General features: G+C 48.7%; 53 protein-coding genes (2 of these 53 running past the window's edge). 27 read left to right on the top strand and 26 right to left on the bottom strand.

What is annotated here, in order from left to right; all coding sequences use genetic code 11:
- On the bottom strand, nt 1–317 hold the 5' portion of the coding sequence (locus tag AC3WQT_RS13505) for a DEAD/DEAH box helicase (protein WP_492704470.1). It extends 1,066 nt beyond the left edge of the window; the window shows 317 of its 1,383 coding nt (coding positions 1–317); it begins with the start codon at nt 315–317; its stop codon lies off the left edge, out of view.
- An 89-nt stretch (nt 318–406) separates the two neighbouring features.
- On the bottom strand, nt 407–1,198 hold the full coding sequence (locus AC3WQT_RS13500; RefSeq protein WP_422950012.1) for an inositol monophosphatase family protein: 792 nt from the start codon (nt 1,196–1,198) through the stop codon (nt 407–409).
- A gap of 194 nt (nt 1,199–1,392) precedes the next feature.
- On the opposite strand from AC3WQT_RS13500, the gene AC3WQT_RS13495 reads away from it, so the two are divergent.
- The 3 genes from AC3WQT_RS13495 (at nt 1,393) to AC3WQT_RS13485 (ending at nt 5,214) form a co-directional block, all read left to right on the top strand.
- Entirely contained in the window at nt 1,393–2,151 is a 759-nt protein-coding gene (locus AC3WQT_RS13495) for an RNA methyltransferase (RefSeq protein ID WP_492704469.1), read from the top strand.
- A 441-nt stretch (nt 2,152–2,592) separates the two neighbouring features.
- Nucleotides 2,593–4,470, top strand: a complete 1,878-nt coding sequence (locus AC3WQT_RS13490) for a type IV pilus assembly protein FimV (protein WP_492704468.1) — start codon at nt 2,593–2,595, stop codon at nt 4,468–4,470.
- A 96-nt stretch (nt 4,471–4,566) separates the two neighbouring features.
- Nucleotides 4,567–5,214 (top strand): glutathione S-transferase, encoded by a 648-nt coding sequence (locus AC3WQT_RS13485; protein ID WP_492704467.1) that lies wholly within the window; start codon nt 4,567–4,569, stop codon nt 5,212–5,214.
- Nucleotides 5,215–5,263: 49 nt separating this feature from the next.
- Here the strand turns inward: AC3WQT_RS13485 and AC3WQT_RS13480 are convergent, their stop codons facing one another.
- Nucleotides 5,264–6,064, bottom strand: a complete 801-nt coding sequence (locus tag AC3WQT_RS13480) for a PP2C family protein-serine/threonine phosphatase (RefSeq protein WP_492704466.1) — start codon at nt 6,062–6,064, stop codon at nt 5,264–5,266.
- 84 nt (nt 6,065–6,148) lie between these two features.
- On the opposite strand from AC3WQT_RS13480, the gene AC3WQT_RS13475 reads away from it, so the two are divergent.
- Together AC3WQT_RS13475 and yoaA are read left to right on the top strand one after the other, a co-directional pair.
- A complete protein-coding gene (locus tag AC3WQT_RS13475; RefSeq protein WP_492704465.1) occupies nt 6,149–6,349 on the top strand; it encodes a YdcH family protein in 201 nt (66 codons plus the stop codon).
- 44 nt (nt 6,350–6,393) lie between these two features.
- Nucleotides 6,394–8,385, top strand: coding sequence for a DNA repair helicase YoaA (yoaA, locus tag AC3WQT_RS13470; RefSeq protein WP_492704573.1), 1,992 nt, complete (start codon nt 6,394–6,396; stop codon nt 8,383–8,385).
- A 91-nt stretch (nt 8,386–8,476) separates the two neighbouring features.
- Here the strand turns inward: yoaA and AC3WQT_RS13465 are convergent, their stop codons facing one another.
- The 6 genes from AC3WQT_RS13465 to AC3WQT_RS13440 form a co-directional block, all read right to left on the bottom strand.
- A complete protein-coding gene (locus tag AC3WQT_RS13465) occupies nt 8,477–10,540 on the bottom strand; it encodes a M13 family metallopeptidase (protein ID WP_492704464.1) in 2,064 nt (687 codons plus the stop codon).
- Nucleotides 10,541–10,697: 157 nt separating this feature from the next.
- A complete protein-coding gene (locus AC3WQT_RS13460; protein WP_492704572.1) occupies nt 10,698–11,684 on the bottom strand; it encodes a peptide ABC transporter ATP-binding protein in 987 nt (328 codons plus the stop codon).
- Nucleotides 11,684–12,700, bottom strand: a complete 1,017-nt coding sequence (locus tag AC3WQT_RS13455; protein WP_492704463.1) for an oligopeptide/dipeptide ABC transporter ATP-binding protein — start codon at nt 12,698–12,700, stop codon at nt 11,684–11,686. Before AC3WQT_RS13455 ends, AC3WQT_RS13460 begins: the two co-directional genes overlap by 1 nt.
- A 13-nt stretch (nt 12,701–12,713) precedes the next feature.
- A complete protein-coding gene (locus AC3WQT_RS13450) occupies nt 12,714–13,664 on the bottom strand; it encodes an ABC transporter permease subunit (RefSeq protein WP_492704462.1) in 951 nt (316 codons plus the stop codon).
- A gap of 56 nt (nt 13,665–13,720) precedes the next feature.
- The gene (locus AC3WQT_RS13445; protein ID WP_492704461.1) at nt 13,721–14,725 is read right to left on the bottom strand and encodes an ABC transporter permease subunit; all 1,005 of its coding nucleotides are present in this window, start codon (nt 14,723–14,725) and stop codon (nt 13,721–13,723) included.
- Between the two features lie 132 nt (nt 14,726–14,857).
- Complete coding sequence (locus AC3WQT_RS13440) at nt 14,858–16,477, bottom strand: ABC transporter substrate-binding protein (protein ID WP_492704460.1); 1,620 nt, start codon at nt 16,475–16,477, stop codon at nt 14,858–14,860.
- A 357-nt stretch (nt 16,478–16,834) separates the two neighbouring features.
- Between AC3WQT_RS13440 and AC3WQT_RS13435 the strand changes: the two genes are divergently transcribed.
- Nucleotides 16,835–17,542, top strand: a complete 708-nt coding sequence (locus tag AC3WQT_RS13435) for an alpha/beta family hydrolase (RefSeq protein WP_492704459.1) — start codon at nt 16,835–16,837, stop codon at nt 17,540–17,542.
- 16 nt (nt 17,543–17,558) lie between these two features.
- On the opposite strand, the gene recJ is transcribed toward AC3WQT_RS13435, so the two are convergent.
- Nucleotides 17,559–19,247 (bottom strand): single-stranded-DNA-specific exonuclease RecJ, encoded by a 1,689-nt coding sequence (gene recJ / locus AC3WQT_RS13430; RefSeq protein WP_492704458.1) that lies wholly within the window; start codon nt 19,245–19,247, stop codon nt 17,559–17,561.
- Nucleotides 19,244–20,167: a hypothetical protein gene (locus tag AC3WQT_RS13425; protein WP_492704457.1), complete on the bottom strand. Its 924-nt coding sequence runs from the start codon at nt 20,165–20,167 to the stop codon at nt 19,244–19,246. The genes recJ and AC3WQT_RS13425 overlap by 4 nt, the downstream gene beginning before the upstream one ends.
- A 137-nt stretch (nt 20,168–20,304) precedes the next feature.
- Between AC3WQT_RS13425 and AC3WQT_RS13420 the strand changes: the two genes are divergently transcribed.
- From AC3WQT_RS13420 to AC3WQT_RS13400, 5 genes are all read left to right on the top strand, one after another.
- On the top strand, nt 20,305–21,561 hold the full coding sequence (locus AC3WQT_RS13420) for a lipoprotein-releasing ABC transporter permease subunit (protein WP_492704456.1): 1,257 nt from the start codon (nt 20,305–20,307) through the stop codon (nt 21,559–21,561).
- Nucleotides 21,554–22,279: a lipoprotein-releasing ABC transporter ATP-binding protein LolD gene (lolD, locus tag AC3WQT_RS13415; RefSeq protein ID WP_492704455.1), complete on the top strand. Its 726-nt coding sequence runs from the start codon at nt 21,554–21,556 to the stop codon at nt 22,277–22,279. Before AC3WQT_RS13420 ends, lolD begins: the two co-directional genes overlap by 8 nt.
- Nucleotides 22,280–22,286: 7 nt before the next feature.
- Nucleotides 22,287–23,666, top strand: a complete 1,380-nt coding sequence (locus tag AC3WQT_RS13410; RefSeq protein WP_492704454.1) for a hypothetical protein — start codon at nt 22,287–22,289, stop codon at nt 23,664–23,666.
- A 2-nt stretch (nt 23,667–23,668) separates the two neighbouring features.
- Nucleotides 23,669–24,400 carry a polysaccharide deacetylase family protein gene (locus AC3WQT_RS13405; RefSeq protein ID WP_492704453.1) on the top strand — a complete coding sequence of 244 codons (732 nt, stop codon included), beginning with the start codon at nt 23,669–23,671 and terminating at the stop codon, nt 24,398–24,400.
- A gap of 88 nt (nt 24,401–24,488) precedes the next feature.
- Nucleotides 24,489–26,375, top strand: coding sequence for an MFS transporter (locus tag AC3WQT_RS13400; RefSeq protein ID WP_492704452.1), 1,887 nt, complete (start codon nt 24,489–24,491; stop codon nt 26,373–26,375).
- Nucleotides 26,376–26,499: 124 nt separating this feature from the next.
- Here AC3WQT_RS13400 and AC3WQT_RS13395 read toward each other — a convergent pair whose 3' ends face one another.
- The 11 genes from AC3WQT_RS13395 to bla all read right to left on the bottom strand — a co-directional run bounded on the left by AC3WQT_RS13395 (nt 26,500) and on the right by bla (nt 37,451).
- The gene (locus AC3WQT_RS13395) at nt 26,500–28,215 is read right to left on the bottom strand and encodes a PhoH family protein (RefSeq protein ID WP_492704451.1); all 1,716 of its coding nucleotides are present in this window, start codon (nt 28,213–28,215) and stop codon (nt 26,500–26,502) included.
- A gap of 116 nt (nt 28,216–28,331) precedes the next feature.
- Nucleotides 28,332–28,814 carry a peroxiredoxin gene (locus AC3WQT_RS13390; RefSeq protein WP_492704450.1) on the bottom strand — a complete coding sequence of 161 codons (483 nt, stop codon included), beginning with the start codon at nt 28,812–28,814 and terminating at the stop codon, nt 28,332–28,334.
- 36 nt (nt 28,815–28,850) lie between these two features.
- Nucleotides 28,851–29,786 carry a polysaccharide deacetylase family protein gene (locus AC3WQT_RS13385; protein ID WP_492704449.1) on the bottom strand — a complete coding sequence of 312 codons (936 nt, stop codon included), beginning with the start codon at nt 29,784–29,786 and terminating at the stop codon, nt 28,851–28,853.
- A gap of 12 nt (nt 29,787–29,798) precedes the next feature.
- Nucleotides 29,799–30,839, bottom strand: a complete 1,041-nt coding sequence (locus AC3WQT_RS13380) for a bifunctional UDP-4-keto-pentose/UDP-xylose synthase (RefSeq protein WP_110253336.1) — start codon at nt 30,837–30,839, stop codon at nt 29,799–29,801.
- 57 nt (nt 30,840–30,896) lie between these two features.
- Complete coding sequence (locus AC3WQT_RS13375; protein WP_492704448.1) at nt 30,897–31,823, bottom strand: formyltransferase; 927 nt, start codon at nt 31,821–31,823, stop codon at nt 30,897–30,899.
- 10 nt (nt 31,824–31,833) lie between these two features.
- Nucleotides 31,834–32,799, bottom strand: a complete 966-nt coding sequence (locus AC3WQT_RS13370) for a glycosyltransferase (protein WP_492704447.1) — start codon at nt 32,797–32,799, stop codon at nt 31,834–31,836.
- A gap of 19 nt (nt 32,800–32,818) precedes the next feature.
- Nucleotides 32,819–33,946: a DegT/DnrJ/EryC1/StrS family aminotransferase gene (locus AC3WQT_RS13365; RefSeq protein ID WP_492704446.1), complete on the bottom strand. Its 1,128-nt coding sequence runs from the start codon at nt 33,944–33,946 to the stop codon at nt 32,819–32,821.
- Between the two features lie 64 nt (nt 33,947–34,010).
- The gene (locus AC3WQT_RS13360; protein ID WP_162041263.1) at nt 34,011–34,382 is read right to left on the bottom strand and encodes an EamA family transporter; all 372 of its coding nucleotides are present in this window, start codon (nt 34,380–34,382) and stop codon (nt 34,011–34,013) included.
- Between the two features lie 6 nt (nt 34,383–34,388).
- A complete protein-coding gene (locus AC3WQT_RS13355; RefSeq protein WP_492704445.1) occupies nt 34,389–36,080 on the bottom strand; it encodes a glycosyltransferase family 39 protein in 1,692 nt (563 codons plus the stop codon).
- On the bottom strand, nt 36,077–36,454 hold the full coding sequence (locus AC3WQT_RS13350; protein ID WP_492704444.1) for an Mth938-like domain-containing protein: 378 nt from the start codon (nt 36,452–36,454) through the stop codon (nt 36,077–36,079). Before AC3WQT_RS13350 ends, AC3WQT_RS13355 begins: the two co-directional genes overlap by 4 nt.
- 85 nt (nt 36,455–36,539) lie before the next feature.
- Entirely contained in the window at nt 36,540–37,451 is a 912-nt protein-coding gene (bla, locus tag AC3WQT_RS13345) for a class A beta-lactamase (RefSeq protein ID WP_492704443.1), read from the bottom strand.
- A gap of 345 nt (nt 37,452–37,796) precedes the next feature.
- Between bla and AC3WQT_RS13340 the strand changes: the two genes are divergently transcribed.
- The 3 genes from AC3WQT_RS13340 to AC3WQT_RS13330 all read left to right on the top strand — a co-directional run bounded on the left by AC3WQT_RS13340 (nt 37,797) and on the right by AC3WQT_RS13330 (nt 41,692).
- Complete coding sequence (locus AC3WQT_RS13340; protein ID WP_492704442.1) at nt 37,797–39,026, top strand: pyridoxal phosphate-dependent aminotransferase; 1,230 nt, start codon at nt 37,797–37,799, stop codon at nt 39,024–39,026.
- Between the two features lie 28 nt (nt 39,027–39,054).
- Nucleotides 39,055–40,365, top strand: a complete 1,311-nt coding sequence (locus AC3WQT_RS13335) for a homoserine dehydrogenase (protein WP_492704441.1) — start codon at nt 39,055–39,057, stop codon at nt 40,363–40,365.
- 85 nt (nt 40,366–40,450) lie between these two features.
- Entirely contained in the window at nt 40,451–41,692 is a 1,242-nt protein-coding gene (locus tag AC3WQT_RS13330) for an MFS transporter (RefSeq protein WP_492704440.1), read from the top strand.
- 34 nt (nt 41,693–41,726) lie between these two features.
- Here AC3WQT_RS13330 and AC3WQT_RS13325 read toward each other — a convergent pair whose 3' ends face one another.
- From AC3WQT_RS13325 to ygfZ, 3 genes are read right to left on the bottom strand one after another with little or no spacing between them, the layout of a single operon-like run.
- Nucleotides 41,727–42,473 (bottom strand): NRDE family protein, encoded by a 747-nt coding sequence (locus AC3WQT_RS13325; protein WP_492704439.1) that lies wholly within the window; start codon nt 42,471–42,473, stop codon nt 41,727–41,729.
- The gene (locus tag AC3WQT_RS13320; protein ID WP_492704438.1) at nt 42,464–42,751 is read right to left on the bottom strand and encodes a DUF4936 family protein; all 288 of its coding nucleotides are present in this window, start codon (nt 42,749–42,751) and stop codon (nt 42,464–42,466) included. The genes AC3WQT_RS13325 and AC3WQT_RS13320 overlap by 10 nt, the downstream gene beginning before the upstream one ends.
- Before the next feature lie 29 nt (nt 42,752–42,780).
- On the bottom strand, nt 42,781–43,821 hold the full coding sequence (ygfZ, locus tag AC3WQT_RS13315) for a CAF17-like 4Fe-4S cluster assembly/insertion protein YgfZ (RefSeq protein ID WP_492704437.1): 1,041 nt from the start codon (nt 43,819–43,821) through the stop codon (nt 42,781–42,783).
- Between the two features lie 140 nt (nt 43,822–43,961).
- Here ygfZ and mltG point away from each other — a divergent pair, with 140 nt between their 5' ends.
- The 12 genes from mltG to AC3WQT_RS13255 all read left to right on the top strand — a co-directional run bounded on the left by mltG (nt 43,962) and on the right by AC3WQT_RS13255 (nt 55,655).
- On the top strand, nt 43,962–44,948 hold the full coding sequence (mltG, locus tag AC3WQT_RS13310) for an endolytic transglycosylase MltG (RefSeq protein ID WP_492704436.1): 987 nt from the start codon (nt 43,962–43,964) through the stop codon (nt 44,946–44,948).
- Between the two features lie 27 nt (nt 44,949–44,975).
- A complete protein-coding gene (tmk, locus tag AC3WQT_RS13305) occupies nt 44,976–45,623 on the top strand; it encodes a dTMP kinase (RefSeq protein WP_492704435.1) in 648 nt (215 codons plus the stop codon).
- A complete protein-coding gene (gene holB / locus AC3WQT_RS13300; protein WP_492704434.1) occupies nt 45,620–46,660 on the top strand; it encodes a DNA polymerase III subunit delta' in 1,041 nt (346 codons plus the stop codon). Before tmk ends, holB begins: the two co-directional genes overlap by 4 nt.
- A 24-nt stretch (nt 46,661–46,684) precedes the next feature.
- On the top strand, nt 46,685–47,074 hold the full coding sequence (locus tag AC3WQT_RS13295) for a PilZ domain-containing protein (protein ID WP_492704433.1): 390 nt from the start codon (nt 46,685–46,687) through the stop codon (nt 47,072–47,074).
- A gap of 5 nt (nt 47,075–47,079) precedes the next feature.
- Nucleotides 47,080–47,583, top strand: a complete 504-nt coding sequence (locus AC3WQT_RS13290) for a GNAT family N-acetyltransferase (protein WP_492704571.1) — start codon at nt 47,080–47,082, stop codon at nt 47,581–47,583.
- 107 nt (nt 47,584–47,690) lie between these two features.
- On the top strand, nt 47,691–48,596 hold the full coding sequence (locus AC3WQT_RS13285; protein WP_492704432.1) for a 23S rRNA (adenine(2030)-N(6))-methyltransferase RlmJ: 906 nt from the start codon (nt 47,691–47,693) through the stop codon (nt 48,594–48,596).
- Nucleotides 48,597–48,862: 266 nt separating this feature from the next.
- Nucleotides 48,863–50,515 carry a 3-(methylthio)propionyl-CoA ligase gene (locus AC3WQT_RS13280; protein WP_492704431.1) on the top strand — a complete coding sequence of 551 codons (1,653 nt, stop codon included), beginning with the start codon at nt 48,863–48,865 and terminating at the stop codon, nt 50,513–50,515.
- Nucleotides 50,516–50,619: 104 nt separating this feature from the next.
- Nucleotides 50,620–51,855 (top strand): branched-chain amino acid ABC transporter substrate-binding protein, encoded by a 1,236-nt coding sequence (locus AC3WQT_RS13275; protein ID WP_492704430.1) that lies wholly within the window; start codon nt 50,620–50,622, stop codon nt 51,853–51,855.
- A 94-nt stretch (nt 51,856–51,949) separates the two neighbouring features.
- Nucleotides 51,950–52,897: a branched-chain amino acid ABC transporter permease gene (locus AC3WQT_RS13270; protein WP_492704429.1), complete on the top strand. Its 948-nt coding sequence runs from the start codon at nt 51,950–51,952 to the stop codon at nt 52,895–52,897.
- A gap of 3 nt (nt 52,898–52,900) precedes the next feature.
- The gene (locus AC3WQT_RS13265) at nt 52,901–54,187 is read left to right on the top strand and encodes a branched-chain amino acid ABC transporter permease (protein WP_492704428.1); all 1,287 of its coding nucleotides are present in this window, start codon (nt 52,901–52,903) and stop codon (nt 54,185–54,187) included.
- On the top strand, nt 54,184–54,948 hold the full coding sequence (locus AC3WQT_RS13260; protein ID WP_492704427.1) for an ABC transporter ATP-binding protein: 765 nt from the start codon (nt 54,184–54,186) through the stop codon (nt 54,946–54,948). The genes AC3WQT_RS13265 and AC3WQT_RS13260 overlap by 4 nt, the downstream gene beginning before the upstream one ends.
- Nucleotides 54,945–55,655 carry an ABC transporter ATP-binding protein gene (locus AC3WQT_RS13255; RefSeq protein ID WP_492704426.1) on the top strand — a complete coding sequence of 237 codons (711 nt, stop codon included), beginning with the start codon at nt 54,945–54,947 and terminating at the stop codon, nt 55,653–55,655. The genes AC3WQT_RS13260 and AC3WQT_RS13255 overlap by 4 nt, the downstream gene beginning before the upstream one ends.
- 74 nt (nt 55,656–55,729) lie before the next feature.
- Here the strand turns inward: AC3WQT_RS13255 and AC3WQT_RS13250 are convergent, their stop codons facing one another.
- Nucleotides 55,730–57,181 carry a GGDEF domain-containing protein gene (locus tag AC3WQT_RS13250; protein ID WP_492704425.1) on the bottom strand — a complete coding sequence of 484 codons (1,452 nt, stop codon included), beginning with the start codon at nt 57,179–57,181 and terminating at the stop codon, nt 55,730–55,732.
- A gap of 332 nt (nt 57,182–57,513) precedes the next feature.
- On the opposite strand from AC3WQT_RS13250, the gene AC3WQT_RS13245 reads away from it, so the two are divergent.
- Nucleotides 57,514–57,671, top strand: partial view of a 3-hydroxyacyl-CoA dehydrogenase NAD-binding domain-containing protein gene (locus tag AC3WQT_RS13245; RefSeq protein ID WP_492704424.1) — the start only. 1,921 nt of this gene lie beyond the right edge of the window; the window shows 158 of its 2,079 coding nt (coding positions 1–158); it begins with the start codon at nt 57,514–57,516; its stop codon lies beyond the right edge, outside the window.

Below are 57,671 nucleotides of genomic sequence, written 5' to 3'. Positions count from 1 at the left end.
ACATATTTGCCGTAAGTATTGACGCTTTCTTCTACCTGGGCGGCCAGTTCGCGTGTTGGTGTCAGTACCAGGGCGCGAATGGGGCGTCTGCTGGTTTTATCTTTTGGTGCATTGGCTGAAGTGGACAGCCGTTGCAGAATAGGCAGGGTGAAGCCAGCGGTTTTGCCTGTGCCGGTTTGTGCCCCAGCCAGCAGATCGCCGCCTTTGATGACGGCAGGAATTGCTTGCTGCTGTATCGGGGTTGGAGAGGTGTAGCCTTGTTCGCTTACTGCGCGGACAATGTTCTCGGATAAGCCGAGTTCGTTGAATGATGCCATGTGGTTTTACTGTGTTTCTTTATGACCGGACTGATTTTTACCAGTCCAGAGAGAGGGGCGTCCCGGTCACGTAACCGGGACGTGAGAAATTACTTTTTAGCGGAAAACGGTTGCAACGCATTGACCATCTGAGCAAATACTTTAGGTGTGCCTGCCAATACATCACCTTTATGCAGATAGTCGGAATCGCCGGAGAAATTGCCAACGATGCCACCAGCTTCAGTGATAACGAGCGAGCCAGCAGCGATATCCCATGGTGCCAGGCCCTTTTCAAAGAAGCCATCAAGGCGACCAGTGGCTACGTAAGCCAGATCAAGCGCGGCAGAGCCTGGTCTTCTCAGGCCCTGACATTTGGTGGTCATGACTTTGAACATAGCCAGGTATTCATCCAGGCCAGACAAGTCGCGGGATGGAAAGCCCGTGCCTATCAATGCATCAGCCAGTTTGTCGCAACGGGTAACACGGATACGCTTGTCGTTCAGAAAAGCACCTGCGCCTTTGCTGGCTGTGAACATTTCATTGCGGGTAGGGTCGTAAATGACAGCTTGTGTAATCACGCCGCGTTGTTGCAGGGCGATGGAAACGCAATATTGTGGGAAGCCGTGGATAAAGTTGGTCGTGCCATCCAGTGGATCAATGATCCAGACATTATCATTTTCGTCGTGCAAGTTAGCGGAAGCACCTGATTCTTCAGCCAGAATGGCATGGTCAGGATAGGCAGAAGTCAATACTTCAATGATGGCCGCTTCGGCAGCGTGATCGACTTCGGTCACGAAATCATTGAATTGTTTCTCTGTGACCTGGACGCGATCAAGGTCAAAAGATGCGCGATTGATAATAGTCGCGCCACGACGAGCAGCTTTTACTGCCGTATTCAGCATTGGGTGCATAAGGTTTCCGATAAAATGACAGCATGCAAACGACTATCCCCTGAAAAGGATGTCGCTACGATGCTAGACAAAAATGATAAAGAGCGTGCGTAATTCTTGTCCGACTGCCATCCGTCTGCTTGATAATATGCACAACCAAGACGCACAACCGAATAAAAAATTAACGCGTGATACCTCTATTTTAAATGAACTTGCCCAAAACCGACACATCTCTTTTTCAGCGCCTGCGCTTTATCCTGGTTGAAACCAGCCATCCGGGCAATATAGGCTCAGCCGCCCGGGCTATTAAAACCATGGGTTTTAATGAGCTAATCCTGGTAAAACCACGTTTTGCAGATGCCCTGCAAAACCCTGAAGCGATAGCTCTTGCCAGTGGCGCGCAAGACGTACTCGACAATGCCCGTATCGTTGATCATATTGATGAAGCACTGCAGGGGTGTGAATATGTGGCAGCTGTCAGCGCCAGATTGCGGGAGTTTTCGCCTCCAATTCTCAACCCCAGAGTATTTGCAGAAACCATGGCGCAAAGCCAGCATGCCAAAATTGGACTGATTTTTGGCAATGAACGGTTTGGCCTGCCGAATGACATTGTCATGAACTGCCATGCCTTGATCAATATCCCTGCCAATCCGGCCTATTCCTCACTGAATCTGGCACAGGCCATACAACTCTTGTCTTATGAGTGCCGCATGGCGACTGATACTGGCGTGCCAATCGCCGGGAATGTTGGTTTTCAGGGGCAATTGGCGGCAGTGGATGAAATAGATGGCATGTATAAGCATCTGGAGCAGGCGCTTGTCGCAATTGAATTTTTGCATCCCGATAATCCTAAAAAGCTGATGCCCCGATTGAAACGCATGCTGTCCCGCACACAATTGGAGGTGGAGGAAGTCAACATCTTGCGGGGTATTGCAAGAAAAATACTGGATGTCAGAAAAAAATAGACCTTGCCTGGGCGTTGCCTGAAGGAGAATAAGTTTTCTGTTCTAATAGGAATAAATAAAGGGATAGGCAATTTGATATTTTGTGTCTTTTTAGCAAATCAGACTGCATACGAAGGCTAGGCTTTCGTATGATAATAATGCGTAGTTTTCCTTCAAATGTATCGAAAATACATTAAGAATTTGCTCTATGCTGAATGAAACAGCGATGCGCGAATGTTGTTGCAATTGATAAATATGTTGAAATCAACAAACATTCTCACCATTGTTTGCGTTTTACATTTGGTAACGCCTTCAAGGATTGTTATAAAGCCAGTAAGATTGCAGTTAATATACATTCAGGAATAACAATTGATTTTCTGAGGTAAACACTTTCTTTCTGAGGTCATTATTATTTTTGTTCCATTCCGCCGATCTGCGCTATACCTGCTTTGCCTTGGTGCCTTGGCATCTGGAGCAGCAGGGAATGCTTATGCTCTGGGATTTAGTAATTTAACGGTCCAGTCAGCATTGGGACAGCAATTGCGGGCTCAGTTGGAACTGACTGGGAATGATGCAGCAGAAATTGATCAAACCTGCTTCAAGGCCAAAGTAGACAGCCCGGATGGCTATGCTTTGGCACCGGTGAATGTCACGCTGGTTCAAAAGGGAAATGCACGTTATCTGACGCTGGTGACCAGAAGTACCATACTTGAGCCAGCAGTCAAGATAGTGGTGAACATGGGTTGCGAAATTCAATTGCACCGGGAATTTCTGATCTTGTTGGACCCTCCATTGTCGGCACCTGTCTTGCCAGCACCTGCAAGTAATCCGGCCAGAGCCACAACAAGGCCTGTACTGACTACAAATGAGAGTAAAGAGCTCGCGAGAGGCGAACAGTTGCCTCAGGTGAAAATCAAGCCTCGTGTCAGGGCAGAGAAACCAGTTGCTGAATTGACTGAAGTTGTTGGTGTGCCTGGTAATGCGTCGGTAACAAAAAAAAAGTCATCCAAATCAACAGGGAATAAAGCCAACGCTGACAAGCAGGTTGATCAGCCCCGCGATACGCTGAAACTGTCTGATGATTTGCCTATTTTGACGCAAGGCTTGCGCCTGAGTGATCAGTTATCTACCAGCACCCCACAATCCAACATTGAAGAATTGCGCGCAGCGCAGGCGCAGCTTGCTGCAATGTTGCGCGATGAAAAACCCGGACAGGTTTCTGCTGATAAGCTTAAGAATGAGCAGCAAAAAATTCTGAGTTTGCAGCAAGAGGCGCAGCAACTCAAGCGCCAGAGTCAACTGGATAAGGCGGCATTGGAAGAAGCCCGTGAAAACAGTTTTTCAAATAACTGGGTGGTGGGCTTAAGCGTATTTATTGCTGCCGGATTGGCGATCATCGCCTTGCTCTTGCTATACGTCAGCCGTATTCGCAAAAGGTTGCATGAAAGCTGGTGGCAGCAAAAAGAGCCTGCGTCTGAACCTGAGGCCAAAAAGAATATAGAAGAAATCGTCGATAGCATACAGGCCTCTTATGGACCGACGACAACCAGTTCCCTGTATCAGGTTCATGATGATAAAGACGAGTCTGGCAATAGTCGTCCAGTGACAAAACCCGTCAGAAAAATGGCAGCAGATGCTGGTCTTGGTAAGCTCGATACACCCTCGATATTCAGCAAGGCTTATGTTCCTACGCTGGAGGACAGTAATAGCAGCACCTTCAATTTCTTTTCTACCAAAGGGCAATCGGTCAAGGTAGAAGAAATTTCTGACGTGACGCAAGAGGCAGAATTCTGGATTTCCGTCAATGACCCGCAAAGGGCAATTGAAATTCTTGAGCCGCTGGCTGATGTTGAACAACCTGAATCGCCAGTACCCTGGTTGTATCTGATTGACTTGTACAGAGTCACTGCCAACAAAGAAAAATACGATACTTTAAGAGACAGGTTCATTGTATTTTTTAATGCAAATGTTCCTGAATTTGAAGTCGATCCAGCGACCTTGCCCAGCAGGCACCTGGACGATTTTGAGCATCTGATGAACCGCATATGCAATATGTGGAACTCGAACGATATTTTGCCTTTCCTTGAAAGCCTCCTGGTAGATGACAGGGACGGGAAACGCATGGGTTTTGAACTGCCAGTTTACCGGGATATCCTGTTATTGATCTCGGTGGCGAATGAGCTTGAGAAACTGGGCTCTTTTGGTGCTGCAGAAAGAAATCGTGCATGGGCAAATGTGCCAGGTTTGCCCCCGGATGAAATTGCCGACTCGGAAAAAGAAGCGGAAGCGGACTCGAACGTGATCGATTTTGAGATGATAGATTTTCCCAAAGAAAAATAATAAGCAGAAAATCTGGATTTGCCGAAGCGCAGACAGCCAACTTTATTGATTTGAGTGTAAGCTTTTGCTGTATCAATAAAAAATGGATGGAGATATATGATCAAGCTTTGCGGTTTTGCCGTCAGTAATTATTACAATAAAGTCAAATTGGCACTCTTGGAAAAAGCAATTCCCTTTGAAGAAGAGCTAGTCTGGACTGGCAAGTCACCTGAATTATTACAACACTCACCTTTGGGTAAAATTCCCTATATAGAAACTGAACATGGTTCGCTTTGCGAATCGCAGGTGATCGTTGAATATCTGGAAAATCGTTTTCCTGAGCATCCCTTGATGCCTGCGGATCCATTTGCAGCTGCTAAATTGCGTGAATTGATTACTTTTATTGAGCTGCACATGGAATTGCCTGCGCGCGAGTTGTATGCAGAAGCCTTTTTCGGTGGCAAGGTTGCAGATGAAGTCAAGGCAAAAATAGAGAAACAGCTTAACCGTAATATTCCTGCATTTGCTACCCTTGCAAAGTTTGACCCCTTTGTCGGCGGCAAAGAATTCACACTGGCAGATTGCGCTGCTGTCGTGCATTTCCCCTTGGTGTCGATGGCGACCAAGATCATTTATGGCAGGGATTTTTTGGCAGACTTGCCGACACGTGAATATGTGAAGCATATTTCAGAGCGTCCGGCCATGCAAAAAATCAATGCTGACCGCAAGGCAAACCAGGAGTTGATGGCTAATCGCAGTAAATAAGTAAGAAAACGGCGCTACAGAGTTTATTTGTAGCGCCATTTGATCAAATTTATACTGCCCTGCGCATTTTTTGTACGGTATAGGTTTTGGCTTGCGCAGGCGGTTCTACCAGTTTGACTATCGCGAAGGTGCAATTGTCCCCGCGGCCACTTGCCCTGTCCCTGGCTTTCCTGATCAAAAATTCTGAGGCCTGGCGTGGGCTATTGGCAGCAACAGCGGCAGACAATTCATGATCCTCAAAATAATGCCAGAGACCATCTGAGCACAGCAAAAAGCTGTCATGCGCTTTCAAGGGCGCATGCTCACCAAAGGTGATGTAAGGTGCAGTGGTGCTAGAGCCAAGTACGTTAACCAGAATATTTGATAATCTGTGGGTTTTAGCTTCTTCAGCCGTAATTTTGCCTTCGTCCACCAATTTTTCTACATAAGAGTGGTCTTTGGTTTTTTCGGCATAGTTGGGGCCGTCAAAGCGATACAGGCGAGAATCACCAACATAGGCCCAGATAGCTTCTTGCTGTGGGGTAATGACTAACGCGATTACTGTACTATGTGGCTCTTTCTCAGATGAAACGCCAGATAATTTAATGACAGTATGTGCTTCGTTGACGATATTTTCCAAAAGGCTACGAACATTATTGCCCGGGTAAAATTCATCAAATAATTGTTTTGCTGTGCGCACGACTTGTTCGGCAGCAAGGGCTCCACCGCTCTTGCCACCCATGCCATCAGCGACCACGGCCATAACATAACCTGGTGCATGTGGTGCCGCAAAAAGTGCCGTGCGGTCTTGTTGTTCCTGCCTGTCGCCGATATGTTGTCCGGTTCCAGCTTCGATCTTATATTGGCTCATACGTCTTGGTAGATTAAACTAACGGGATAAACCCAAAAATGGTCTTTCCTTAATTAAACTTTATTTTACTGCAACCAGAAGACTATGAGCCACCCAGAACAAATACTACAACGCATTATCGAGCTCGAGGTTGAACATAGAGACCTGGATGTGGTAATCGAGACCTTGATTAAAGATCCCTCTCATGATGAATTACAACTGCGGCGTCTTAAAAAACGCAAACTGCAGTTGAAAGATCATATTACATTATTAAGAATGCAATTGACACCTGATGTCCCTGCATAATTATCCACTTTTCCTTAGCTTTATAGTTAGTTTCTGATTGCCTCATTTTGACTGAACCACTTGCCACACCGAATGCAAACGGCATTCACGATACAGAAGTAGAACATATTTTTGGCTTGACCGGACCATTAAGTGCATCGGTGAACGGTTATCGCCCGCGACAGGCGCAAACAGAGATGGCAAAGGCTATCGCCGATGCCATCGCGGGACAAAAAACTTTACTGGCTGAAGCGGGAACTGGTACTGGGAAGACCTACGCTTATCTGACCCCCGCGTTATTATGGGGCGGCAAGGTCATAGTCTCTACAGGGACTAAAAACTTGCAGGATCAGTTGTTTTTGCGCGATATCCCCACCATACGTAAAGTATTGAAGGCACCGGTATCAATTGCCTTGCTCAAGGGCAGGGCAAATTATCTGTGTCATTACCATCTTGAGAGAACCATACAAAATGGCCGCCTGAGTTCACGAGAAGACGTTGGCTATTTGCGTGACATCAGCCGTTTCATAAAAACCACAATGACTGGTGACAAGGCAGAACTGGCACGTGTGCCAGAAAATGCCTCGGTCTGGGGCCTGGTGACTTCGACCAAGGATACCTGCATGGGCTCGGAGTGCCAGTATTATCAAGACTGCTTTGTCATGAAAGCGCGTAAAGAAGCGCAGCAGGCAGATGTCGTTGTGGTGAATCACCATTTGTTTTTTGCCGATGTGGCCTTGAAAGACACCGGCATTGCTGAACTTTTGCCTTCAGCAAATACAGTCATCTTTGATGAAGCCCATCAGTTGCCAGAAACTGCCACCCTGTTTTTTGGGGAGACGGTATCGACCTCGCAAGTGCTGGAGCTTTGCCGTGATGTGCTGGCCGAAGGTTTATCGCATGCACGTGATGGCGCAGAGTGGGCCAAGCTGGTGGCGCCGGTTGAGCGTGCCGCACGCGATTTGCGCCTGGCCTTCCCGCAAGACATAGTGCGCTATTCCCTGGACCAGATTGCGCCTTCCAGCCCCTTTTTTGAGGCGCTGGAGACCTTGAAATCCAGTATGAGCGACATGATTGCCGTGCTGGAGAAACAGGCAGAACGTGCCGAAACTTTAGAGCAATGCCGCGCACGTTCGATTTTGCTGGCCGAGCAATATGAAAAATGGAACGCCGCCGATGACGGTAAATCCGGTGATTACGTGTTGTGGGTAGAGGCGTTTTCCACCTCTCTGCAATTGCATCGCACGCCTTTGTCGATAGCTCCTATTTTTAACAAACAACGCGAAGGCGTACCACGCGCCTGGATATTCACTTCCGCCACCATGGCGGTAAAGAATGACTTTAGTCACTATGTGTCGCAAATGGGCCTGTGGGATCAGCCAGCCCGTACCTGGCCCAGTCCTTTTAACTATCAGGAGCAGGGCTTCCTGTATGTGCCAAACGGCATGCCGCAACCCAACTCTTATGAATACATGGATGCTGTGATTGACGCAGCCTTGCCCGTCATAGAAGCGGCTGGCGGCAAGACATTTTTGCTGTGCACGACTTTGAAGGCAGTGAAACATAGTGCCGAACGCTTGCGCGATGAATTCCAGAAGCGCGGCCTGAACTTCCCTCTATTTGTTCATGGTGACGCAGGCAGAACAGAGTTATTGGATCGCTTCCGTGCAGCTGGCAATGGCGTGCTCATCGGCAGTCAAAGTTTTTGGGAAGGTGTAGACGTTCGTGGCGATGCCTTGTCCCTGGTCATTATCGATAAACTGCCATTCGCACCCCCAGATGACCCGGTATTGTCTGCCCGCATAGCAGCGATGGAAAAAAAAGGTCTCAACGGTTTTGTTCACCATCAATTGCCGGAAGCGATTATCAATCTCAAACAGGGCGCTGGCCGCCTGATACGCGATGAGGGTGATAAAGGTGTATTGATGATTTGTGACCCGCGTCTGATCTCAAAACCCTATGGCAAGCGCATCTGGCAAAGCCTGCCCAGCTTCGCACGCACCAGGGAATTGGCGGATGTGCAGGCATTTTTCAAGAAGATCAAAAATCCCGAATAATTAGATTTACTCGTCAAAAGAATCTATCGTTGCAGATAAAAAAGGCAGCACTGAAAACAGTGCTGCCTTTTCCATGTTCGCTATACCTGGATTACCAGATACTTACACGCTCAGATGGTGTCAGGAACATCTTGTCACCTTCCTTGAGTTTGTAGGCATCATAAAAACCCGGCATATTGCGCAAGGTACCATTCGCACGGATTTCACCTGGAGAGTGAGGGTCAGTCTTCAAACGCGCAATCATTGCCTGGTCACGCATTTTTCCGCGCCATACCTGGGCAAAACCCATAAAGAAGCGTTGATCACCCGTCAGACCGCCAACTACTGGAGCTGGTTTGCCACCAAGTGACAGTTTGTACGCCTTATAGGCAATGGCCAGGCCGGAGTTGTCGGCAATATTTTCGCCCAATGTCAACTCACCATTCACGTTATAGCCAGGGATGGGGCTGAATGCGCTGTATTGCTTGACCAGCACGGCAGTCTTGGCAGCAAACTTGGCGTGATCTTCTTTCGTCCACCAGTCACGCAGATTGCCCACGCCGTCATATTGTGCACCCTGGTCATCAAAACCATGGCTGATCTCGTGACCGATAACGGCACCTATGCCACCGTAGTTGACTGCATCATCTGCTTTGGCATTGAAGAATGGTGGTTGCAGTATCGCTGCCGGGAAGACGATTTCATTGAGTTCTGGATTGTAGTAAGCGTTGACGGTTTGTGGCGTCATACCCCATTCATCACGGTCTACCGGCTTGCCCAGTTTGTTCAGTTCAAATTGTGCAGCATATAAGCGTGCATTGCGCAAATTACCAACGGCATCACCTTTGGTGATGGTCAGACCAGAGTAATCACGCCATTTGTTAGGGTAGCCAATCTTGGGCATGAAAGTCGCCAGTTTTGCCTGCGCTTCTTTCTTGGTTTCCGGGCTCATCCAGTCCAGTGTGTCTATGCTTTGCTTGTAGGCCAGCAGCAGATTGCCAACCAGTTTCTCCATTCTTGCTTTGCTTTGCGCAGGGAAGTGTTTGGCGACATACAGTTTGCCCAGGCTCTCGCCAAGAGCAGAATCAGCCAGGCGCACACCACGTTTCCAGCGTGCTTCCTGAGCTGGAACACCTAACAGGATCGTGGAATTAAAGGCAAAATTTTCATCGCTGAATTTTGTCGGGAGCTGTCCTGCGGCAGAGCGCAGGATATGCCATTTGAAATAAGTTTTCAGATTGTCGAGAGACGTATCTTGCAAAATCTTGCTCAGGCCGGTGAGGTAGCTAGGCTGGCTGACAATGATGTAATCAATTTTGCCTTTGGCACCCATTTCACTCAGGTAGGCGTTCCAGTCGTATCCTGGCGTCAGGGCGTCCAGTTTGTTGATCTCAATTTTATTGTAGGCCTTGACCGGGTCACGTAATTCAACCTTGGTCCACTGTATTTTAGCCAGTTCTGTTTCCAGGGCGAGGATGTCAGTTGCATGCTTGGCTGCGTCTTTATCGCCAGCCAGTGTCAGCATTTTCTCTATATGCGTCAGGTATTTCGCGCGGAATTCTTTCAATTTCGCGTCGTCATTGTTCAGATAATAGTCGCGATCAGGCAAACCGAGGCCTGATTGAGTGATATCGAGTACATATTTGGTAGAATCCTTATTATCCTGGTGAATCTGGAAGTCATAAGGCGCGCCTATGCTGGCACGGTTCAACCAGGCCATCAGGCCAGGGATCTGCTTTTTATCTGTCATGCCATCTACTTTGGCAAATTCAGTTTGCAATGGTTTCAAACCCAGGGAATCAATGTGCGCTGTATCCATATAACTGGCATACATGTCCGCAATTTTTTGTGCATCCGTACCTGGTTTGTTTTTTGTCTTGGCCAGGCTCTCGATAATGGAATGCAGATGCGGGATAGTCGCTTCGCGCAAATCCATGAAAGCACCGGCAGAAGACCTGTCAGAAGGGATTTCCGTATTTTTTAACCAGCTGCCATTCACGTGACGGAAAAAATCATCCTGGGCACGCACTGCAGCATCATTATGTTTGGATTCTATGCCGGACAATAAGACCGATGTTGCAGATGCTGCTTTCGCTGGTTCTGCGGCTGTCGCGAGTTGGCTGCCAACTGTACCGGCGATCATCAGCGCGATAGCGCTAAGTACTTGTGCTTTCACTTTGGGGTCTCCTGGGAGTGAAGGTGAGGTTAACAATAAGGCAGCCATCAAGGCCGCCTGGAAATTGCTGCAAAAACAAATAAAGCCCTTGCAGCAGTCCCTTAGTCTGAGTAAGACTGCGAGAGTTTAACGAAGTTCGCCATATTTAGTAAAAGTTTTAGATAATTTCTTCCACTCGGTGGCAAGCGACGAGCCGGTTGTCAAATGGGCGCAATAGGGGTATTTCTTGACGGCATCTTTCATTCGCATGCGGGCAGCGATTATTGAAGGCACATCCGGGTGGTGGGGCTAGCGGCGAGGGCAATTCGCCGTCCAGCATCATTTTTTGCTGGCGTTGCGCCGGATCTATACGCGGAGTTGATGCCAGCAAAGCCTTGGTATAAGGGTGTAACGGGCTCTGGAAAATGCTTTGCTTGTTGCCATGTTCTACGGTTTTCCCCAGGTACATGACCAGAACATCGTCGGCTATATGCTCAACTACTGACAGGTTATGTGAGATGAACAGGTAGGCGACACCATTTTGTTGTTGTAAATCCATTAATAAGTTCAAGACTTGCGCCTGGATTGATACATCCAATGCAGAGACTGGCTCATCGGCGACGATGACCTCAGGATCAAGCATGAGTGCCCGGGCAATCGCTATGCGCTGCCTTTGCCCACCTGAGAACATATGAGGATAACGCCCGTAATGTTCAGGACGTAGTCCCACTCGTGCCATCATTGCCCTTGCTTTTTCTTCTCGCTCTTTGGCTGACAGATGAGTGTTGATGATCAAGGGCTCTTCCAGCATGGCACCCACTTTTTTACGTGGGTTCAAACTGGCATAGGGGTTTTGGAATACCATTTGCACCAAAGGCCGGACTTGCTTGAGCGTGACTTTATCGGCGTGGGCAATATTTTTACCACCCATCCATAATTCGCCGCTACTGGGCGTCTCTATCATGGTGATCTGGCGGGCGAGGGTGGATTTGCCGCAGCCAGATTCACCAACCACGGCCAGGGTTTTGCCGGCAGTCAGTTCGAATGAGACACCGTCCAGCGCCTTGGCCATTGCTTTGGGTTTGAGAAAACCTTGTGAGACTGGATAATGCTTGGCCAGATTTTTTGCTTCCAGCAATACAGGTGTAGTAGTCGTATTTTGCATCATGCTGCCTGATCAATTTGTGTAGCCTGCCATCCATTGCCTGGTATACCTTGCGCATCCAGAGGGAAATGACAACGTACCTGGGCGTTCGCCTGTCCTTGCAACTGTGGCCTTTCGATTTGACAGCGCTCCGTTGCATAGCTGCAGCGTGGCGAGAGCAGGCAGCCTGTTGGTCGGTCATATAGACCAGGTACTACACCAGGTATGGTTTGCAGGCGCGTCTTGCCCAGATTATGTTCAGGCAGGGCCGCCAGCAAAGCCTGGGTGTAAGGATGTCTTGGGGTGTCGAATATTTCTGGTACGGTACCTGTTTCCAGCACCTGGCCGGCATACATCACGACAACACGCTTGGCAGTCTGGGCAACTACGGCCAGGTCATGAGTAATCAGCATCAGGGCCATGCCGCGTTCACGCTGCAATTGCAGTAATAATTCCAGCATTTGCGCTTGTACAGTAACGTCCAGCGCAGTGGTAGGTTCATCCGCGATCAGCAGGCGCGGGTTGCAGGCGATGGCGATAGCTACCATCACGCGCTGGCTCATGCCACCGGAGAGTTGGTGCGGATAAGCATTCATGCGCCTTTCCGGGTCGGGGATGTCGACTTGCTTCAATAAAGCCAGCGCCTTGGCGCGCAAGTCTTTTTCCTTGCCTCCCTGATGCAGGCGCAGGGTTTCCATCAACTGAAAAGCCACGGTATAGCAAGGGTTCAGGCTGGTCATGGGGTCCTGGAAGATCATGGCAATATCCTTGCCCAGCAATTGCCGCCTTTCCTTGTCTTTCATCTTCAGCAGGTCGCGGCCATCAAATTCCATCTGGTCTGCCCGCACACGTCCAGGGAAATCGATCAACCCCATCAAGGCCAGTGAGGTGACACTCTTGCCTGAGCCTGATTCGCCGACAATGCCAACCACTTCACCTTGTTCTATGAACAGATCAAGACCGTCAACTGCCTTGAATGGCTGAGTTTCTGAGCCAAATTCAACGCGCAAATTTTTAATATCCAATAATGGTTTCATGTTGAATCTTCGTTCAGCGTTTTAACTTGGGGTCGAGTGCATCGCGCAAGCCATCACCCATGAGGTTAAAGGCCAGTACGGAAATCAGAATCGCCAGACCAGGGAAGGTAACTACCCACCAGGCGCTTTGTATGAATTCCATGGCACTGGCCAACATTGAACCCCATTCAGGCGTAGGTGGTTGCGCGCCAAGACCCAGGAAGCCCAGAGCTGCCGCATCCAGGATCGCCGTGGAAAATCCCAGCGTAGCCTGCACAATGATGGGGGCTGCACAGTTGGGTAGCACACAATTGAACATCAGACGCAAATTGCCAGCGCCAGCGATGCGGGAGGCGTTAACGTAATCCTTGTTCAGTTCACCACTGACTGCTGCACGCGTCAACCTGGCATATGAGGGCATGAGGACAATCGCAATTGCGTACATGGCATTCATCAGGCCAGGGCCGAGTATCGCTACGACTGCGATTGCCAGAAGCAGGCTGGGCAGGGCTTGCAGGATATCCATGAAGCGTACGATGATCGTTTCCAGCATGCGTGCAAAGCGCCCGGTCCAGCTGCGGGAAAACCCCGCGATCAAACCCAGGGTGACGCCAACACTCATGGAAAGGGTAACGGATACCAGGCCTATGATCAGTGAGAGTCGGGAACCGTGAATGAGACGTGACAAAATATCGCGGCCAACCGGATCAGTACCCAGTATGAATTTACTGCTGCCGGTTGCTGTCCAGGCAGGCGGGGTTAGCGTGGACTCCCTGAATTGTTCTATCGCAGAATGCGGTGCTATCCATTCTGCAAACAGGGCACACAGGCTGAGTATACCAACCAGCACCAGGCCGATAACGGCACCGCGGTTTTGCTTGAAGTAATGCCAGAACTCAATCAGAGGGTGGGGTGGTGCCAAGTTTGCCGCTGTTGCTGCAGTACTGGCATTCACTGTACTGGCAGGTAAATTGGTATTGCTCATAATTCTGCGATCAAATCTTTTAAGTGATGAGTGAAATTACACATGGCCGCATTGTATTAATGGCGTATACGTGGATTGATCACGCCATACAACACGTCCACAATCAGGTTGACTGTGATGACGATGGTGGCAATCAGTAATATGCCACCTTGTACGGTAGGGTAATCACGCCTTTGTATCGCTTCAATCAGCCACTTGCCTATGCCTGGCCAGGAGAAAATTGTTTCAGTCAGGATGGCGCCGGCCAGCAATGTTCCCACTTGCATACCGATAACGGTGATGACAGGTATCAGCGCATTGCGCAAGGCATGCACCCAGACTACCCGCATCCATGACATACCTTTGGCACGCGCAGTACGCACATAATCTTCCTTGAGCACTTCCAACATCGCTGAACGGGTCATGCGGGCAATTACAGCCAGTGGAATAGTGCCAAGTGCAATTGCAGGCAAGATCAAATGCATGACAGCTGATTTAAAGGCACCTTCTTCGCCTGACAGCAGACTGTCAACCAGCATCAGGCCAGTCACATGGGGCAGGTCAAACAGAATATCAATACGGCCAGACACCGGCGTCCAGCCCAGGGTCACAGAAAACATCAGAATAAGCAAAAGTGCCCACCAAAAAATAGGCATGGAATAACCAGTCAGAGATGCACCCATGACAGAATAATCAAGAAAGCTATTGCGCTTCAATGCGGCCAGTATGCCCGCTGGCAGTCCCAGCACAACCGCAAAAATAATCGCACAAAGCGACAATTCCAGTGTTGCCGGGAACAAGGTGAAAAATTCTTTGCTGACCAATTCTTGCGTGATGATGGAGCGCCCCAGATCACCCTGCAAGACTTTACCCAGATAAGAAAAATACTGCTGATATAAAGGCTGATCCAATCCATACAAATGCATGAGACTGGCATAACGCTCGGCATCCATGCCGCGCTCGCCCGTCATGGCTTCGACGACATTACCAGGTATTAAGTGTATCAATGAAAAAACCAGCAGCGTGATGCCAAGGAAAGTGGGGATCACTACACCCAGGCGTCGGAGAATAAAACCCAGCATCGAAAAACCTTTTTCAAACAAAATTCATCAGGACAACAGTCAGTTTCAGATAATGTGAAAACTGCGTGTCAGATACAACGGTGGCACCAATTTGCAAATATCTTGCAAATTGGTGCCACGCGTGGGTAATGCTTATTTATCCAAATCTACTTTTTTAAAGTAATGATGAGCGGTGGAATCCATTTTGAAACCAATCACATTCTTGCGCACTGGGGTGTAACGCAAAGAGTGTGCCAACAGGAGCAAAGGTGCCTCTTCGCGCACTATTTCCTGTGCTTTTTCGTAAAGCTTGGCTCTTTCTGCTTGTTTTGGTGTCAATTTGGCTTTTTGGATCAAGTCTTCATAATCCTTATTGCACCACCTTGGAATATTACCGCCACCTTTGACTGCTTCGCATCCCAAAATTGGCTCAAAGAAATTATCCGGGTCGCCATTGTCACCTGACCAGCCAAACATCATGGAATGCTGCTCGCCAGTCTTACTGCGTTTTTTATACTCAGTCCATTCGTAGGTCGTGAGCTTGGTTTTGACTCCGACTTTGGCCCAGTCTGCCTGTATCAATTCGGCCATGCGCTTGCCGTCTGGATTGTAAGGGCGAGATACTGGCAAATACCAAAGTTCAATTTCCAGGCCGTTTGCATAACCAGCCTTGGCCAGCAATTCTTTGGCCTGCGCTACATCGTAAGGATATTCCTTGATCTTGTCGTTATACGACCACATGGTCGGCGGGATGACGTTCTTGGCGACTTGCCCTGTGCCTGCATAAACAGATTTCAATATCGACGCACGGTCAACGGCCAGATTCAAAGCCTGACGTACCAGCTTGTTATCAAAGGGTTTTTTCTCTACGTTGAAGCCGACATAACCAATATTCAAACCTTGCTGTGACAACAGTTTGATATTTGGATCGCTCTTCATCAACTCCACATCTGCCGGTTTCGGCAAAGCCATGACATGACATTCACCCGCCTTGAGTTTGGCATAACGAACCGATGCATCGGGAGTAATTGCATACACCAGATTGTCGATTTTCGGACGACCATCCCAGTAGCCATCATGTGCCTTGTAGCGGATGATGGCGTCTTTTTGGTAGGACACAAACTGGAAAGCACCTGTACCGATGATTTCTTTGTCTATCAATTCTGGTGTTCCGGCAGCCTTCATTTTCTGCGCATATTCAGCAGAATGCACTGACATGAAATCCATCGTCAGTGTGGCGAGGAAAGGAGCTTCTGGACGTTTAAGTTTAAAACGCACGGTCAGGTCATCGACTTTTTCCAGCTTGTCGACTATCTTGGCTATGCCCAGATCCTGGAAATAGGCATAGGTTTGTCCGGGTGTATTTTTATGGAAGGGATGATTTTCATCTGCCATGCGGTAAAAGCTGAACAGGATATCGTCAGCATTCAGGTCACGGCTGGACTTGAACTTGGCATTAGTATGGAACTTGACACCTTTGCGCAGTTTGAAGGTATACGTCAGGCCGTCAGCAGAAATATCCCAGGATTCTGCCAGGGCAGGGGTGATATTGGTGGTGCCGGTTTCCATTTCTACCAGGCGGTTATACATGGGCACTGAGCCTGCATCGGCTGTGGTGCCAGTGGTAAAGAATTGCGGATTGAAACCTTCTGGGCTACCTTCAGAGCAAAATACCAAAGTCTTTGCTGCCATCGCTGCGCCAGCATGCAAACCTGCAAATGCGCCAATGACAACCAAAGCGCCAGTCTTCAACAGCCAATTACCTTTTTTCATCCAGACTCTCCACAGTGAATAAGTACCAGTAAAAACGACAAAACGATTGTGCCATAGCCGACCGCACAGATTTTTGTATTGTGCAGCAATTCGATAAGATTTGTATTATTTTGTTACAAGCCCGAAGAAAATTTTGAAAATAAAACGACCAAACCTGAATGACGCTATTGTGTTGATTCACTTGCAAAGAAGATTTGCCCGATGTTGCAAATATGATGCACTGCGATGGATGGATTTTGTCTCCGTGCCGATGGAACCAAAAGATATATTTCAGTATCGAAGTTCTATATAAGTACAAGGTATAAGCAGCTACAGAAAAACAAAAAGAATCAATTTAAGAATTTAATTTAAAAATTCATGCATTCCATTATCGAAAAAATCTTCAAGCCTGATGGCACAATAGTAGAAGTTCTTGCAGAATTCCCTGCTGGAGCCGGGCCATTTCCCGTATTGATTATTGCGCCAGGTTTGCGCTATGACATGCACAGACCAGTCATTACGCAAGTTGCCAGCCATTTGTTGACGCAAGGTTTTGCTGTATTCCGGTTTAACTGGGCTTTTTATATAGCGGATCCTGTCCATGGCCAACCGGCGGATGATCTGGCTGCTGAGCTGCAAGACTTGAGATTGGTATTGAACCTGGCAAAAAATGATGCGCGTATACAGCAAGAGCAAATATCTGTTGCTGGCAAATCTTTTGGTTCCATCGTGGCCTGGCGAGTTTTTCGCGATGATGCTGCCTTGAAAAATTGCGCCTTGTTGACGCCACTATGTACGGCAGGTGAATCAGGCGGAAATGAGCTAAACCTTGTCAAAGAAAATTATCCAGGTGCTGAACTTGAGGGCAGGCCGGTTCTTATGCTTGCCGGAAATGCAGATCCCCATTGTGAGCTGGCAACGCTGCATCAATTTGCGGCAAGTACATCAGCGAAGCTCAATATCATTGAGCTGGACGGTAACCATAGTCTGGAAATGCCAGATGCCGATGCGGCGACTGCGGCCAGCAAATTTGATCGTAATCTACAATTGCTGGCTGAACATATTCAAGAATTTTTGCTGGAATGAAGGATTGAGGGCAACATTAATCTATATGCTCAACCATTAACTGCACTCTGGTAACGCCATTGTATTCATTGGCATCCAGCCTGAAGGCGACATGCACATTTTCAGGCAGGCTGTCAGTGTGGCCGAACCAGATCGCGTCATAGCGCAGCTTATTTTTTTCCAGCACCAGCTTTAAATGGCGTTCTTTCAATATTCTTTGCGAAATCAGTTTAAAGTCATCGCAAAATATAGGGGGAGGAAAGCCTTGCCCCCATACCTGCGTATCGAGCAGCCGGATAAAGTCTGTCGTGTAATAGGCATCTTCCAGTGGACCATCTGTTTCTACGACACGTTCAAGCTGGTGTGCCTGTAACCAGCTTTTTCCTACAGATTCAAAAGCTTGCTGGAATGCAGGGAAGTCTTCAGCGCGTAAAGTCAGGCCCGCTGCCATCGCATGACCGCCAAATTTTTGTATCAGGCTAGGGGCGTGTTTGGATACCAGATCAAGTGCATCACGCAGATGAAAGCCAGGTATGGAACGGCCCGAGCCTTTGATCAAGCCTTCGCCACCAGGCGCAAAGGTGATGGTCGGACGGTAAAACTTGTCTTTCAGGCGCGAGGCAACAATCCCGATAACGCCTTGATGCCAACTTTCATCAAACACCGTAATGGTATTGCTGTCTTGTGGCTGGAAATCATCAAGGTGCAGCAAGGCCACATCCTGCATCTCGCGCTCTATGTCTTTGCGGTCAGCATTGATGCTATTTAATTCCTGAGCGATTTGCCAGGCGCGACCTTCGTCATCCGTAGTCAGGCATTCTATGCCCAGCGCCATATCAGCCAGGCGACCAGCAGCGTTCAGTCTTGGCCCCAGGGCAAAACCAAGATCAAAGGGACTGGCATTGCGTGGTTCACGACCAGCTACGCGGAATAAGGCTGCGATCCCGGTGCACATGCGGCCAGCGCGCATGCGTTTCAGGCCCTGCGCTACCAGGATGCGGTTATTGGCATCCAGTTTGACCACATCGGCAACCGTGCCCAGAGCGACCAGATCCAGCAAAGTATCCAGCTTGGGTTGATTTTGCTGGTCGAATACGCCGCGTTGGCGCAATTCTGCCCGTAAAGCCAGCAATACATAGAACATGACGCCGACCCCAGCCAGGTTTTTGCTGGAAAAGCCGCATTCTGGCTGATTGGGGTTGACGATCACGGCAGCATCCGGCAGATGATCGCCTGGCAAGTGATGATCGGTGACGAGCACGGCAATCCCCTGTGCATTGGCCGCTGCAACGCCATCTACACTGGCGATACCATTATCGACGGTGACGATAACGTCTGGCGATTTCTCTTTTTGCGTCAATGCGACGATTTCTGGCGTCAGGCCATAGCCATATTCAAAGCGATTCGGGACGATGTAGTCAACATTTGCCCCCAGCATGCGCAGCCCGCGCAAGCCTACTGCACAGGCAGTGGCGCCATCGCAGTCATAGTCGGCCACGATGACCAGCTTTTTATTTTGTGCGATGGCATCTGCCAAAAACTTGGCAGCCTGGTCTATATGCAAGAGCCCGGCTGGCGGCAGCATGGCATTCAATTCAGTGCTGAGTTCTTTTTCACCTGTTGCGCCGCGTGAGGCATACAGGCGAGCCAGAACAGGATGCAGGCCATTCTGGCGCAACATTTCAGATTCACGGAAAGGGCAGGGGCGTACAGTAATGCGTGTCATGAAATCGAAAATAATTGATGTAATGAGGGTTTGACCCAGAATTTGCGCAAGGACCAGGGTGTCAGATCAAAGCTGGCTATTCTGTGGGCATCGCTGAAGTTCAGTTTCAAACCGGGGACTTGTTTATCCTGCAAACCTGCCAACAAAGGAGAAAACCAGTTTTTTTCCAGCTCATGCATATTATCCAGCCATAACGCCCAGTCGTTATTGATGGCAGCTTCGCATAGGTCGCCAAGCAAAACTGGTGCATGCTGGTTCCCCGCTGGCGGCTTGGACAGGTACTGCGTGAAGTCAGTTGCCAAACTAACTTGCCTCAGGTCTGGATTCAAACTCTGTGCCCCACCTGATATCCAGACAGAATTGATGACTTTGGCACCGCGCATTTCACGCTGAGCATTGATGTCATGGGTGAACCACTGCATTTGTATTTCATTTTGCAGTTTGCGCCAGGGGCGTTCAAATTCGCCTTTAGGCATCCAGATATCAATATTATGGCCGCAAGCGGCATCTACTGTGGCTGTTTGCAGATCTACCCAGTCGTCAGCGCGCAAAAACCAGGTCTGCGCGTCACCAAATAAGAGTTGCAAGTCCAATTCTTCACAGCTTGCCTTGGCTTGTTCAAACAACGGGCGGGATTCGGCCTCACTAATATTCAGGCGTCGCTGATCTGTCAATACCAGGTGATCACGGGCAATATGAATGTGGACGGGCTGCAGAATGAACCAATGACCAGCATCAGGTGTCAGACCGCAGGCTGTCATCTTGTTCCAGGCAATGGCCGGACTATTTGCTTTTTCCTTTGGAGGAAACTGGTCAGCAAGCCAGTATTCATAACTAAGCGCGCGTGAAAAATCGTCTATCGTCTGTGTCTGGGCGCTGCCTGCGCAAGCGATTAACCTGGCTAAACCAGGGGTACGCATTTCTTTTAACAGGTCTTTGGCAAGGCTTGCTGGCGGGATCCCGAATGGGATTATCAATTCTAAATGGTTCATAGTGCTGTATTGTAGGGCAAACGTATGGCAAACTGCTGGCTGCCTTCACAACAAGTGTAAATGCAGTGAAAAATCTCTCTTTTGAATGGCTGGTTGGCTTGCGTTATACGCGTGCCGGGCGGCGTAGTGGTCGTAATGGTTTTATTTCTTTTATCTCGCTGATTTCCATGGCGGGCATAGGGCTGGGTGTGGCAGCCATGATTGTTGTTATTTCAGTCATGAATGGCTTTCAGAAAGAAGTGCGTGACCGTATGTTGTCCGTGCTGGCCCACGTTGAAGTCTTTGATGCCAGCGGTGCCTTGCCTGACTGGCGCTCGACTGCGCTGGAAGTGCAAAAAAATCCTGCGGTCACAGGGACAGCCCCCTATGTTGATGGCCAGGCCATGATCATTCGCGAAGATGTCATGCGCGGCGTCATCTTGCGCGGCATCCTGCCGGAAGAGGAGCCCAAGGTCTCGGATGTCGCCAGCAAGATCAAGTATGGCAAATGGGCTGATCTCAAGCCGGGCGAATTCAATATCGTGCTCGGTTCTGCACTGGCCAATAGTTTGCGGGTGCGCATAGGCGAAAAAATTACCCTGGCAGCACCTGAAGGACAAATGACACCGGCAGGGGTAGTGCCCCGTCTGAAAGCATTCAATGTGGTGGGGATATTTGAGGCTGGTCATTACGAATATGATTCCGGCATGGCATTCATGCATATAGAGGATGCGCAAAAATTCTTCCGCCTGAGTTCGCCTTCCGGCCTGCGTCTGCGTATAAAAGAAATGCTCAAGGCACCTCAGGTAGCGCTGGATTTGTCACGTACCCTCTCTGGTGACCTGCTGATACGCGACTGGTCACAACAGAACAAGGTGTATTTTGCTGCGGTAAAAGCAGAAAAAACCATGATGTTCATCATCCTGACACTGATCATCGCCGTGGCTGCTTTTAATCTGGTTTCTACCCTGGTCATGACAGTGACTGACAAGCAGGCCGACATCGCCATCTTGCGCACCCTGGGTGCAGCACCTTCATCCATCATGAAAATATTCGTGATACAAGGCACTATCGTCGGTTGCCTGGGTACGCTGTCTGGTGTGGGCCTGGGCTTGTTGATCTCCCTGAATATTGACGTCATCGTGCCTTTCATAGAGAGCATATTGGGTATACAGCTGCTTTCCAAAGAGGTGTATGTCATCAGCAAGTTGCCATCGGATGTACAGTTATCCGACGTATTGACTATCGGCAGCGTTGCCCTGATCCTGGCAATGCTGGCCACCATTTATCCTAGCTGGCGTGCTTCACGCGTGAAACCTGCGGAGGCATTGCGTTATGAGTGATCAAGTATTGAGTAAAGAACAGAACAAGCAAAGTAATGAGAAAGAAGCAGTTTTATCCTGCAGCAATCTGGGTAAGACATTTTCGCAAGGGCTGGAATCTGTCAATGTATTGAAAGAAATTAACCTGAGTGTTTTCAGGGGAGAACGGGTTGCCATCATTGGTGCTTCTGGTTGCGGCAAGTCTACTCTGCTGCATTTGTTGGGTGGCCTGGATACGCCCAGCAAAGGTAGCGTGACTTTGCAAGGCAAGGATTTTGCAAGCCTGAATGAAACTGCCCGTGGTACTTTGCGTAACCATGCTCTCGGTTTTGTGTATCAGTTCCATCATTTGTTGCCTGAGTTTTCAGCGCTGGATAACGTCGCCATGCCACTCATCATCCGCCGCATGGCACGGACTGAAGCACAAAAAATAGCACAAAGCATTTTGGAAAAAGTGGGGCTGGGGCATAGACTTAAGCATGTGCCCGGTGAGTTGTCCGGCGGCGAGAGGCAGCGTGTGGCTTTGGCGCGTGCGCTGGTAACCCAGCCGGCTTGTGTGCTGGCAGATGAGCCTACTGGCAATCTGGATGGCAGTACGGCACAACAGGTATTTGCCTTGATGCTGGAATTGTCGCGTACTCTGGGTACCGCTTTTGTTATTGTTACCCATGATGCAGAATTGGCCGGGCGCTGTGACCGTGTTTTTCGTTTAACTGACAGTGGCCTGCAATTACAATAGAAATGGCATGCAAAAGACAAGTAAAATGAATTGCAGGGTGCGTAGTAAAGTATCCCGCATATCTCGTTTTTCTACCAGATCAGGTGGCTGGCTAGTGCTTGGCTTGTCATCAGTATTGACTCCATCTGTATGTGTAGCAGATACAGTGGAGTTGGTATTGCAACTGGAAACTTCACTGACCAGTGACAGTAATCCATTTCGATTTTACGAGCAAACTGCCAGGCCGGATCAAGCAGATCAGCCAGAGTCTGCACCGGATAAACAGTTTCGCGACCGTGACAGCATTACTGGTACTGATATAAGAGCAGGTGCCATTCTCCCCATTTTGTCTGACCGCACCCGCCTGATTTTGACAGGTTCGCTTGGTAAACGACACTATAAAAATTATAAGAACCTTGACCACAATTTGAAGGCTGCCGACGCTACTTTCGAATGGGCTGCCGGCAACATCGTTAATGGACAGGTGACTGCTGGCAAAGAAGACAGATTATTCCAATACATTAACGGCAGCCTGACAGATAAAGATATCTCGCACCAAAAACGCGCAGCTGCCAATGTCAACTTTAAACTGACGGATGAATGGTCTGTGAATGCCAGGGTAGACAGGGCTGGCCTGAATTATGATTTGCCACTGAACCAGCTATATAATTTCGATGAGCGCGGCAGGCAATTGAGTGGGCGCTATTATGCACCGACCGGTTCCAGTGTAGAAATCGGTACGCGCTTGTCGGAAACCGGTTTCCCGGACAGGAACGAGCAGGATATTGCTGATCTGGATAAGGCCTATAAAGAGTCAGAAGTTTTTATCGATGCAGAATGGCGTTATAGCAGTAAATCGGTCACCAGCGCTCATCTTGGTGTCATCAAGCGTCAGTACGATGTGCTGACTGAGCGAAATACCAATTTATCGAATATCCTGTGGCGTGGTACTTATCATTACTCTCCTAAATTGCGTCTTGACCTGCAATTGTGGGACCGGCCTTTTACCATTGTAGACCGCACTGTCGTTTATGTACTTAGTAAAGCCATGCGCTTTGATGCGCAGTGGAAGTATTCAGACAAATCACAAATGAATTTCTCTACGCTTTTGCAAAATAGCGATAATGTACTCGTACCTCGCTTGGCAACATTGGCCGATGGCACATCGCGCAAGGAAAAACTAATGCGCATAGGCTTGGGTGGCGCCTATGAATTTGAGCGTGGTTTCCGCCTGGTACTTGATAGTTTTTATGAAAAAGTACAGCGTGAGTCTGACGGTGTGAATCTGAAACAGGCAGTGATCAAGCTGGGCCTGGAATATACCTATGAAAATTTACCGGGAAGTAATTCGCGTATGGGTTTGAAACGCTATCAACATTCCTTAAGTGCTTCGGATAGTTTGCGCTGATCATGGGGCTAACACAAAGATTAAGCCGTTTCGCTGCCAGGCACATGGCAAATCGCTGGTTGCCATTGAACAAGGGCAGGGGAGTAGTCAGTTTCAGTTTTGATGATGTGCCAGCCAGTGCCTGTCATCAGGGTGCCATGTTGCTGGAGTTGTATCAGGCACGCGGCACTTTCTATATCTGCGGCAGTTTGACCGATGGTGTCGAGCAAAATCAGCCTTGCCATAGCGTTCAAGATTTACAGCGACTGCTACAAAACGAGCATGAAATTGGTTGCCATACCTATTCTCATACAAATTGCGCCAATGCTACTTCCAGTTTTCTGTCGGAGGACTGGGAACGCAATCAGGCTTTTTTCAAACAGCATGGGATCATTAATCACGGTTTTGCCTTTCCCTTTGGCGCCTACGACCTGGGTAGTAAGCTGGCGGCTGCCAAACGATTTTCATATAACCGTATCACTGGCGGAGGTACCCAGACGGGACGAGCCGATTTGTCTGCATTGCGTGCGCAAGCCCTGTACTCTGCCAATAACAATGTCGATGAAATTGGTGCTTTAATCAAGCATACTGCCACAGTAGGTGGCTGGTTGATTTTATATACCCACGAAGTAAGTGAAACCCCCGGCCCATGGGGGGCAACACCCGCTTTGTTGGAAAACGCCTTACGGACGGCAACGCAAGAAAGCTGTCAGATATTGCCAGTTCATAAAGCAATTGATTTTTTTCTTTCCTGATCGTGTATATGGTTTTTACTCAATTCAGACTTGGGTAAGTTACAATTCTTGCGGTTTTAATCTAAATTTCAGGTAGCAGACACCATCCATGAGCCAACATAGCCAGTTTACCCTGCTGTCCCAGCGCCGCTTTGCTCCATTCTTCTGGACCCAGTTCCTTGGCGCATTCAATGACAATGTATTCAAGACAGCCCTGCTGACCATACTGACATACGACGCATTGTCCTGGACTGACATGAACGTTGGGTTGCTCAATAACTTGATCCCTGGCTTATTCATTTTACCCTTTGTGCTGTTTTCTGCGACTTCAGGGCAACTGGCCGACAAGTTTGAAAAAGGCAGCATGGCCCGCAAGGTCAAGTTGCTCGAGATTGGCATCATGCTGGTGGCCGCCGTAGGCTGGCAAACACATAATTTATGGCTCCTGATTGCTGCTGTGTGCGGCATGGGCATACATTCCACTTTGTTTGGGCCTGTCAAGTACGCGTACTTGCCTCAGCATCTGAAGACAGATGAACTGGTTGGCGGTAATGGACTGATAGAAATGGGCACCTTTGTTGGCATCTTGCTGGGTGAAATTTTGGGCGCGATGCTGGTCGTGCATAAGCCCTGGGGCACAGAACTGGTGGCTGGTGGTGCGATAGTCGTCGCCATCATGGGTTACCTGACTGCCCTGCGTATCCCAGACTCGCCAGCTCCTGCACCGGAATTGAAAATCAACTGGAACCCGGCGACAGAAACTATCAGGAATATCAGTTTCAGCAAACAAAACCGTCCGGTATTTTTATCCCTGTTGGGTAACTCCTGGTTCTGGTTCTATGGTGCCATCGTTCTTGCGCAATTCCCTTTGTATGCCAAAGATTATCTGCATGGTGATCACAGTGTCTTCGTACTCTTGCTGACGATTTTTTCTTTTGGCATTGGTGCCGGTTCTTTGTTGTGCGAAAAGCTCTCTGGTCATAAGGTGGAGATTGGTCTGGTGCCGTTTGGTGCCATAGGATTGTCCGTATTCGGTTTTGATCTGTATTTATCCAGCATCAGCTATACCAATATCGCCACCGTAAGTGCAATGGAATTTGTCAAGCAAACAGGCAGTCTGCACATTTTGTTTGACATCACGATGATAGGTATTTTTGGTGGCCTGTATATCGTTCCTCTGTTTGCTTTGATACAGACACGTTGCGACCCAAAACATTTGTCACGCACAATAGCAGGCATGAACATCCTGAATGCCTTGTTCATGGTGGTTGCCTCATTGTCCGCTGTGGCAATGCTTGACCGGGGTTTCACGATACCGCAGATCTTCATGGCGACAGCCATACTCAATGCCATCGTGGCGATTTATATCTTCAGCCTGGTGCCAGAATTCCTGATGCGCTTTATTGCCTGGCTGCTGATACATACCATCTACAAGGTCAAGACCATCAATACTGACCGTATACCAGATGAAGGTGCGGGCATACTGGTCTGTAATCACGTCAGCTATATGGATGCCATCGTCATCATGGCATCAAGCCCGAGGCCAGTACGTTTTGTCATGGATCACCGGATATTTAAAATACCTTTCCTGTCCTGGGTATTCCGTACTGCAAAAGCGATTCCTATCGCGCCGGCAAAAGAAGATCCATGGCTGATGGAAAAATCTTTTATCGATGTCGCCCAGGCTCTGCATGAAGGTGAACTCGTTTGCATTTTCCCTGAGGGTAAATTGACAGCAACAGGTGAACTGAATGAATTCAAAGGCGGCGTCATGAAGATACTGGAGCGTAGTCCTGTTCCTGTCTATCCGCTTGCTCTGCGTGGTTTATGGGGCAGTGTATTGTCGCGTGATAAAAGCAATCCTTTTGAACGCGCTTTCCGTCGCGGACCATTTTCCAAGTTGGAATTGGTGGTGGGTGATGTCATGCAGCCACAAGATGTGACGCCTCAGATTCTGCAGGAAAAGGTCAGTGAATTGCGTGGGGAATGGAAATAAATTTGGATGTCAGCTTAACCTTTAAATTGATTTAAGCTGATTCAATTAAATGAAATGAAAAAATGGCGCATCCAATATTGGATGCGCCATTTTTATTTGCTACAGTTTTACTGCATGAGCCCGATTATAAAATCTCGCTCGCGTGATCTGCCAGACGAGAACGCTCACCACGTGCCAGTGTTACATGGCCGCTGTGTGCCCAACCTTTGAACCTGTCCACGACATAAGTCAAGCCGCTGGAACCTTCAGTCAGGTAAGGCGTATCGATTTGGGCAATATTACCCAAGCAGATGATCTTGGTACCTGGGCCCGCGCGAGTTACCAAAGTTTTGACCTGCTTAGGTGTCAAGTTCTGTGCTTCGTCGATGATGAGGAATTTATTGACGAAAGTGCGGCCACGCATGAAGTTCAGGGATTTGATCTTGATCTTTGAACGTATCAAATCCTGAGTGGCAGCACGCCCCCAGTCACCGGCATCATTGTCGGACTTGTTGAGCACTTCGAGATTGTCGTCAAACGCACCCATCCAAGGCGACATTTTTTCTTCCTCTGTACCTGGCAGGAAGCCTATGTCTTCACCAACCGGCACAGTAACGCGTGTGACGATGATTTCATTATAGGTTTTGGTTTCCAGAACTTGCGCCAGACCTGCTGCCAGTGCGAGCAAGGTCTTGCCTGTGCCAGCCTGACCCAGCAGGGTAACGAAATCGCATTCCGGATCCATCAACAGATTCAATGCAAAGTTTTGCTCACGATTGCGTGAAGTGATGCCCCAGACGCTATGCTTGATATGGCCATAGTCGCGCAAGGTTTGTAGTACTGCAGTCTTGCCGTTGATTTGTCTGACCTGGCCATAGAAAGACGCTTCGCCATTCTTGGGTTCCAGGTAAACGAACTGGTTCACCAGCAGGGAAGGGATGACCGGGCCAGTAATACGATAGAAAGTCGTGCTCAGACCATTGCGGTTTTCTTGCCAGGTTTCTATGCCCTTGCCATGCTTGTTCCAGAAATCATCAGGCAATTGCACGATGCCTGAATACAAGAGATCTGAATCTTCAAGCACGTGGTCATTGAAGTAGTCTTCAGCAGGCAAGCCCATGGCGCGTGCCTTGATGCGCATATTGATGTCTTTTGACACCAGCACCACTGGGCGACCTGGCTTTTCTGTTTCCAGCGCACGAACTACACCAAGTATCTGATTATCAGCCTTGCCTTTAGGCAGACCGACTGGCAGGTCGGCACTTTGCAGCTTGGTCTGGAAGTACAGGTGGCCCTTGGCATCCTTGTTACCCAGTTTGGATAACAAGATACCTTTTTCTATATCGTGATGATCGATATCACCTACCAGGGCATCCAGAGAACGTGATACCTGGCGCGCATTGCGGGCAACTTCTGACATGCCTTTTTTATGATCATCCAGTTCTTCCAGGGTGATCATGGGCAGGTAGACATCATGCTCTTCAAAGCGGAACAAGGATGAAGGATCATGCATCAGGACATTGGTGTCGAGTACAAACAGCTTGGTAGTGCCGGATTTGTCTGCGGCACGGCTGGTACCGGACTTGACGCGGCTGTCATGGGTTTTGGCCTTGCTTGCAGCAACGGCTGGCAAAGTTTTGGCGACGACTGCGGGTGTCGTTTTTTCTGCAACAGGTTTGCTGACCACTGCCGGGACCGTGGCTACTTTCTTTCTTTGTGGTGCCGGGGCGACATCTATGGTTTTGATTTTCTCTGGCGTTGCGGATTTTATTGTTTTGGCTGGTTTGCCTTTTTCTGCCTTCGGATAATCCTTGGGTGAAAGCAGTGCTGCTGGCTTGGTCGGCATTTTTGGCAATGGCATGAAAACCTCAATCAAAAAGTGAGAGCTGAAAAGTTAAAAGCCGTTAAGGACATACCAGCATTGCTGCTGGCACTGTCTTTCACGGCTTTTATCAAGAGTAATTCTGGAGAGTTCAATTAAGTTTGGGCGCTCACAAATTCGAGTACTTCGTCTACGTGTCCTGCTACTTTAACTCCACGCCATTCTTTCACTAATTTACCATTGCCGTCAATCACAAATGTGCTGCGCTCTATGCCGCGCACCTGTTTGCCATACATGTTCTTCATTTTCATGACATTGAACAACAGACACAAGGTTTCGTCAGGGTCAGAAATTAACTCGAAAGGCAGGCCTAATTTATTTTTAAAGCCTTCGTGAGAGCGCAGGCTGTCACGGCTGATACCAAAAACCTCAGTATTAGCTTGCTGGAATTGTGGGTGCAAGTCACGGAAGGCGATACTTTCCGTGGTACAGCCCGGAGTATTGTCTTTTGGGTAAAAATAAATAATGATATTTTTACCAACATGATCACTTAATTGAAACGCTTTGTCGCCAGTCATGGCGGCGGAAAATTCTGGTACCTGGCAGTGCAGTGCGGAAGGGGTCTCAGCCACTTTCATCTCCTTGGTTAGGGGTGGAGAAATGTTGCTGACTGACTAGATCAGGGCGACCAGCTCTCCGGAACGGCCTGGCAAGCTTGCCCATGACAATGGACGTGTCGGTAAGTCACTATTCTTGATGGACGCATAGTAGTCCGCCATGGAAATACAACGATAACCTTGCTTGTGCCAGCCTGTCAGCAATTCCTCGAATATGGGGGCGAGTTTTTGTCCTTCAAGCTCTGCATGTAAGGTAAATACATGATCTTTTGGATTTGCTGTCAGTTTCAGTATATTGGCTGCGATATTTGACTCGCTAATGACATTGCCAGCGATGTCGCGTCCCAGCAACTCATCCAGCGTGGGCAGGGTAGTTGGCATCTGTATGCAGGACATGGTCGTATTGCCCACTTGCAGGCGATAAGGGCCAGCATCCGCATCGGCGAGGCTGCCATCTGCATTGAGCATGGCGCGCCCGTCAGATGCGTATTGCATGCCGAACTGGTCAAGCTGGGCAAAAGCGTGATCATTCATTTGCCAGCCAGCCGCACCATGAGTTTTTGGTGTTGCGCCAAAAATCTGCTGGAAGCGCTGGTGAGCTTGCAGCATCTGCTTGCGCGTCCAATCCAGGTCACGCACCCGCACATTATCTTGCCAGACTACGTGATCCCAGGTATGGATGCCGCATTCAAAACCGGCATCACGCACTGCCTGCATTTCGGTTGTGCAACTGCCTATATCCGGCGCTGGCAGAAATACGCCATACATCAGGGTCTTGAAGCCATAATGTTCCAGGACCGAAGTGCGCGACACTTTTTGGAAAAAGCCAGGGCGAAATGCCCTGCGCAAGGCCCAACCAGTGTGGTCCTTGCCCAAAGAAAACAGGAAAGTTGCGCCTGCATTATGTTTCTTGAGAATGCGCACCAGGTTAGGTACGCCTTCTTTAGTGCCGCGATAGGTATCGACGTCGATCTTGAGAACGATGGTAGGCATGTAGTCCAGTAATTAATCCATCAAGGCGCGTGCTTCAGCTACCTGGCTGCGGTAAGCGTCGAAAATATTGCGCATGGTGTCTGGCATGGTTGTCACTGGCTTCCAGCCCAGTTCTTCACAGGTATTGGTGATTTTCGGTACGCGATTTTGCACGTCCTGGTAGCCTTTGCCGTAGTAGGCAGCAGAAGTGGTTTCTGTCAGTTCTACTTTTTTGGCTGTTTCAGCATACTCAGGATACTCTGCAGCCAGATCCAGCATCATGTGTGCCAGTTCGCGGATGGAGAAATTATTGGTCGGGTTGCCGATGTTATAGATTTTGCCGCTGGCTACGCCGTTTTTGTTATCGATAATGCGCATCAGGGCATCGATACCATCGTCGATATAAGTGAAAGCACGTTTTTGCGCGCCGCCATCCACCAGGGAAATATTTTCACCACGGACGATATGACCAAAGAATTGCGTCACAACGCGTGAACTGCCTTCTTTAGGTGTGTGGATGTTGTCCAGGCCAGCACCGATCCAGTTGAATGGACGGAACAGGGTGAAGTTCAGGCCTTCCATGCCATAACCCCAGATCACGCGATCCATCAATTGCTTGGCGCAAGAGTAAATCCAGCGTGGTTTATTGATAGGGCCGCAGATCAGTTCAGATTCTTCAGGATCAAATTCTTCATCATGGCACATGCCATAGACTTCAGAAGTCGACGGGAATACCAGGTGCTTGCCATATTTTGCAGCGGAGCGAACGATAGGCAGGTTGGCTTCAAAATCCAGTTCAAATACGCGCAGAGGCTGTTTTACGTATGTGGAAGGTGTCGCGATCGCAACCAGAGGCAGGATGACATCGCATTTTTTTACATGGTATTCAACCCATTCTTTATTGATGGTGATGTCACCTTCAAAGAAATGCATGCGTGGGTGATTGATCATGTCGCCCAGACGCTCGGTTTGCATGTCCATGCCATACACTTCCCAGTCTGTGGTTTCCAGAATGCGCTTGGACAAATGGTGACCGATAAAACCGTTCACGCCGAGTATGAGGACTTTTTTCATAATGAATTCTTTTTAAAGTAAATGTTGATTGCCAGTTCAGATGCGCAAAGCGAGGGCTTATGCCGCTTGCTTCAATAGGGTCGCTAATTCCTGCGCCCCCATGATTTTGCCATCCATTAACAATTCAATAATATGCAATGCCCGGCCATCGCCGCACACGCCAAGGACGTTATTATCTACTACATGTAAGCCTGTCGGCAAATTTGCCGCATCAGTTTTGGATAAGCGTGCTTTTCCGATAACAAAACGATGACCAGCCTGATCGGTAAAAGCACCAGGGTAGGGGGGGGCTACTGCTCTATGCAGGTTATATACCTGTTGCGCCGTTTGTTGCCAGTTGATGCGCCCGTCTTCCGGTTTGCGTCCACCAAAATAGCTGCCGGCAGATAAATCGTTAGTCAAACGCGTGGCGGTCCCAGCTATCAAATCCGGTAACGCAGTCCACAGGCATTGCTCTGCTGCGACAGTCAATTTGCCAAATACTTCATAGGCTGTGTCGTCCGGCAAAATAGGTGCTGATACTTGGGCAAGAATATCACCTGCATCAGGCTTCAAGGCCATTTCATGCAGGGTGGCACCAGTTTCAGTCTCACCATGCAAGACTGCCCAGTTGACAGGTACACGACCACGGTATTTAGGCAGCAAAGAACCATGCAGGTTGTAAGCACCGCGCTTGGCCAGTGCTAATACATCCAGCGGCAGCATATGACGGTAATAAAAACTGAAAATGAAATCAGGCGCTATGGCTGCTACCTGTTCTTTTAGCTCAACTGATTTTGGATCATCGGGCGTGATGCAAGGTATGCCTTGCTCACGGCACAAATCGGCCACTGATTCAAACCAGATGGTTTCTGCCGGATTGTCAGTGTGACTGACGACCAGTTTGACGGCTATGCCACGAGCCAGCAAAGTCTTGATGCAACGCACACCTACACTGTGATAGGCAAAAACCACTGCTGTTGCAGGGGATGCTGATGTAGTCATCACTGCTTTCTTAATTAACTTCAGGCAAATCCGGGGTGGATTGTTCCAATATGGTTTGCACCACATAACGTGGACGACCGCGTACTTGCTGGTAAATGCGGCCCACGTATTCACCCAGTAATCCTATACCAAACAGGATCACACCCATCAGGAAGAAGGCGATAGCAAACAGAGTGAACAGACCTTCTGCTTCTGCGCCCAGTGCAAAACGGCGTATCAACAAGAGTAATACCAGGCCACCAGACAGGATCGATAGCGCCATACCCAGCATAGAGAACCATTGCAAAGGCATGATGGAAAAACCGGTCATCAAGTCAAAATTCAGACGTATCAGGCTATAAATCGAATATTTTGATTCGCCGGCAGAACGTTCTTCATGTTCAACGATGATTTCTGTTGGCTTGCGTGCAAAGGTATAAGCCAGGGCAGGGACGAAGGTATTCACTTCACTACACTGATTGATCAAATTGATCACGTTGCGACCATAGGCGCGCAGCATATTGCCTTGATCCGTGATCTTGATACGCGTGATCTTCTCGCGGAAGCGGTTCATCGCCTTGGATGCATAGGTACGCCAGGCAGAATCCTGGCGCTTGCGGCGTATGGAGCCTACGTAATCATAGCCTTCACGCATTTTATCGACGAGGGCACCGATTTCTTCTGGCGGATTTTGCAAATCGGCATCCAGGGTAACGACGATTTCACCGCGCGTGGCTTCAAAACCAGCCAGAATAGCCATGTGCTGGCCATAATTGCCATTGAACAGCACTACCCGTGTGACGTCAGGGCGCAAGCGATACTGGTCAGCCAGCAAGGCAGGCGTGTTATCGCGGCTGCCATCGTTAACAAATACAACTTCATAGCTGACACCGCGTGCCGCCAGCGTATCAAGCGCCGGATACAGGCGTTCAAACAGCTTGGCGAGGCCAGCTTCTTCGTTGTAGACGGGTATGACAACAGAGAGTTCGGGTTTCATTGGTATTGTTCTGCCGATTTCAGAGAAGGCAGGATTTTACCGCAGACACGACTCTTTCGACATCTTCTGTGTTCATGGATGGAAATAATGGCAAAGTAACAATCTGTTTACCTATGCGTTCTGCAATGGGGAACATGCCATCAGTAAAGCCGCGCTCGCGGTACATGCTGAACAAATGGATGGCACGATAGTGATAACCCAGGCCAATTTGCTGATCCAGCATTTGCTGCATGAAAGCCGCACGATTAACGCTTTCTGGCAACACCAGGTGGAACATATGCCAGTTACTGTTTTCAAAGTCGGCAACGGGCAACTCTGCACCTGTCTTTTGTTCAAACTCAGTACCAAAGCTGGTGAAATAGTGCTTTGCCAGGGCCGCGCGTTTGGTATTGAACTCTGCCAGATGTTTCATTTGCCCCAGACCTATGGCAGCGGCAATATCGGTCATATTATATTTGCCACCGAGCACATCAACATCTATACCGTCCAGCCCACTGCGCGTCACGCCTTGCAGTCTGTACTTTTCTGCCAGGCGTGCTTCTTCTGCGTTGTTCAACACCAGACAACCACCTTCGCCTGTCATGATGTTTTTATTGACCTGGAAGCTGAATGAAGCAAAGTCGCCGAAAGAGCCTATGCGCTTGCCTTTCCAGCTGGAACCTATGGCTTGTGCGGCATCTTCAATGACGCGCAAATTGCATTTGTTGGCAATTGCATACAGCTTGTCCATATCGCAAGGCAGGCCGCACATGTGCACGGGGATAATCGCCTTGGTACGTGGTGTGATCACTGCTTCAACTTTGTCTAGGTCGATATTATGTGTTTTGGGATCAATGTCAGCAAACACAGGCGTTGCGCCAGTTTCTATAATGACATTGGCGGTTGCTACCCATGAATTTGGTGTGGTGATGACTTCATCGCCTGCGCCTATGCCAGCAATGCGCAGGGCAATTTCCATGGTGCAGGTGCCAGAATTGAAAGTGCGCACAGGACGTCCACCAAAATATTCAGACAATTGTGCTTCTAAAGCTTGCACTTTGGGGCCACTGGTCAGCCAGCCAGAACGCAAGACTTCTGTGACGGCAGCGATGGTCTCTTCATCGATAGTTGGTTTGGTGAATGGCAGGAATTTGGATGTGTCACTCATGGTGAACCTTTCAATAAAACAAAGCTATTCTTATGGAATATAAGGTGTGTGCCAATGAACCAATTCAGCTTTTAACTAACAAGGCCACACCAATGATGATGACGCCAATTGCCAGCATCCTTTGCATGGACATGACTTCACCCAGGAAATACCAGGCACCGATGGCATTGACGATATAGCCTAATGATAGCAACGGGTAAGCAATACTGACATCAACACGTGACAAACCTATGATCCAGACGACGACAGAGATGACGTAGCAAGTCAGGCCGCCGATGATGGGTAACTGTGTTGCCAGTTGCAAGCCCGTTGAAAACCAGTTCTCTGCAGTCAGATGAATCGCGCCAACTGCATTGGTACCTTTCTTGAGCAAAAGCTGGGCAACAGCATTGAGCATAATGCCTGTGAAGATAAAGCCAAAGGTATTGATATTCATAATTGTTTATTTGTTTTTATTAACCAGATTGGCGACGATGACGCGGCGCGGATCCTTGGCGATTATTCGCATGGGGAAGTCGGTTTTTTTCAAGTCTTCATAAATATCATTGCGCAGGATGGCAACTGCAGCTTCGCCCTTGTCCTGATGCGTCTGCCATTTTTTGATGAAATCTTCGCGCTCGGGTATCCACAATTCTGGTTGTTGCTTAAGGCCAAACTGCATTTCATCAGGGAACTCAACCAGCGTCACAATCCGTTCCAGATAAAACGGTAATGCCTGTTCATAGCGGCCAACTGCATAGAATGGAGTTGTTGGTGAGATCAATTCCGCCTTGATTGCTGGTATGTATTCGCTGCCCGCGATATATTTGCCCCAAGGGTTATGTCCCAAAAAGGCAATTTGCCCAACCAGATAACCACTGGTAGCCAGACAAATGATGGCCCAGTCTTTTCCAATATTCCCTTTGCGTGCCAGCAACCAGGTGAGCAGTCCTCCAGTTATCGCCAGCGCAATAACACCAATTATCCATGGCGCATAAGCGGTTGCTAATGCGTGATCGAATGTATCTGCAGTATCCAGTTTTCTCAGATAGATTGTCAGGCCAACTGCGCCAGCTATGCCGACTACAGTAAACAAGATGCCGGCCATTTTTACCGGGCGGCTATCCGTTTGTTCCAGATGGCAGGCAATCAAGAGTGCCAATGCCGGAAATATAGGCAGGATATAGCCTGGTAATTTGGAGCCTGAAATGCTGAAAAAGAAAAACAGGAAAGCAGCCCAGATAAACAACATCTTCTTGGGTTGAAAGCCTGGGGTTTTATCTCTTACGCCGGACCAGAGTCCTTGCAACAAGACACCGATCCACGGCACGACCCCTATGATAAGCAAGGGAATAAAGTAATGCCAAGGGCCGCCGCGTTTGTGTACATCACTTGTAAATCTGTCCCAGTGCTCATGAATAAAAAAGAAATGCGGATGTTCTGGGTTTTTTATCGCTATCAAAATAAACCACGGTGCTGTGATAGCAAAAAACAGGATCAGGCCCTTGCCCATGTGCAGGCGTTTCCATAAACCCCAGTCTCGTGTCGCCAGGGTATATATGACCAATACCCCTCCTGGCAATACAAAACCGATCAAGCCTTTTGACATCGTCGCCAATGCCATGCCTGCCCAGCAAACCAGCATGGCATTGCGCTCTGTCTTACTATTTGCATCAGCCATTTGAGCGACCAGCAAACCACACAAGACCAGAGTCATCATGCCAGACAGGCCCATATCCAGGGAGTTGACGTGACCCATGCCAGCCCACCAGAAACTTGAGCCCAATACCAGAGCGGCAACGACGCCAACGCGGCGGCTGAATATCTTGTTGCCGGTGTAAGCTACTGCGGCAACACCCAGCAAACCATTCAAGCCAGTCCATAGACGTGCTTGCCAATCACCCAGGCCGAATATGGCAAAGGTCAGGGCATTCATCCAGTTTTGCAGCGGAGGCTTTTCAAAATACTTGATGCCGTTCAGACGCAAGGTGATCCAGTCACCTGAGGCCAGCATTTCGCGGCCCATTTCGGCGTAACGACCTTCATCGGTTGGCACCAGAGTTCTTGCTCCCAGCATGTAAAACCAGACCAGCAGGAAGGCGATACTCAGCGCCCATAATGTACGCGGTGAATCGTAAGGAGAGGTCTTGTTCATGCAGTTTCCATAATCAGGGCAAGCGCAACCTTACGGCCTTCAGCCATCAGGATATTATAAGTACGACAGGCAGCCTGATTGTCCATGCACTCCACGCCTATACGTTTGGCAGCCAGTGCAGCGGTCAGTTTGGGATGAACGAAGCGCTGCTTGTTACCTGTGCCCAAAATGACAACATCGGGCACAGTAGCTTCGATTTGCGCAAAATCTTCAGCATTCAATTGCTCAAAACTGGTGGCCGACCATTGCTGCGGCTTGGTTTCCGGCAGCACGATCAGGCTTTGGGTATAAGTAATTGCATTAATTTCTACACTGTCTTTTTCATAAGCAGTGATGGTCTGGTATTGCTGCGTAGGAGTAGAGTGCAACTTCATCGATGTAGCTCAAGGGTTAAGACTGTAAAGAGGCGCATTGTAACGTTTTTTATCAGCTTCCATGGGATGCTTAAACGCTACGGGCCTATTTTTTTGACCATGCATCCCAGCCAACACGGGTAATTTTAGCGATAGTTAAATCACGGGATGCATGTGGTGCTTTGCTATCTGTTAGAAATACGGCCACTGCCATATGATGACCATTCGGCAAAGTAACAATGCCCACGTCATTATGGGCCGCAGTCAGGCTGCCATGAGTTGGCGAACTGCCAGCTTTGTGGATCACGGGTGTGCCAGCAGGTAGTAGAACCTTGATGCGGGCGACATTGGGATTGGGGGCGGTGTTTGAAGTGGATTTCAGGTCGGCTTCCTTGTCTGTCATCCATTTCAGTAATAATTCACTGCTTTTGGGACTCAAGGCTTTGCCTTGCTGCAAAGCCTGCAACAACTTGATCATGGCTTTGGGCGTGGCCGTGTTACGGTATTGCATGTTCCAGGATTTACCAATTTCTTTTTCTGTATCCAGGACTTTGATATCTTTTATGTCCAGTTGCGCCAGATATTGCATGACCGATGTTGGTCCGCCCAGTAAGCGCAGCAAGACATCAGTGGCTGTGCCATCATTATCGACAATCGCGTGATGCATCAATGCCTTGACAGTAATTTTGAAATTACCGTCTGGATGCTCGTCGCGTAGAGGGCTGGCTAGCTCTGCAGCCAGTAAATCCTCTTTACCGACAGTGACTTTTTGATCCAACTGAAGTTTGTTTTTATCAACTGCAGCCAACGCTGTCATAACGACGGGTAACTTGCTAACTCCCTGCATGGGAGCTGGGGTATCAGGCAATATCCACAAGCTTTGCCCGGTTTCCAAAACCAATAGACTGGCTCCCAGCCTGCCACCACTGTCCATGGCGATGGATTCAATCACATTTTGTGCAAAGGCAGCATTCATGCCAGCTATGCTGAACAACAGGGATAAAAATAGTTTTTTCATGACCGCTTCTACTGATTGGTAATTACTCGATACAGTCCGCTTGATTCTTACTTGGTATTAGACTTGCAATATCCTTTTTCGTTCTTACTAATTTTGCTTGTTCAAGTCTATTAGGTTGTAAAACCATCATTTACGATACATGATGCGACTCTATTTGGGCAAATTTGCTCTGGAGTTCAGCTTTTGCCAAGTTCTGATTGATAAAATTCGGCGCATTGTGCAGAATGGAACGTTCGGCAGTGCAGCATTTCTGTATTGCAGCTTATCATGCGCTTGCATTCAATTTCGGCCTGGCTGGAAAACATGGATGCAGCCAACTCATGAATATTATCAAGGATTGCAGCGGTGCGACCCATACAAAAATCATTAAAACTAGCAGACGTTTGTTATGACATCCGTGGCCCCGTCATGGAAAAAGCCAAGCAGATGGAGGATGAAGGCCACAAGATCATCAAGCTCAATATCGGTAATCTGGCGGTTTTCAATTTTGATCCGCCGGATGAAATCGTGCAGGATATGATACGTAACATGCAAAATGCAGCCGGTTATACCGACTCCAAAGGCATGTTTGCGCCGCGCAAAGCGATTATGCATTACACCCAGGAAAAGCATATCCGAGGTGTGACCATAGAAGATATTTATATCGGCAATGGTGCTTCAGAACTGATCGTCATGGGCATGAATGCATTGCTCAATAGTGGTGATGAGGTATTAGTGCCAGCCCCTGATTACCCCTTGTGGACAGCGGCGGTGAGCCTGTCAGGCGGCAAACCTGTGCATTATGTCTGTGACGAAAGTGCAGACTGGATGCCGGATATTGACGATATCAAAAGCAAGATCACGCCTAAAACCAAGGCCATCGTCGTCATCAATCCCAATAATCCTACAGGCGCCTTGTACCCAGTTGAGGTCTTGCAGCAGATAGTTGAAGTGGCGCGCCAGCATCAGCTCATCGTTTTTGCTGATGAAATTTACGACAAGACTTTGTATGATGGCGAAGTGCACACCTCCATTGCTTCGCTGGCTGATGATGTGCTGTTCCTGACGCTGAACGGTCTTTCTAAAAACTATCGTTCTTGCGGTTATCGCGCTGGCTGGATGGTGGTATCCGGCGAAAAACGTCATGCCAAGGATTATATTGAAGGCTTGAATATGTTAGCCTCCATGCGTTTGTGCGCAAATGCACCGGGGCAGTTTGCAATCCAGACGGCACTCGGTGGCTACCAGAGTATTAATGATCTGGTTGGGCCAGGTGGACGCTTGCTCAAGCAACGCGATCTGGCGCACAAACTGTTGACGGCAATTCCTGGTGTGACTTGCGTTAAACCCAAGGCTGCGCTGTATATGTTTCCCAAACTGGACCCCGTGATGTATCCCATCAAGGATGACCAGGAGTTTATCCACGAACTGCTGACCGAGCAGCGCGTGTTGCTGGTACAGGGAACGGGATTTAACTGGATCAATCCCGACCATTTCCGTGTCGTGTTCTTGCCCAATACGGATGATTTGACTGATGCTTTCGGGCGTATTGCTAGTTTCCTCGAAGCATATCGAAAGCGTCACGGCACCAATTAATTAATTTAATTTACTGTTTAGAAAACTTATGAAACCCATCAAAGTAGGCCTGTTAGGCATAGGCACCGTCGGCTCCGGCACTTTCAACGTTTTGAAGCGCAATCAATTAGAGATTACGCGTCGCGCAGGTCGCTCGATTGAGATTGCCATGGTGGCAGACCTGAATGTTGAGCGGGCACGAGAGTTGACCAATGGTGAATGTGAAGTCGTCAATGATGCCAATCTGGTGGTTACCAACCCGGATATCGATATCGTCATCGAATTGATAGGCGGTTATGGCATTGCCAAAGACCTGGTCATGAAAGCCATCGCCAATGGCAAGCATGTGGTGACGGCCAATAAGGCTTTGCTGGCAACACATGGCAATGAAATCTTCAAGGCGGCAGAAGAAAAAGGTGTCATGGTCGCATTTGAGGCTGCGGTTGCTGGTGGCATTCCCATTATCAAGGCCTTACGTGAAGGACTGACTGCTAATCGCATACAGTGGATTGCTGGCATCATCAATGGCACGACCAATTTCATCTTGTCTGAAATGCGTGACAAGGGGCTGGACTTTGCAACTGTGCTGAAACAGGCACAAGAGCTGGGTTATGCAGAAGCTGACCCTACCTTTGATATCGAAGGTGTCGATGCTGCACACAAAGCCACCATCATGGCGGCGATTGCCTATGGTATCCCCATGCAGTTTGATAAAGCCCATGTGGAGGGCATCACCAACTTGCAAGCCAGCGACATCCGCTATGCAGAAGAACTGGGTTATCGCATCAAATTGCTGGGTATCAGCAAACGTACTGAGGCTGGCATAGAACTACGCGTACATCCAACCCTGATTCCTGAAAAACGCCTGATCGCCAATGTCGAAGGTGCCATGAATGCGGTACTGGTACATGGCGATGCAGTCGGTGCGACCCTGTACTATGGCAAGGGTGCTGGCTCCGAGCCTACCGCGTCTGCAGTGATTGCCGATCTGGTTGATATCACGCGCCTGGCAACGGCTGATCCTGAGCATCGTGTACCTTACCTGGCCTTTCAGTCTAACTCCCTAAGTGATTTGCCGGTCTTGCCTATGGCAGAAATCGTCACCAGCTATTATCTGCGCATGCATGTGGCAGACAAGCCTGGTGTTTTGGCTGATGTCACGCGCATCCTGGCAGATTTGACGATCTCTATCGATGCCATGCTGCAAAAAGAACCGGCAGAAGGTGAAACGCAGACAGATATCATTATCCTCACGCATCAGACCAAGGAAAAAAATATCGTTGCAGCCATAGAAAAAATCGAAAAGCTCGACTCCGTCTTTGGTGCAGTGACGAAGTTACGCCTGGAAGAGCTGAGCTAAACCTTCAGACTTCAAACGAAAAAGCGCGGTCATGGAATAATGATCGCGCTTTTTTACTTTCTAAAGACAGCACAAACAGGATGATATGCCGCGCCTCTCACTCTCGCACTTGCTGTCCTATGCCTTGTTTGGCTTCCCGCTGGCGATGGTGGCATTGCCCATCTATGTCTATGTGCCCCAATTTTATGCAGATCGATTAGGCATGTCTTTATCGGCCATAGGCACAGCACTATTGTTGACACGTATCATGGATGCCTTCATTGATCCTTTTATTGGTGCGGTGATAGACCGCAGGCCGCAAAGCCGTACTTACGCGCCGTATATCACTCTGGCATTGCCATTATTGATTGCTGGCTTCATTGGTCTGTTCCATCCTCCTCAGTTATCAGGCAATCCTGCTTTTCTCTGGTTCTTTGTCACGCTGGTGGTCGTGTATGCAGGATTTAGCCTGGCCAGTATTGCTTACCAGAGCTGGGGTGCGGCCCTGACGCAGGAACCTGGGCAAAGAATAAGACTGACCAGTGCACGTGAGGCATGTGGTTTGGCTGGTGTGATTGCGACAGCCATCATCATCCAGTTTGGCAATGTCACGATCTTGTCTGGCATGTTGAGTGTCAGCCTGTTGATGACAGCGTGGTTCCTGATACGTCAAACACCGCGAAAATCCGGTGTGACAGACGCGATTCATGTGCCGCTGTCTTTGCGTCATTTGTTTGCTAATCGTAGTTTCCGTGCCTTGTTTCTGGTATTTGTGGTTAACGGCATTGCTGCAGCGATACCGGCAACCTTGTTCCTGTTTTTCACTAAAGACCGTTTGCATCTGGCGCATTTATCCGGGGTTTTGTTGCTGATGTATTTTCTGGCGGCTGCTTTGTCCATGCCTTTATGGACCCGTCTGGCACAAAGAAAAGGAGAGGTCAAAGCATGGTTGTTAGCCATGTTTTTGTCCATATTCAGTTTCGTTGGTGTACTTGCATTAGGTGTTGGTGATGCATGGGCCTTTTCCCTGATTTGCATTTTTTCAGGGATGAGTTTAGGTGCAGACCTGGCTTTGCCACCAGCCTTGCTGGCTGGAGTCATTCATGCTGCAGGGCATAGCGAAAAAAATGAAGCCAGTTATTTTGGCGTTTGGAACTGGGCCAGCAAGATGAACCTGGCGCTGGCCGCAGGCCTGGCATTGCCAGCCCTGGAGTACTTGGGCTATGTACCGGGCTTGGCCAGCGAGAGCGGCTTGCAGGCATTGACATTGGCTTACGCCGCTTTACCTTGCATATTGAAATTGCTGGCAGCAGCCTTGCTGTGCAAAGCCAGGCTGGAAAAAGTATAAAGGTACAAAGTATGGACTGATTGTCCAAACTTACTTAGCGCAACAACTTTTCATTGAATTCTGCCGGATAGTCTTTATGGATTTTGACTACAGTAGAAACCCGCGTGCCGTAACTTGGTGACACTATGCATGGCGATGACAGCAGGCGCTCCATCTCAAATGAAACGCCGGTATCAGGCAGACGGCAATCTGGGGCAGGGGTGGTATTGGCCAATACTTCAAAATAGGCATCTACGGGTGCACGTTGGCATATCATGCTGGCAAATTCTGCCTTGGTCCTGACAACTTTTGGCCAGGGCGTATCCAGTGATGCATTGGAAATACCATAAATACCCGGAGGCAGGGGCTGACCATTGCGTACATCATCCAGATTGCGGTTGGAAAACCAGATCAGGTCTTCCTTGTCGCCGATCAGTAAATTGAAGCCATTATAGTCAGCAACAGTGTCGCGAATGCTGGCGATATACTCTTGCGCACCCAAATCACTCTTGAGGTAATTCGCAACCAGTTCTCCACGCGATGGGGCATCTTCACGCTTTTCAGATGGTGCACGGATATTGGTAATAGCGGCAAATTTGCTGGTCAGGCTATCCGCCCCATTGAGTGTAGTCATACCCAACCAGGTGCCGCCCGATTGCAGGTCACGTCCAGCATATATGTTAGGGTAGTCCTGCCACCAGTCAGCCGCAGCCGCAGGCCGGTCATAAAATTCATCACGGTTGCCTGCAAACACGATAGGTGTGCAGGGTATCAGTTTCCAGGCAAAGACGATCAGGCACATAAGTCTACATCCACAAAATATTCCATATGTCGCTCACCAGACTGTAATTGCTGCAATCCGGTTTGCGCGTAAGCCAGCGCAAGACGCTGTTCAAAATCAGGCGCGACCTGATGATAAATCTCCATCCAGGTATGCATGCCATCCTGTTCTGCCGGACGTTTCTGCAAGCCGGGCCCCTGCTGATCAGCCTGACGCATCAGGTTTTGCAATAACCGTTCCTGCTGCAGTACTTCAGCTTCTTTGTCAGTGCTGGCCTTAAAATAGATATAGCAATTCATATGCCTGCTTTTGATTCTTTGTTGCGCGATTATTGTGTAATATCTGTTATCGCATACGGCAGAGGCAACAGCTCCATTGCAGCGCCAGTTGCCGAGCCTAACGTAAGTTGACCACTTTCCTGATCGGCCAGCTTCATTTCTATCAACACCAGCGAACTGTCTTCTTGATGTTGTTCTGCATTAACGATCATGCCGCAGGGCTGGCTGACATCATCACTATTAAATACTTCAGCTCCTGCTGCGACATCTGTCGCATGCACCAAGGCTATTGCCATACGGCGCTTGAGTTTGCCCAGATATTGGCTGCGAGCGACTATTTCCTGCCCGGGGTAGCAGCCTTTTTTAAAGTTCACACCACCGATGAGTTCAAAATTGATCATCTGCGGGACAAACTTCTCTTGTGTGCTGGCGATGACGATGGCAATGCCAGCTTGAATTTCAGTCACGCGCCAGCCGCTAGTGTTCACCGCCCGTAACTGGCTGCTTAATTTGGGCCAGGCTTGCTGGGCAACTTCCACCGGCGCTATCCATTGATAACGTGGTGTGTTGTTGGCATTCGCGACGCGCAGCAGGCTGCCATATTCGTTGCTCAGTTTTTGGTCGACCTTTGCTGGCAACTCTGGAAACCACGCTTGCAGTGCTAACGGCGCAGCAGTGCCACCCAGCCCCAGAACGACGTATTCATCATTGATATCTTGCAATTTGGCTTTCGCCCGTAAAACAAACATTTGCAAACGTTTTTGAACGGTAGCTTGTATGGTTTTTGATAGCTGCAAGATAATATCCTGGCCATCTTTCCAATACACGAAACTGGCCAGCATACGTCCTTTGGGGGTGCAATAAGCAGCACGGCGCAGTTCGGCAGCACCCAGATGCTCTACATCATTGCTTAATTGATTATGCAAAAATGACGGGGCGTCTTCACCAGTAACCCTGATCAAGCCAAGATCGGTCAAAGGGGCAATAAATCCTGTCTGCAGGGCATCTGATTGCCAATGTGGGGCAAAACCGGTCGTATTCAGGTTTTCCACCGTGGCACCCTGGCTGGATAAAAAGTCTTCCCACATCATATTGTTATACTCACTCTTCTTTACTGATTCGCTTAATGTACGCGCTGGCTTTACAATACCGCCTGCACCTGTTCAGGCGAATTATAGTAGCGTCTGCAAAATCTCGTCAGAACTCCCTCAATTTTGATTAAGCTGCCTACATGGGTTTCATAAAAAAACTATTTGTATTGTTGATCCTGCTTGCGCTGGCCGTCGGTGGTGGCTTCTATTACTGGATGCAGCAAGCCATTTTTACAGAGGGTGAGGTCAAGGAATTCACCATCAGGCCAGGCAGTAGCGTGCGCGCATCTGCCCGTCAGGTGTATGAAGCTGGCGTACCTGTCCAGCCTCTGATGTTTGAAGCACTGGCGCGTTTGATGGGTAAAGCGAACAGATTGAAAGCCGGTTCTTTTGAGATAGAAGCTGGCAAAACGCCCGTTGAATTGCTGAACAAGATCGTCAATGGCGATTTCTCGATGGCTAGCCTGGTAGTCATAGAAGGCTGGACATTCCAGCAAATGCGTAAGCTGGTGGATGCGCATCCTGCCATCAAGCATGAAACCCAGGGCTTGAGTGAAGCTGAGCTGATGCGCAAGATCACACCGGACTTTCCACAAGCGGAAGGTTTGTTTTTCCCGGATACCTATCGTTTCGCCAAGGGCAGCACAGACGTGCAACTGTATCAGCAGGCACATAGCCAGTTATTGAAAAAACTCGATGAGGTCTGGAAAAAACGCGCAGATGGCTTGCCTTACAAGAATCGCTATGAGGCTCTGACCATGGCTTCCATCATAGAAAAAGAGACAGGCCAAAAATCAGAACGCCCCATGATAGCCTCGGTTTTTGTCAATCGTCTGCGTACGGGCATGCTGCTACAAACTGATCCTACCGTCATTTACGGCATGGGTGAGCGCTATCATGGCAAGATATACAAGCGTGATTTGCTGACGGATACACCCTATAACACCTATACACGAGTTGGTCTGCCGCCCACGCCGATTGCCTTGCCAGGCATGGAATCGATTTCCGCAGCTTTGGATCCGGCTCATAGCGATGCTTTATACTTCGTGGCGCGTGGTAATGGTACCAGCCAGTTTTCTGACAACTTGAACGACCATAATCGCGCAGTAAACAAGTATCAACGCTAATAAATATTTAGAAAACAGAATTAAAGAATGAAGCCCACAGGAAAATTTATCAGCTTTGAAGGCATAGACGGCGCAGGAAAATCCACCCACATCGCCTATGTGGCAGAGCGTTTGCAAAGCAAGTTGCAAGCAGCCGATGTAAAAGTGATTTGCAGCCGTGAGCCTGGTGGCACACCCCTGGGTGAAACTTTGCGCGAATTGCTATTAAAGCAAAAAATGCATCTGGAGACAGAAGCTCTGCTGATGTTCGCCGTCAGGCGTGAACACATTGCCCAAGTCATAGAACCAGCGTTGGCACGGGGCGACTGGGTCATTTCTGACCGTTTTACTGACGCCAGCTTTGCTTATCAGGGGGGCGGCAGGAATTTGTCGCTGGACAAGCTTAATGCCCTTGAGCAATGGGTACACCCAAATTTGCAACCAGATCTGACTCTATTATTTGATGTGCCGCTGGAAGTGGCGCGCGCCCGTCTGGATGCTACGCGCGACCTGGACAAGTTTGAACAGGAAAAGGCAGACTTTTTTGCTGCCACACGCAATGAATACCTGCGCCGAGCTAATGAATTTCCTCAACGCTTCAGGATTATTGACTCCACACAAAGCATAGAGGCAATACGTTTGCAACTGGACGCATTGATCGATGACCTCTTGAGCTCTGCTCAGCAAGTGATATGACCCAGCCCCCTTTGTATAGCTGGCAAGAGGACTCCTGGCAACAGATACAGGCTCTGGGACAACGCTTGCCTCATGCTTTTTTATTGCACGGACCCCAAGGCATAGGTAAAACTGTATTTGCCGAGCATCTGGCGCAATCACTACTTTGTGAAAGCCCGGGGCAGGGTGGGCACGCTTGTCAGCAATGTGGCTCTTGTGGCTGGTTTGCGCAATATAGCCATCCTGACTACCGCCGTGTCAGGCCAGAGTTGCTGGATGAAGAAGATGCACCAGTTGGTGATGAGACAGAAAGCACCACAAAAACCAGCAAGGCGAGCAAGGCACCTTCCAAAGAAATCGTCATCAACCAAATCCGGGCACTGTCGGATTTCATGAATATTTCTACTCACCGTAGCGGCCGGCGCGTCATCGTTCTGTATCCTGCCGAAGCGTTGAATGTGCCAGCAGCAAATGCGTTGCTTAAATCTTTGGAAGAGCCCAACGCCAATACGGTATTCATCCTGGTCTCAAACAGCATAGACAGGTTGTTGCCTACCATCTTGTCGCGTTGTCACAAGTTTGGCCTGGGCTTGCCGGATGCAGGGATTGCGCTGGAGTGGCTGCATAAACAGGGCATCAAGGATGCCGACGTCTGGCTGGCGCAGCAAGGTGGTGCGCCGCTGGCAGCATTTGACATGGCACATTCAGACTTGCGTGCTGACCTGGATGAATTTATACGCTTTTTGAGCAAGCCTGGTACGGAGTTGAGCCTTAAAACTGCCGACAAGATGCAAAAAATGGAAATGCCTGTCGTCGTCGGCTGGCTACAACGTTGGCTCTACGATATATTTTCCTATAAACAAAGTGGCAGAATCCGGTATCATCCTCGCTATGAGAGGGAGTTAAAGGCATTGTCCGTGCAGGTTGATGAGTCAGCTTTGCAGCAATTCATCAAGAATTGCAATGAAAGACAGGCGATTGCCAGTCACCCATTATCGGCCAAATTATTTTTGGAAGATATGCTGCTTGAATATTCCGCATTATTCGGCACTATTTGATTAAAGAATTGCGAAAGCCAGAACATGTCAGATTTACCAGCAGATCCTAGTGCTCCGCTTAATATGCCTTCACCGAATCGTCCTTCGGTGTTATCGCTGGCAATTAAAGAAAAAGCTGCGCTGTTTGCAGCCTATATGCCATTTTTAAAAAATGGTGGTATTTTTGTGCCTACCAATAAAACTTATCGTCTGGGTGAAGAGATTTATCTCATTTTGACTTTGTTGGACGACCCGAATAAATACCCTATCGCTGGCAAGGTGGCCTGGATTACGCCAGCAGGCGCAGGCAATAACAAGTCGCAAGGTATAGGTGTGCATTTCCCTGAAGATGAAAGTGGCGTCCGCATACGCTTGCGTGTAGAGGAGTTGCTGGGTGCGGCAGTACGTTCTTCCCGGGCTACACATACAATTTAATGATGATGGCAGCCGAATTTACGCATAGACTGGCGCGGTTTGAAGATTTGCCGCAAATTGTCGCAATTTATAATTCCACAGTTGCCTCACGAATGGTGACTGCTGATACGGAACCTGTTACGGTAGAATCACGCCATGCCTGGTTTCAAGAGCATCATCCTGAGACACGCCCACTTTGGGTCTGCGAGCAGAACGGGCAAGTCATAGGTTGGCTGTCATTTTCGAATTTTTACGGCAGACCTGCTTATTCAGGCACTGCTGAATTGTCCATCTACTTGCACGAGGCTGCGCGTGGTCAGGGTCTGGGGCGTTATTTCCTGACGCAGGCCATTGCGTATGCACCTGAAATCAAGGTTCACACTTTGCTGGGCTTCATTTTTGGTCATAATGTGCCTAGTTTGAAGTTATTTGCTGCATTTGACTTTGCGACCTGGGCAAATATGCCGAAGGTAGCAACGCTGGACGGCATAGAGCGCGATTTGATCATACTTGGCAAGCGGGTAGGGTAGATTAACTGGCTAAATAAATTAGCCCCTCACTACCTCTCGCCGCTTGCTACCATTTTCGGGCGACTTGCCAGCGGCAGGTCGCCTATTCATTTTTGAAAGATTTTATTATGCTGAGCTACCGCCACGGCTTTCATGCCGGTAATCATGCCGACGTCCTGAAACATTTTGTCCTGATTCAATTGCTTGAATACCTTGGGCAAAAAGACACTGCCTATACCTATATAGACACGCATGCAGGCGCTGGTTTGTATGCGCTTGACAGTGGTTATGCAAGCAAAAACGCTGAATTTGAAACCGGTATCGGTCCTTTGTGGGACAGAAAAGATATTCCTGAGTCTTTTGCTGCCTATATGGATTTGATCAAAGGCCTCAATCCCAGTGGAAAAATGCGCTACTACCCAGGTTCACCTTACTGCGCCAATATTGTCATGCGCGAGCAGGATCGCCTGCGCCTGTTTGAATTGCATCCTAGCGAAATCAAAATACTGAGCGAAAACTTCCGCAAGCTTGATAACCATGCAGCAGAGCAGGGCCAGCGTCAGACCGTCAGAGGCAAGCGCGTCATCATTTCTGCTGGCGATGGCTTTGAAAGCTTGAAGGCTTTGCTACCGCCGCCATCCCGTCGTGGCATGGTGCTGATAGATCCCCCTTATGAAGTCAAGGATGATTACCGACGCGTTAAGGTGTCTCTCGAAGATGGCTTGAAACGTTTCCCTACCGGTACCTTTGCTGTCTGGTATCCGGTACTGCAACGTCAGGAATCCCGTTCCCTGCCGGAAAAACTCAAGCGTCTGCAGGCAAATAGCTGGCTGAATGTCACCCTGTCCATCAGTGGCCCTTCGCCAGATGGTTTTGGTTTGCATAGCAGCGGCATGTTCATCCTTAATCCTCCATGGACCTTGCTGGCTACCTTAAAAGAAGTCATGCCCTATCTGGTCAAAGTACTGGGAAAAGATGCAAAAGCAGGTTTCGTACTTGAGTCGGGAGAAGCGGGCTCAACGGGTAAGCGTTAAGAAGGCGGTCGGCTAAGAGAGTCAGGCTCTTTTTTCGACACAAAGTAAATTTGTTGAATGTTGCGATGCGGAAGAGCTTATCTTCCGCATTTTTTGTTTGTGGAACGACTAAAACCAGGGTGATGAAAGAGTAGTCCTTTGTGCGTTGCGGAAAAAATACTGATTGACGGATTAGTACGGTCGTACAAAAATCGACAAAGAATAATATTCAGCAATTTGAGCAATTACCAAAGTAATCAATAAAGCTGCACATTTCAGGAGAACAAATGTCGTCATATGTGAAGAGTCCCTTGATGGGGCAAATGATGAGCAAGCCCATGCTTATTTCCAGCCTTATCGAACATGCTGACCGTTATTTTGGAAAGAATGAAATTGTTTCTCGCCGGGTCGAAGGCGATATCCACCGTTATAACTATAGTGAATGCCACAAGCGTTCAAAACAGCTGGCGAATGCTTTCGCCAAACTCGGCGTACAACTGGGTGACCGTATTGCTACCCTGGCCTGGAATGGTTATCGCCATCTGGAAGCTTACTACGCCGTCTCTGGTTCTGGTGCTGTCTTGCATACGATTAACCCCAGGCTGCATCCTGAGCAGATTGCCTATATCGCCAATCATGCAGAAGACCAGTATCTGCTGTTTGACATGACCTTCCTGCCGATAGTGCAAGCGATAGCGGCACATTGCCCGGGCATTAAAGGCTATATCATGATGTGCGACCGGAATAAATTGCCAACAGATGGCAAAGTCCCGAATCTGATGGCCTATGAAGATTTGATCGAAGCCAATAGTGACGATTTCGTCTGGCCGGTTTTTGATGAAAACTCTGCCTCCAGCCTTTGCTATACATCCGGCACGACGGGTAACCCTAAAGGTGCCTTGTATTCCCACCGTTCTACCATCCTGCATTCTTATGGTTCTTCCTTGCCAGATGGCTTGAATGTGTCGGCACGTGATTCTGTTTTGCCAGTGGTCCCGATGTTCCATGTGAATGCCTGGGGCCTGCCTTATTCTGCTCCACTGAATGGTGCCAAACTGGTTTTCCCAGGTCCACATCTGGATGGCAAATCTCTCTACGAATTATTCGAACAGGAAAAGGTTACCTTCTCTGCTGGTGTGCCTACGGTCTGGCTGGGCTTGCTGACCTATGTAGCACAAAATAATCTCAAGTTCTCGACCTTCAAACGCACAGTGATTGGTGGCTCTGCCTGCCCACCTGCCATGATGAAAACCTTGCGCCACACTTATGGCGTGGAAGTGGTGCACGCCTGGGGCATGACAGAAATGTCGCCATTGGGCACAGCTGGCACTTTGATGGCCAAGCACACTGACCTGGCTGAAGAAGAGAAGCAAACCATACTTCAGAAGCAAGGTCATGTCTTGTACGGCGTTGATATGAAGATCGTTGATGATGCTGGCACGGAATTGCCATGGGATGGCAAAACCTATGGCAATTTACTGGTCAAGGGTCCCTGGATTATCAACAGCTATTACAAGAATGAAGGTGGTGATGTCCTTGAAGATGGCTGGTTCCCTACCGGTGACGTGGCTACCATAGATACTGATGGTTACATGCAGATTACTGATCGCAGCAAGGATGTTGTCAAATCTGGGGGGGAGTGGATAGGTACGATAGATCTGGAAAATGTGGCTGTTTCTCATCCTGCCATCTTGCAAGCGGCTTGTATTGGTGTATTCCATCCCAAGTGGGATGAACGTCCACTACTGTTGGCAGTCAAGAAGCCGGGAGCAGAAGTCACCAGAGAAGAATTACTGCAATTTTTTGATGGCAAGGTTGCGAAGTGGTGGTTGCCTGATGATGTGGTTTTCATAGAGAGCCTGCCGTTAGGGGCCACAGGAAAAATTTTGAAAAATAAACTGAGGGAGCAATTCAAGGAATATAAACTACCAACTGCATAAGAAGTGCAGAACCTGGTCTGGGTATGAATAGTCAAGGTTCTGGAAGTAGCGACAAAACGAAAAAAATCTAGATTCCAAACAATGAGAATACCGGAGAGAGACAAATGAAATTTCCTTTACGTGCCAGCCTTGCTGCAGTCGCCTTAACCTTCGCCGTACCCGCAGTGATGGCTGATACCATCAAGATTGCCTACATCGATCCACTGTCAGGTGCTTTTGCGCCAGTTGGGCAAAATATTCTGAATTCCTATCAGTACATCGCTGATAAGGCCAATGCCGAAAAATGGGCTGGCGAACACAAATTCGAAGTTGTCGGTTTTGATAATAAAGGCAGCCCGCAAGAGTCGCTGAATGTATTGAAAACGGTCATTGATAAAGGCTTTCGCTACATCACGCAAGGTAATGGCTCTGGCGTAGGCCTGGCTTTGCTGGATGCCGTCAACAAACACAATGAGCGTAATCCTGGCAAAGAAATTGTTTATCTGAACCATGCTGCGGTCGATCCTGATATGACCAACAGCAAGTGCAGCTTCTGGCATTTCCGCTTTGATTCAAATTCGGACATGAAAATGGAAGCGCTGACGACCTTCATGGCAGCAGATAAGAATATCAAGAAGGTTTATATAATTGGTCAGAACTACTCGTTTGGCCATCAGGTAACACGTGCAGCCAAAGAGTATTTGGCACGCAAGCGTCCTGATATACAAATTGTTGGTGATGACCTTCATCCGATTGGCCAGGTGAAAGATTTTTCTCCTTACGTAGCAAAAATCAAAGCTTCCGGTGCAGACACTGTCATTACTGGTAACTGGGGGGCAGATTTGGCTCTGCTGATCAAGTCTGCCAAAGATGCAGATCTGAAATCCAACTTTTATACTTATTACGCATCAACTACTGGTGTCCCCACTGCTATGGGCGCTTCTGGTATAGACCGCGTTAAATACGTCGGTTATTGGAATGCGAATAACGAAACCTTCGCTGGCAAAGACATTGTCGAAGGGTTCAAAGCCAAATTTAAGGATGATTATTATTCAATGGCGACTTATTCTGTGCTCGCAGGTATGTCCCAGGCAGTCAAGCAAGCCAAGTCCATTGATCCGGTCAAGGTTGCATTTGCGCTGGAAGGCTTGAACTTCAAGAGCCTGAACGGTGACGATAATATGCGCAAGGTTGATCATCAGATTCAACAGCCTCTGTATATCGCTACCTGGGTGAAAACCAACGGTAAAGATGTCAAATTCGATCAGGAAAATACCGGCATGGGTTGGAAAACCAATCAGAAGATAGATGCATTTGTCGCATCGCAGCCATCTTCTTGCCAGATGAAACGACCAGGCTAATCCTATAAAAAAAGAGAGTCGCTTTATGCGTACTCTCTTTTTTTACCTATAAATAGTACGATCGTTCAAGAATTTTCTGAAAAGGATCTTTGCTGTGGAATTCACACTGATCACTTTGCTGAATGGTGTCAGTTACGGATTGCTGTTGTTCATGCTTTCATCCGGACTGACGCTGATTTTCAGCATGATGGGCGTACTCAATTTCGCCCACGCCAGTTTTTACATGCTGGGTGCTTATTTTGCCTATGCCATCAGCATCAAGATAGGCTTTTGGCCAGCTTTGTTTTTAGCGCCGCTGCTAGTAGGTTTCCTGGGGGCCATGGTCGAACGTTATGGTCTGCGCTCCGTGCATAAATACGGGCATATACCTGAGTTATTGTTCACCTTCGGGCTTTCCTATGTGATCGTGGAATTGGTGCAATTGATCTGGGGCAGGTCTACCGTGCCTTATCCTATCCCTGCATCACTGGATGGCCCCTTGTTTACCTTGTACACAACGACTTTCCCTATCTACCGCGGTTTCATGATGCTGGTGGCACTGGTGATGCTGGCTTCGATTTACCTGTTGCTGACACGTACCCGTATCGGCCTGGTAATACAGGCTGCTCTTACTCATCCTGATACTGTGGAAGCTCTGGGTCACAATGTTCCCCGCGTCTTCATGCTGGTATTTGGTGGTGGCTGCGCGTTGGCGGGCCTTGCCGGTGTTGTCGGTGGCAATGCCTTTGTCACTGAACCTGGAATGGCAGCAACCCTGGGAAGCATTATTTTCGTGGTGGTGGTGGTGGGAGGTATGGGTTCACTGGCGGGTGCTTTTGTGGCATCGCTGTTAATCGGTGTTCTGCAGACATTTGCCGTCGCACTGGATTATTCCTTTGTCACCGTGTTTGCCAAACTAGGCATGATCATCAATGCCACTGCGCCTGGTTATGCCTTGTTGAGCCTGACGATTGCCCAGATCGCGCCTATCTTGCCTTATCTCTTATTGGTACTCATCCTGATTTTCAGGCCCAGAGGTTTACTCGGCACACGTGAAGGATAAAAGATGAGCAAACCTTTAGTATTCAAACCTATCAATCTGGCACGCTGGATAATCTGGAGCGGTTTTGCCATCCTGCTTGTCCTCGCACCGATGATATTTAATACCGGCGGATCATTGTCTTTGCTCTCGCAAATGGGCACTTTGATGATTTTCGGTCTTTCCTACAACATGCTGTTGGGGCAGGGTGGGATGCTGTCATTCGGTCATGCTGTTTATTCTGGCCTGGGGGCGTTCTTCGCCATTCATGCGATGAATCTCGTGACAGCGGGCAGCCTGATCTTCCCGATTACGCTGATTCCTTTGATCGGTGGTGTTGCCGGCATGTTCTTTGGTGTTCTGTTTGGCTATGTCACGACTAAAAAATCGGGCACGACCTTTTCCATGATTACCCTGGGTATGGTGGAGCTGGTATTTGCCTGTTCGCTGATGTTTCCCAGTTTTTTTGGTGGTGAAGGTGGTATTTCTACCAATCGTGTCATTGGTCAATCCTTCCTCGGAATTACTTATGGCCCGCAAATTCAGGTGTATTACCTGATCGCCTTGTGGTTATTCATCAGTACCATAGGCATGTATGCATTTACGCAAACCCCTTTGGGGCGCATCGTCAATGCTGTGCGGGATAATCCTGAGCGCGTCGAGTTCATCGGTTACGACACGCAATGGGTGCGTTATCTGACGTTGATTTTGTCTGCTTTTTTTGCGGGTATTGCAGGTGGTCTGTCAGCCATTAACTTTGAAATTGTGACTGCTGAAAATGTCAGTGCCATACGCTCGGGTGCAGTGTTGCTATTTACCTTTATTGGTGGCGTCGGCTTTTTCTTTGGCCCTATGATAGGAGCGATACTGGGTGTCTTCCTGACTGTCATGTTGTCGGACCTGACCAAGGCCTGGCAATTATATCTGGGTGTATTCTTTATCCTGATTGTCATGTATGCACCGGGTGGTATGGCCAGTATCATCATGATGAATTTGCGCGTGGCTAAATTTGGTTTATTTAAACGGGTGTGGCCAAGCATGTGGAAACTTGTGCTGGCAGCAGCAATAACGACAGCCGGTGTCATATTGGCAGTGGAGATGCTGTATCAACGCACGCTGGAATCTACCCAAAGCGCTGTCATAGAAATGTTTGGTGTTTCCATAGATACTGCCAGCAGCAGTTGGTGGGCAATGACAATCATTGTTATAGGCATAGGTGTTTTTGCCTGCGCCAAACTCAAAGGTGGTTTTGCTGAACACTGGGGCGAAGTCAATACTGAAATCGAAGAACAAATGCGGAGGGCGCAAGCATGACAGGCTTTTCGCTTGAATTAAAAGATGTACGCAAATCCTTTGGCAGTGCAGAAATTATCAAGGGGGCTAATTTGCAGGTGCCCAAAGGCGAGCGCTTTGCCATTATTGGCCCCAATGGTGCCGGCAAGTCCACGCTGTTTAATTTGATTTCTGGTCGTTTTCCTCTTAGCTCTGGAGATATTCTGCTTAATGGTGAGAGTATTACGGATCTGCAGCCATATGAAATCAACCGCCGCGGCTTGTCACGCAGTTTTCAGATTACAAATATTTTTCATCGCCTGTCTGTGTATGAAAACCTGCGCTGCGCAGTATTGTGGTCGCTGGGATATAAGTACTCGTTCTGGCACAGGCTGAATGGCTTGAAGGATGCGCATGAAAGGGCAGAGGCCGTATTGGAACAAATTGGTCTCAAGCGCAGGCGTAATGTCATAGCTGGTTTGCTGACGTATGCAGAGCAACGTGCACTGGAAATCGGTATCACCATCGCTGGCGGCGCTGATGTGATTTTGTTGGACGAACCTACTGCGGGTATGAGCCGTTCTGAATCTGATGCGGCGGTAGAACTGATACGCAAAGTCACTGTCGGTAAATCTCTGTTAATGGTGGAACATGATATGAGCGTGGTGTTTGGGCTGGCCGATAAAATTGCCGTGGTCGTATATGGTGAAGTGATTGCCTGCGATACCCCGGCCAATATCCGCAATAACCAAAAAGTCAAAGACGCCTATCTGGGTGGTCATGCACCAGTGGAGGTTGAATGAGCTTACTCACGATTAAAAATCTCAATGCCTACTATGGAAAAAGCCATGTCTTGCATGGCGTGGACATGCAGGTCAATGCCGGCGAAATTGTCAGTCTGCTGGGGCGTAACGGTGTCGGTCGCTCAACCACTGTCAAGGCGACTATGGGGCAGGTGAATGCGACAGGTTCCATCCTGTTCAAGGGGGAAGAAATCATCGGCCTGAAAGCCTTCCAGATTGCCCATAAGGGCTTGGGCTATGTACCTGAAAACCGGGATATCTTCCCCACTTTGACTGTTGAGCAAAACTTGATGCTGGGTGAGAAATCTGGTCGCTCCAAAGACAGCAAACCACGCTGGAGCATAGAGGATATGTACCAGATGTTTCCGCGCTTACGTGAACGCAGGAACACTCAGGCAGGTGTGATGTCAGGTGGCGAACAGCAAATGCTGACCTTGTGCCGCACCTTGATGGGTGACCCTGACCTGATCATGATTGATGAACCAACAGAAGGGCTGGCACCAAAGATTGTCGAACTGGTAGCAGAATATCTGAAGGAGTTAAAGAATCGTGGCATATCAGTCTTGCTGGTAGAGCAAAAACTGGCCATCGCTTTGGAAATCTCGCAACGGGTATATGTGATGGGGCATGGCAGTATCGTTTTTGAAGGCACACCAGCTGATCTGCGTGCCAACGAAAACATCCGTAAAGAATGGCTGGAGGTTTAGCACTAGCAGCAGACAGTGAGAGCAACTCTGTATGCATGTCTGGTGTGATCAAGTTCGAATGATAGTTATCCTGACTATGTTTGAACTTGATCACCTTCACTTTTTATATCATCAACATCATCACTTTCTACGCGATTTCGCCCATTTTCTTTGGCGCGGTAAAGTGCTTTGTCGGCGACCAATAGCAGGGCTTCAATATCAGGAACAGCCTGATGGATAAAACTGGCGCCTATGCTGACCGTCACAGTTATTTTCTGGCCATCACCAATATCGACGGATGTACTGGCAAACTTGCTGCGTACGCGTTGCGCTATCATTTCCGCTTCCTTGCGGCCGCAGCCAGGTAGTATCGCTGCGAACTCTTCTCCGCCGATACGACCCAGGGTATCAATGTCTCGCAATCCGGCACTGGCAACATGTGCAAAGGCCACCAGCACGCGGTCGCCACCGGCATGTCCGTAGGTATCGTTCACGTCTTTGAATTTATCAATGTCCAGCATCAAGACTGCTACTGGTCTGTTTTGTTCAGTCAACCTGGTTAGCAGGCTGGAAGCACGTTCATTAAAGGCACGCCTGTTCAATAAGCCCGTTAGCTGGTCATGTTCAGCAATGTACTTTAGCTGACGCAATAGTTCTTCACGTGCAGCCATGACACAGGCCACGGTCAGCGGTGCCAACGCCATCAAACTCACTCCTATGCGTATAGACAACAGCATGGGACGCGAATTCATATTGACGATGGAGATGGGCAGGTAGCCAAGTGACATGGCAATCAATACCCAACTGCTGTACAGCAAAGTCAGTATGCTGGTAATGAAGATATCGTAGCTTAATGCACACCAGAGCAAGGCGGGAATAGGGAAGACAGGTGCACCGGGACCACCTACGATGATGCCCAATACAAAAGATATCAGGAGGACGCACACAGGCAAAATTTTGCTGATATGAATGTATTCAGTTTTAAAAGTGCGGCGGCGATTTAATCTGAATCCTGATAAATCCGGCAAACTGAGCATGACAGGTAAAACTGCCATCAAATTAACCAATTCGGTGACGGACCAGAATGCCCAGCTTTTGAGCGGGCTTGCATTGGACAATATGGGATCAGCAATCGTACCAACGACGCCAGTTGCGGCCGCTGAGCACGAAGCGACCAAAGCTAGGTAGAGCACAGAGAGCGGATGTTTCAAACGTCGGTGCTCGTCATCCAGCCAGGAAAAAAGTAAAACACCTGTGATGACGCAAACAAGATTTCCGCCAGTCAGCAACAAACTGACTGACCAATTACTGCCTGCAAATATGTCGGCAGCAACATAGCCCGATATTGCGCCAAACCAGCCACATGGCTTGTTAAATTGTGGGAAGCGTACGAACAGACCAAGCAGCAGCGCATTGGCTGGCCATAAAGCCGCCAAATGCCCCATGGGACGACTGAGTATCCCCAATAAACATGCAGCAAATACGATAGCACAGGTGATCGCTGCCGTTTTTATCTGCTCAGTCCAGCTTGATATGGGATAGGACATTACTCAGATACTCCAATTCTCCACAGGCTTTATAAGAAATAAATTTCAACTTACTTCATCATAGGGTGAATATTGGTTCTATCACTATCAGATTTTCCAATATGCGGGCTCTCAATGAACTAAAGTACTGTAACAGCTAACATGCCATACAGTTGACTAAGGAGTATTCCGCAAAGCCTGGGAGTATTTTTCTATTTGTTGAGACGGAGATTGAAATAAAATAATACGCTCGTACTATTTTGCGGTATAGTAATCAAAAAATGAGCTTATACCAGATTTTTAAAAGCCGTGAACTGGCAAATCCAAGCAGTATTTCACCTATAGGAAGAGACATGAGCGCCGAATATCAAGTGAATGGCAATATTGCCGTAATTACCCTGAACAATCCGCCTGTAAATGGCTTGGGTCATGCTACCCGCGCAGCAGCAGTGAATGGCATGAAACAGGCCTTGAACGATGATGCAGTCAAAGCCATCGTCATCACAGGTGC

The sequence above is a fragment of the Undibacterium sp. FW305-107 genome (assembly GCF_058788535.1).
The sequence above is the reverse complement of the archived record's forward strand: the minus strand, read 5'-3'. Positions and strand labels throughout refer to the sequence as shown.

Bases quoted from the DNA above. Each gene is read 5' to 3' on its own strand.
- AC3WQT_RS13425 (WP_492704457.1), bottom strand. From the start codon at position 20,167: ATGCGTACCCCTGGTTTAGCCAGGTTAATCGCTTGCGCAGGCAGCGCC.
- bla (WP_492704443.1), bottom strand. From the start codon at position 37,451: ATGAAAAAACTATTTTTATCCCTGTTGTTCAGCATAGCTGGCATGAAT.
- AC3WQT_RS13385 (WP_492704449.1), bottom strand. From the start codon at position 29,786: ATGCCTACCATCGTTCTCAAGATCGACGTCGATACCTATCGCGGCACT.
- AC3WQT_RS13260 (WP_492704427.1), top strand. From the start codon at position 54,184: ATGACAGGCTTTTCGCTTGAATTAAAAGATGTACGCAAATCCTTTGGC.
- tmk (WP_492704435.1), top strand. From the start codon at position 44,976: ATGAAGCCCACAGGAAAATTTATCAGCTTTGAAGGCATAGACGGCGCA.
- AC3WQT_RS13380 (WP_110253336.1), bottom strand. From the start codon at position 30,839: ATGAAAAAAGTCCTCATACTCGGCGTGAACGGTTTTATCGGTCACCAT.
- AC3WQT_RS13295 (WP_492704433.1), top strand. From the start codon at position 46,685: ATGTCAGATTTACCAGCAGATCCTAGTGCTCCGCTTAATATGCCTTCA.
- AC3WQT_RS13460 (WP_492704572.1), bottom strand. From the start codon at position 11,684: ATGCAAAATACGACTACTACACCTGTATTGCTGGAAGCAAAAAATCTG.
- AC3WQT_RS13275 (WP_492704430.1), top strand. From the start codon at position 50,620: ATGAAATTTCCTTTACGTGCCAGCCTTGCTGCAGTCGCCTTAACCTTC.
- AC3WQT_RS13390 (WP_492704450.1), bottom strand. From the start codon at position 28,814: ATGAAAGTGGCTGAGACCCCTTCCGCACTGCACTGCCAGGTACCAGAA.
- AC3WQT_RS13280 (WP_492704431.1), top strand. From the start codon at position 48,863: ATGTCGTCATATGTGAAGAGTCCCTTGATGGGGCAAATGATGAGCAAG.
- AC3WQT_RS13330 (WP_492704440.1), top strand. From the start codon at position 40,451: ATGCCGCGCCTCTCACTCTCGCACTTGCTGTCCTATGCCTTGTTTGGC.
- AC3WQT_RS13320 (WP_492704438.1), bottom strand. From the start codon at position 42,751: ATGAATTGCTATATCTATTTTAAGGCCAGCACTGACAAAGAAGCTGAA.
- AC3WQT_RS13475 (WP_492704465.1), top strand. From the start codon at position 6,149: ATGAGCCACCCAGAACAAATACTACAACGCATTATCGAGCTCGAGGTT.
- AC3WQT_RS13350 (WP_492704444.1), bottom strand. From the start codon at position 36,454: ATGAAGTTGCACTCTACTCCTACGCAGCAATACCAGACCATCACTGCT.
- AC3WQT_RS13455 (WP_492704463.1), bottom strand. From the start codon at position 12,700: ATGAAACCATTATTGGATATTAAAAATTTGCGCGTTGAATTTGGCTCA.
- AC3WQT_RS13445 (WP_492704461.1), bottom strand. From the start codon at position 14,725: ATGCTGGGTTTTATTCTCCGACGCCTGGGTGTAGTGATCCCCACTTTC.
- AC3WQT_RS13265 (WP_492704428.1), top strand. From the start codon at position 52,901: ATGAGCAAACCTTTAGTATTCAAACCTATCAATCTGGCACGCTGGATA.
- AC3WQT_RS13485 (WP_492704467.1), top strand. From the start codon at position 4,567: ATGATCAAGCTTTGCGGTTTTGCCGTCAGTAATTATTACAATAAAGTC.
- AC3WQT_RS13250 (WP_492704425.1), bottom strand. From the start codon at position 57,181: ATGTCCTATCCCATATCAAGCTGGACTGAGCAGATAAAAACGGCAGCG.
- AC3WQT_RS13435 (WP_492704459.1), top strand. From the start codon at position 16,835: ATGCATTCCATTATCGAAAAAATCTTCAAGCCTGATGGCACAATAGTA.
- AC3WQT_RS13255 (WP_492704426.1), top strand. From the start codon at position 54,945: ATGAGCTTACTCACGATTAAAAATCTCAATGCCTACTATGGAAAAAGC.
- AC3WQT_RS13375 (WP_492704448.1), bottom strand. From the start codon at position 31,823: ATGACTACATCAGCATCCCCTGCAACAGCAGTGGTTTTTGCCTATCAC.
- AC3WQT_RS13370 (WP_492704447.1), bottom strand. From the start codon at position 32,799: ATGAAACCCGAACTCTCTGTTGTCATACCCGTCTACAACGAAGAAGCT.
- recJ (WP_492704458.1), bottom strand. From the start codon at position 19,247: ATGACACGCATTACTGTACGCCCCTGCCCTTTCCGTGAATCTGAAATG.
- AC3WQT_RS13355 (WP_492704445.1), bottom strand. From the start codon at position 36,080: ATGAACAAGACCTCTCCTTACGATTCACCGCGTACATTATGGGCGCTG.
- AC3WQT_RS13495 (WP_492704469.1), top strand. From the start codon at position 1,393: ATGAACTTGCCCAAAACCGACACATCTCTTTTTCAGCGCCTGCGCTTT.
- lolD (WP_492704455.1), top strand. From the start codon at position 21,554: ATGAGTGATCAAGTATTGAGTAAAGAACAGAACAAGCAAAGTAATGAG.
- mltG (WP_492704436.1), top strand. From the start codon at position 43,962: ATGGGTTTCATAAAAAAACTATTTGTATTGTTGATCCTGCTTGCGCTG.
- AC3WQT_RS13360 (WP_162041263.1), bottom strand. From the start codon at position 34,382: ATGAATATCAATACCTTTGGCTTTATCTTCACAGGCATTATGCTCAAT.
- AC3WQT_RS13400 (WP_492704452.1), top strand. From the start codon at position 24,489: ATGAGCCAACATAGCCAGTTTACCCTGCTGTCCCAGCGCCGCTTTGCT.
- ygfZ (WP_492704437.1), bottom strand. From the start codon at position 43,821: ATGATGTGGGAAGACTTTTTATCCAGCCAGGGTGCCACGGTGGAAAAC.
- AC3WQT_RS13450 (WP_492704462.1), bottom strand. From the start codon at position 13,664: ATGAGCAATACCAATTTACCTGCCAGTACAGTGAATGCCAGTACTGCA.
- AC3WQT_RS13440 (WP_492704460.1), bottom strand. From the start codon at position 16,477: ATGAAAAAAGGTAATTGGCTGTTGAAGACTGGCGCTTTGGTTGTCATT.
- AC3WQT_RS13410 (WP_492704454.1), top strand. From the start codon at position 22,287: ATGCAAAAGACAAGTAAAATGAATTGCAGGGTGCGTAGTAAAGTATCC.
- AC3WQT_RS13480 (WP_492704466.1), bottom strand. From the start codon at position 6,064: ATGAGCCAATATAAGATCGAAGCTGGAACCGGACAACATATCGGCGAC.
- AC3WQT_RS13325 (WP_492704439.1), bottom strand. From the start codon at position 42,473: ATGTGCCTGATCGTCTTTGCCTGGAAACTGATACCCTGCACACCTATC.
- AC3WQT_RS13365 (WP_492704446.1), bottom strand. From the start codon at position 33,946: ATGAGTGACACATCCAAATTCCTGCCATTCACCAAACCAACTATCGAT.
- AC3WQT_RS13290 (WP_492704571.1), top strand. From the start codon at position 47,080: ATGGCAGCCGAATTTACGCATAGACTGGCGCGGTTTGAAGATTTGCCG.
- AC3WQT_RS13285 (WP_492704432.1), top strand. From the start codon at position 47,691: ATGCTGAGCTACCGCCACGGCTTTCATGCCGGTAATCATGCCGACGTC.
- AC3WQT_RS13500 (WP_422950012.1), bottom strand. From the start codon at position 1,198: ATGCTGAATACGGCAGTAAAAGCTGCTCGTCGTGGCGCGACTATTATC.
- AC3WQT_RS13335 (WP_492704441.1), top strand. From the start codon at position 39,055: ATGAAACCCATCAAAGTAGGCCTGTTAGGCATAGGCACCGTCGGCTCC.
- holB (WP_492704434.1), top strand. From the start codon at position 45,620: ATGACCCAGCCCCCTTTGTATAGCTGGCAAGAGGACTCCTGGCAACAG.
- AC3WQT_RS13395 (WP_492704451.1), bottom strand. From the start codon at position 28,215: ATGCCATTGCCAAAAATGCCGACCAAGCCAGCAGCACTGCTTTCACCC.
- AC3WQT_RS13405 (WP_492704453.1), top strand. From the start codon at position 23,669: ATGGGGCTAACACAAAGATTAAGCCGTTTCGCTGCCAGGCACATGGCA.